Source organism: Pseudomonas sp. IPO3747 (assembly GCF_013385245.1).
Taxonomy (GTDB): domain Bacteria; phylum Pseudomonadota; class Gammaproteobacteria; order Pseudomonadales; family Pseudomonadaceae; genus Aquipseudomonas; species Aquipseudomonas edaphica.
This window is the reverse complement of the sequence record NZ_JACAQL010000014.1, coordinates 57,063-113,217: the sequence shown is the minus strand read 5'-3', so window position 1 is coordinate 113,217 and position 56,155 is coordinate 57,063. Positions and strand designations below refer to the sequence as shown.

The 56,155-nt window shown below is 59.8% G+C and carries 59 protein-coding genes and 1 pseudogene (1 of these 60 running past the window's edge); 40 read left to right on the top strand and 20 right to left on the bottom strand.

Annotated elements, in window-relative coordinates; genetic code table 11:
- The 5 genes from HX790_RS18985 to HX790_RS18965 all read left to right on the top strand — a co-directional run.
- Positions 1-1,097, top strand: partial view of a sugar ABC transporter ATP-binding protein gene (locus tag HX790_RS18985; protein ID WP_176991920.1) — the 3' portion only. It extends 457 nt beyond the left edge of the window; the window shows 1,097 of its 1,554 coding nt (coding positions 458-1,554); the start codon falls outside the window, past its left edge; it ends in the stop codon at positions 1,095-1,097.
- Positions 1,098-1,128: 31 nt separating this feature from the next.
- A complete protein-coding gene (locus tag HX790_RS18980; protein WP_026013640.1) occupies positions 1,129-2,151 on the top strand; it encodes an ABC transporter permease in 1,023 nt (340 codons plus the stop codon).
- Between the two features lie 461 nt (positions 2,152-2,612).
- Positions 2,613-3,017, top strand: a complete 405-nt coding sequence (locus HX790_RS18975) for a TraR/DksA C4-type zinc finger protein (protein WP_003191666.1) — start codon at positions 2,613-2,615, stop codon at positions 3,015-3,017.
- Between the two features lie 28 nt (positions 3,018-3,045).
- Positions 3,046-4,794 carry a methyl-accepting chemotaxis protein gene (locus HX790_RS18970; RefSeq protein ID WP_371318504.1) on the top strand — a complete coding sequence of 583 codons (1,749 nt, stop codon included), beginning with the start codon at positions 3,046-3,048 and terminating at the stop codon, positions 4,792-4,794.
- A 114-nt stretch (positions 4,795-4,908) separates the two neighbouring features.
- Positions 4,909-5,112 (top strand): hypothetical protein, encoded by a 204-nt coding sequence (locus HX790_RS18965; protein WP_017136429.1) that lies wholly within the window; start codon positions 4,909-4,911, stop codon positions 5,110-5,112.
- Positions 5,113-5,118: 6 nt separating this feature from the next.
- On the opposite strand, the gene HX790_RS18960 is transcribed toward HX790_RS18965, so the two are convergent.
- The 3 genes from HX790_RS18960 to HX790_RS18950 all read right to left on the bottom strand — a co-directional run bounded on the left by HX790_RS18960 (position 5,119) and on the right by HX790_RS18950 (position 6,063).
- Complete coding sequence (locus tag HX790_RS18960; RefSeq protein ID WP_176991919.1) at positions 5,119-5,355, bottom strand: DUF2789 domain-containing protein; 237 nt, start codon at positions 5,353-5,355, stop codon at positions 5,119-5,121.
- A 77-nt stretch (positions 5,356-5,432) separates the two neighbouring features.
- Entirely contained in the window at positions 5,433-5,663 is a 231-nt protein-coding gene (locus HX790_RS18955) for a hypothetical protein (protein WP_026013642.1), read from the bottom strand.
- 124 nt (positions 5,664-5,787) lie between these two features.
- On the bottom strand, positions 5,788-6,063 hold the full coding sequence (locus HX790_RS18950) for a hypothetical protein (RefSeq protein WP_017136432.1): 276 nt from the start codon (positions 6,061-6,063) through the stop codon (positions 5,788-5,790).
- 407 nt (positions 6,064-6,470) lie between these two features.
- Here HX790_RS18950 and HX790_RS18945 point away from each other — a divergent pair, with 407 nt between their 5' ends.
- A complete protein-coding gene (locus HX790_RS18945) occupies positions 6,471-6,920 on the top strand; it encodes a hypothetical protein (protein WP_050547738.1) in 450 nt (149 codons plus the stop codon).
- A 132-nt stretch (positions 6,921-7,052) separates the two neighbouring features.
- Complete coding sequence (locus HX790_RS18940; protein ID WP_017136434.1) at positions 7,053-8,072, top strand: ABC transporter substrate-binding protein; 1,020 nt, start codon at positions 7,053-7,055, stop codon at positions 8,070-8,072.
- 118 nt (positions 8,073-8,190) lie between these two features.
- On the opposite strand, the gene HX790_RS18935 is transcribed toward HX790_RS18940, so the two are convergent.
- Positions 8,191-10,317, bottom strand: a complete 2,127-nt coding sequence (locus tag HX790_RS18935) for a TonB-dependent siderophore receptor (RefSeq protein WP_176991918.1) — start codon at positions 10,315-10,317, stop codon at positions 8,191-8,193.
- A gap of 94 nt (positions 10,318-10,411) precedes the next feature.
- A complete protein-coding gene (locus HX790_RS18930) occupies positions 10,412-10,801 on the bottom strand; it encodes a DUF2946 domain-containing protein (RefSeq protein ID WP_169987729.1) in 390 nt (129 codons plus the stop codon).
- 92 nt (positions 10,802-10,893) lie between these two features.
- Here HX790_RS18930 and HX790_RS18925 point away from each other — a divergent pair, with 92 nt between their 5' ends.
- From HX790_RS18925 to HX790_RS18890, 8 genes are all read left to right on the top strand, one after another.
- A complete protein-coding gene (locus HX790_RS18925; protein WP_017134614.1) occupies positions 10,894-11,331 on the top strand; it encodes a DUF3995 domain-containing protein in 438 nt (145 codons plus the stop codon).
- A 131-nt stretch (positions 11,332-11,462) separates the two neighbouring features.
- Entirely contained in the window at positions 11,463-12,863 is a 1,401-nt protein-coding gene (locus HX790_RS18920) for an amidase (RefSeq protein WP_176991938.1), read from the top strand.
- 224 nt (positions 12,864-13,087) lie between these two features.
- Positions 13,088-13,846 (top strand): DeoR/GlpR family DNA-binding transcription regulator, encoded by a 759-nt coding sequence (locus HX790_RS18915; protein WP_017134612.1) that lies wholly within the window; start codon positions 13,088-13,090, stop codon positions 13,844-13,846.
- Positions 13,824-15,104: a M20 family metallo-hydrolase gene (locus HX790_RS18910; protein WP_169987731.1), complete on the top strand. Its 1,281-nt coding sequence runs from the start codon at positions 13,824-13,826 to the stop codon at positions 15,102-15,104. The genes HX790_RS18915 and HX790_RS18910 overlap by 23 nt, the downstream gene beginning before the upstream one ends.
- Before the next feature lie 8 nt (positions 15,105-15,112).
- Entirely contained in the window at positions 15,113-16,069 is a 957-nt protein-coding gene (locus HX790_RS18905; RefSeq protein WP_017134610.1) for a phosphotransferase family protein, read from the top strand.
- Positions 16,066-17,001 carry a choline kinase family protein gene (locus HX790_RS18900; RefSeq protein WP_017134609.1) on the top strand — a complete coding sequence of 312 codons (936 nt, stop codon included), beginning with the start codon at positions 16,066-16,068 and terminating at the stop codon, positions 16,999-17,001. Before HX790_RS18905 ends, HX790_RS18900 begins: the two co-directional genes overlap by 4 nt.
- 133 nt (positions 17,002-17,134) lie before the next feature.
- On the top strand, positions 17,135-17,386 hold the full coding sequence (locus HX790_RS18895; protein WP_017134608.1) for a hypothetical protein: 252 nt from the start codon (positions 17,135-17,137) through the stop codon (positions 17,384-17,386).
- Positions 17,386-18,918: a sodium:solute symporter gene (locus HX790_RS18890; protein ID WP_176991917.1), complete on the top strand. Its 1,533-nt coding sequence runs from the start codon at positions 17,386-17,388 to the stop codon at positions 18,916-18,918. Before HX790_RS18895 ends, HX790_RS18890 begins: the two co-directional genes overlap by 1 nt.
- 56 nt (positions 18,919-18,974) lie before the next feature.
- Here HX790_RS18890 and HX790_RS18885 read toward each other — a convergent pair whose 3' ends face one another.
- From HX790_RS18885 to HX790_RS18875, 3 genes are all read right to left on the bottom strand, one after another.
- The gene (locus HX790_RS18885) at positions 18,975-19,358 is read right to left on the bottom strand and encodes a hypothetical protein (protein ID WP_099550116.1); all 384 of its coding nucleotides are present in this window, start codon (positions 19,356-19,358) and stop codon (positions 18,975-18,977) included.
- Between the two features lie 205 nt (positions 19,359-19,563).
- On the bottom strand, positions 19,564-19,896 hold the full coding sequence (locus HX790_RS18880) for a hypothetical protein (RefSeq protein ID WP_017134605.1): 333 nt from the start codon (positions 19,894-19,896) through the stop codon (positions 19,564-19,566).
- Complete coding sequence (locus HX790_RS18875; protein WP_176991916.1) at positions 19,893-24,524, bottom strand: RHS repeat-associated core domain-containing protein; 4,632 nt, start codon at positions 24,522-24,524, stop codon at positions 19,893-19,895. The genes HX790_RS18880 and HX790_RS18875 overlap by 4 nt, the downstream gene beginning before the upstream one ends.
- A gap of 256 nt (positions 24,525-24,780) precedes the next feature.
- Here HX790_RS18875 and HX790_RS18870 point away from each other — a divergent pair, with 256 nt between their 5' ends.
- The 6 genes from HX790_RS18870 (at position 24,781) to HX790_RS18845 (ending at position 30,484) form a co-directional block, all read left to right on the top strand.
- Entirely contained in the window at positions 24,781-27,273 is a 2,493-nt protein-coding gene (locus HX790_RS18870; protein WP_176991915.1) for a TonB-dependent siderophore receptor, read from the top strand.
- A gap of 342 nt (positions 27,274-27,615) precedes the next feature.
- Positions 27,616-27,945 carry a hypothetical protein gene (locus tag HX790_RS18865; RefSeq protein ID WP_026013691.1) on the top strand — a complete coding sequence of 110 codons (330 nt, stop codon included), beginning with the start codon at positions 27,616-27,618 and terminating at the stop codon, positions 27,943-27,945.
- Positions 27,946-28,052: 107 nt separating this feature from the next.
- Positions 28,053-28,748: a fumarylacetoacetate hydrolase family protein gene (locus HX790_RS18860; RefSeq protein WP_017136888.1), complete on the top strand. Its 696-nt coding sequence runs from the start codon at positions 28,053-28,055 to the stop codon at positions 28,746-28,748.
- A 36-nt stretch (positions 28,749-28,784) separates the two neighbouring features.
- A complete protein-coding gene (locus HX790_RS18855; protein WP_017136887.1) occupies positions 28,785-29,693 on the top strand; it encodes an AraC family transcriptional regulator in 909 nt (302 codons plus the stop codon).
- Positions 29,694-29,776: 83 nt separating this feature from the next.
- Positions 29,777-30,223 carry a GNAT family N-acetyltransferase gene (locus HX790_RS18850; protein WP_017136886.1) on the top strand — a complete coding sequence of 149 codons (447 nt, stop codon included), beginning with the start codon at positions 29,777-29,779 and terminating at the stop codon, positions 30,221-30,223.
- A gap of 3 nt (positions 30,224-30,226) precedes the next feature.
- A complete protein-coding gene (locus HX790_RS18845) occupies positions 30,227-30,484 on the top strand; it encodes a hypothetical protein (protein WP_017136885.1) in 258 nt (85 codons plus the stop codon).
- A 291-nt stretch (positions 30,485-30,775) separates the two neighbouring features.
- On the opposite strand, the gene HX790_RS18840 is transcribed toward HX790_RS18845, so the two are convergent.
- On the bottom strand, positions 30,776-31,720 hold the full coding sequence (locus HX790_RS18840; RefSeq protein WP_017136884.1) for a sensor domain-containing diguanylate cyclase: 945 nt from the start codon (positions 31,718-31,720) through the stop codon (positions 30,776-30,778).
- Between the two features lie 246 nt (positions 31,721-31,966).
- Here HX790_RS18840 and HX790_RS18835 point away from each other — a divergent pair, with 246 nt between their 5' ends.
- Complete coding sequence (locus tag HX790_RS18835) at positions 31,967-32,215, top strand: DUF1652 domain-containing protein (RefSeq protein WP_017136883.1); 249 nt, start codon at positions 31,967-31,969, stop codon at positions 32,213-32,215.
- Here HX790_RS18835 and HX790_RS18830 read toward each other — a convergent pair.
- Positions 32,212-32,352 carry a hypothetical protein gene (locus HX790_RS18830; protein WP_017136882.1) on the bottom strand — a complete coding sequence of 47 codons (141 nt, stop codon included), beginning with the start codon at positions 32,350-32,352 and terminating at the stop codon, positions 32,212-32,214. The two genes, HX790_RS18835 and HX790_RS18830, sit on opposite strands and share 4 nt — an antisense overlap.
- A 217-nt stretch (positions 32,353-32,569) precedes the next feature.
- Here HX790_RS18830 and HX790_RS18825 point away from each other — a divergent pair, with 217 nt between their 5' ends.
- The 5 genes from HX790_RS18825 (at position 32,570) to HX790_RS18805 (ending at position 35,350) form a co-directional block, all read left to right on the top strand.
- A complete protein-coding gene (locus tag HX790_RS18825; protein WP_017136881.1) occupies positions 32,570-32,881 on the top strand; it encodes a YXWGXW repeat-containing protein in 312 nt (103 codons plus the stop codon).
- A 33-nt stretch (positions 32,882-32,914) separates the two neighbouring features.
- Positions 32,915-33,493 carry an RNA polymerase sigma factor gene (locus tag HX790_RS18820; RefSeq protein ID WP_017136880.1) on the top strand — a complete coding sequence of 193 codons (579 nt, stop codon included), beginning with the start codon at positions 32,915-32,917 and terminating at the stop codon, positions 33,491-33,493.
- On the top strand, positions 33,490-33,921 hold the full coding sequence (locus HX790_RS18815; RefSeq protein ID WP_099547787.1) for a hypothetical protein: 432 nt from the start codon (positions 33,490-33,492) through the stop codon (positions 33,919-33,921). Before HX790_RS18820 ends, HX790_RS18815 begins: the two co-directional genes overlap by 4 nt.
- Complete coding sequence (locus tag HX790_RS18810) at positions 33,918-34,412, top strand: periplasmic heavy metal sensor (RefSeq protein ID WP_017136878.1); 495 nt, start codon at positions 33,918-33,920, stop codon at positions 34,410-34,412. The genes HX790_RS18815 and HX790_RS18810 overlap by 4 nt, the downstream gene beginning before the upstream one ends.
- 224 nt (positions 34,413-34,636) lie before the next feature.
- Positions 34,637-35,350 carry a transporter substrate-binding domain-containing protein gene (locus HX790_RS18805; protein WP_099547788.1) on the top strand — a complete coding sequence of 238 codons (714 nt, stop codon included), beginning with the start codon at positions 34,637-34,639 and terminating at the stop codon, positions 35,348-35,350.
- Here the strand turns inward: HX790_RS18805 and HX790_RS18800 are convergent.
- Positions 35,336-35,698, bottom strand: a complete 363-nt coding sequence (locus tag HX790_RS18800) for an NUDIX hydrolase (RefSeq protein WP_017136876.1) — start codon at positions 35,696-35,698, stop codon at positions 35,336-35,338. The two genes, HX790_RS18805 and HX790_RS18800, sit on opposite strands and share 15 nt — an antisense overlap.
- Before the next feature lie 127 nt (positions 35,699-35,825).
- On the opposite strand from HX790_RS18800, the gene HX790_RS18795 reads away from it, so the two are divergent.
- Together HX790_RS18795 and HX790_RS18790 are read left to right on the top strand one after the other, a co-directional pair.
- A complete protein-coding gene (locus tag HX790_RS18795) occupies positions 35,826-36,806 on the top strand; it encodes a Gfo/Idh/MocA family protein (RefSeq protein ID WP_169987743.1) in 981 nt (326 codons plus the stop codon).
- A gap of 37 nt (positions 36,807-36,843) precedes the next feature.
- On the top strand, positions 36,844-37,473 hold the full coding sequence (locus HX790_RS18790; RefSeq protein ID WP_099547790.1) for a ribonuclease T2: 630 nt from the start codon (positions 36,844-36,846) through the stop codon (positions 37,471-37,473).
- Here the strand turns inward: HX790_RS18790 and HX790_RS18785 are convergent, their stop codons facing one another.
- Positions 37,474-38,325 carry a helix-turn-helix domain-containing protein gene (locus HX790_RS18785; RefSeq protein ID WP_176991914.1) on the bottom strand — a complete coding sequence of 284 codons (852 nt, stop codon included), beginning with the start codon at positions 38,323-38,325 and terminating at the stop codon, positions 37,474-37,476. It lies immediately after the preceding gene.
- A 109-nt stretch (positions 38,326-38,434) separates the two neighbouring features.
- Between HX790_RS18785 and HX790_RS18780 the strand changes: the two genes are divergently transcribed.
- Positions 38,435-38,845 carry a hypothetical protein gene (locus tag HX790_RS18780; protein WP_099547791.1) on the top strand — a complete coding sequence of 137 codons (411 nt, stop codon included), beginning with the start codon at positions 38,435-38,437 and terminating at the stop codon, positions 38,843-38,845.
- Between the two features lie 213 nt (positions 38,846-39,058).
- On the top strand, positions 39,059-39,967 hold the full coding sequence (glsB, locus tag HX790_RS18775) for a glutaminase B (protein WP_017136872.1): 909 nt from the start codon (positions 39,059-39,061) through the stop codon (positions 39,965-39,967).
- A 41-nt stretch (positions 39,968-40,008) separates the two neighbouring features.
- On the opposite strand, the gene HX790_RS18770 is transcribed toward glsB, so the two are convergent.
- The 6 genes from HX790_RS18770 to HX790_RS18745 all read right to left on the bottom strand — a co-directional run bounded on the left by HX790_RS18770 (position 40,009) and on the right by HX790_RS18745 (position 45,236).
- Positions 40,009-40,512: a signal peptidase II gene (locus HX790_RS18770; RefSeq protein WP_169987747.1), complete on the bottom strand. Its 504-nt coding sequence runs from the start codon at positions 40,510-40,512 to the stop codon at positions 40,009-40,011.
- 71 nt (positions 40,513-40,583) lie between these two features.
- A complete protein-coding gene (locus HX790_RS18765) occupies positions 40,584-40,919 on the bottom strand; it encodes a DUF6124 family protein (RefSeq protein ID WP_017136868.1) in 336 nt (111 codons plus the stop codon).
- Positions 40,920-41,508: 589 nt separating this feature from the next.
- On the bottom strand, positions 41,509-41,844 hold the full coding sequence (locus HX790_RS18760; protein WP_138453237.1) for a DUF6124 family protein: 336 nt from the start codon (positions 41,842-41,844) through the stop codon (positions 41,509-41,511).
- Between the two features lie 451 nt (positions 41,845-42,295).
- A complete protein-coding gene (locus HX790_RS18755) occupies positions 42,296-42,538 on the bottom strand; it encodes a hypothetical protein (RefSeq protein WP_176991913.1) in 243 nt (80 codons plus the stop codon).
- A 327-nt stretch (positions 42,539-42,865) separates the two neighbouring features.
- On the bottom strand, positions 42,866-44,110 hold the full coding sequence (locus HX790_RS18750; RefSeq protein WP_017136866.1) for a saccharopine dehydrogenase family protein: 1,245 nt from the start codon (positions 44,108-44,110) through the stop codon (positions 42,866-42,868).
- A gap of 28 nt (positions 44,111-44,138) precedes the next feature.
- Positions 44,139-45,236, bottom strand: a complete 1,098-nt coding sequence (locus HX790_RS18745) for a carboxynorspermidine decarboxylase (protein WP_176991912.1) — start codon at positions 45,234-45,236, stop codon at positions 44,139-44,141.
- 220 nt (positions 45,237-45,456) lie between these two features.
- Between HX790_RS18745 and HX790_RS18740 the strand changes: the two genes are divergently transcribed.
- The 7 genes from HX790_RS18740 (at position 45,457) to HX790_RS18710 (ending at position 52,403) form a co-directional block, all read left to right on the top strand.
- The gene (locus tag HX790_RS18740; RefSeq protein ID WP_176991911.1) at positions 45,457-46,476 is read left to right on the top strand and encodes a LacI family DNA-binding transcriptional regulator; all 1,020 of its coding nucleotides are present in this window, start codon (positions 45,457-45,459) and stop codon (positions 46,474-46,476) included.
- Positions 46,460-47,464 (top strand): ABC transporter substrate-binding protein, encoded by a 1,005-nt coding sequence (locus HX790_RS18735; protein WP_169987749.1) that lies wholly within the window; start codon positions 46,460-46,462, stop codon positions 47,462-47,464. The genes HX790_RS18740 and HX790_RS18735 overlap by 17 nt, the downstream gene beginning before the upstream one ends.
- Positions 47,465-48,283 carry an ABC transporter permease gene (locus HX790_RS18730; protein WP_176991910.1) on the top strand — a complete coding sequence of 273 codons (819 nt, stop codon included), beginning with the start codon at positions 47,465-47,467 and terminating at the stop codon, positions 48,281-48,283.
- Positions 48,280-49,074, top strand: coding sequence for an ABC transporter permease (locus HX790_RS18725; protein WP_017136861.1), 795 nt, complete (start codon positions 48,280-48,282; stop codon positions 49,072-49,074). Before HX790_RS18730 ends, HX790_RS18725 begins: the two co-directional genes overlap by 4 nt.
- Complete coding sequence (locus tag HX790_RS18720) at positions 49,071-50,102, top strand: ABC transporter ATP-binding protein (protein ID WP_176991909.1); 1,032 nt, start codon at positions 49,071-49,073, stop codon at positions 50,100-50,102. Before HX790_RS18725 ends, HX790_RS18720 begins: the two co-directional genes overlap by 4 nt.
- Before the next feature lie 9 nt (positions 50,103-50,111).
- On the top strand, positions 50,112-50,945 hold the full coding sequence (locus HX790_RS18715) for a phosphodiesterase (protein ID WP_099547799.1): 834 nt from the start codon (positions 50,112-50,114) through the stop codon (positions 50,943-50,945).
- Between the two features lie 138 nt (positions 50,946-51,083).
- A complete protein-coding gene (locus tag HX790_RS18710) occupies positions 51,084-52,403 on the top strand; it encodes an OprD family porin (protein WP_017136858.1) in 1,320 nt (439 codons plus the stop codon).
- A gap of 3 nt (positions 52,404-52,406) precedes the next feature.
- Here HX790_RS18710 and HX790_RS18705 read toward each other — a convergent pair.
- Positions 52,407-52,781: pseudogene (locus tag HX790_RS18705) on the bottom strand (GNAT family N-acetyltransferase); the annotation flags it as partial.
- A gap of 265 nt (positions 52,782-53,046) precedes the next feature.
- Here HX790_RS18705 and HX790_RS18700 point away from each other — a divergent pair.
- On the top strand, positions 53,047-53,652 hold the full coding sequence (locus HX790_RS18700) for a LysE family translocator (protein ID WP_099547802.1): 606 nt from the start codon (positions 53,047-53,049) through the stop codon (positions 53,650-53,652).
- A 325-nt stretch (positions 53,653-53,977) separates the two neighbouring features.
- The gene (locus HX790_RS18695) at positions 53,978-54,520 is read left to right on the top strand and encodes a DUF924 family protein (RefSeq protein WP_026013690.1); all 543 of its coding nucleotides are present in this window, start codon (positions 53,978-53,980) and stop codon (positions 54,518-54,520) included.
- Positions 54,521-54,561: 41 nt separating this feature from the next.
- Here the strand turns inward: HX790_RS18695 and HX790_RS18690 are convergent, their stop codons facing one another.
- Entirely contained in the window at positions 54,562-56,001 is a 1,440-nt protein-coding gene (locus HX790_RS18690; RefSeq protein WP_138452697.1) for a lipase family protein, read from the bottom strand.
- Positions 56,002-56,155 lie beyond the last annotated feature (154 nt).

Sequence of the window (56,155 nt, the reverse complement as noted above, 5' to 3'; positions counted from 1 at the left end):
ACCCGGAAGAACACGTCGGCAACCTGAGCATCGCCGAGCGGCAGATGGTCGAGATTGCCAAGGCGGTGTCCTACGACTCCGACATCCTGATCATGGATGAACCGACTTCAGCCATTACCGAAAAGGAAGTGGCCCACCTGTTTTCGATCATTGCCGACCTCAAGTCACAGGGTAAAGGCATCGTCTACATCACGCACAAAATGAACGAAGTGTTTGCCATCGCCGATGAAGTGGCGGTGTTTCGTGACGGCCAGTACATCGGCCTGCAGCGCGCCGACAGCATGAACAGCGACAGCCTGATCTCGATGATGGTCGGCCGCGAGCTGAGCCAGTTGTTCCCGGTGCGCGAGACACCCATCGGCGACTTGCTGCTGTCGGTGCGCGACTTGAGCCTGGACGGCGTGTTCAAGGACGTGTCGTTCGACCTGCATGCCGGTGAAATTCTCGGCATCGCCGGGCTGATGGGCTCGGGGCGCACCAACGTGGCAGAGACCATTTTCGGCATCACTCCAAGTTCCAGCGGCCAGATCACCCTTGACGGCAAAGCGGTGCGCATCACCGACCCGCACATGGCCATCGAGAAGGGCTTTGCGCTGTTGACTGAGGACCGCAAGCTCAGTGGCCTGTTCCCGTGCCTGTCGGTGCTGGAGAACATGGAGATGGCGGTGCTGCCGCACTACTCGGGTAACGGTTTTATCCAACAGAAAGCCCTGCGCGCGCTGTGCGAAGACATGTGCAAGAAGCTACGGGTGAAAACCCCGTCACTGGAGCAGTGCATCGACACTCTGTCCGGCGGCAACCAGCAAAAGGCCCTGTTGGCGCGCTGGTTGATGACCAACCCGCGCTTGCTGATCCTCGATGAGCCGACCCGTGGCATCGACGTTGGCGCCAAGGCCGAGATCTATCGCTTGATTTCCTTCCTCGCCAGCGAAGGCATGGCGGTGATCATGATTTCCTCCGAACTGCCGGAAGTGCTGGGCATGAGCGACCGGGTGATGGTGATGCATGAAGGCGAACTGATGGGCACCCTGGATCGCGCCGATGCGACCCAGGAAAAAGTCATGCAGCTGGCTTCCGGTATGACCGTAGTCCACTGACGAACCGCACAGAATAAGAAGGTAATTGGCTATGAACGCAATAACAGACAACAAGCCTGCCACGGCACCGGTCAAGCACCGTCGGCGTTTACCCACCGAGCTGAGTATCTTCCTGGTGTTGATCGGCATCGGCCTGGTGTTTGAGCTATTCGGCTGGATCGTGCGCGACCAGAGCTTCCTGATGAACTCCCAGCGCCTGGTGCTGATGATTCTGCAAGTGTCGATCATCGGCCTGCTGGCGATTGGCGTGACGCAGGTGATCATCACCACCGGTATCGATCTGTCTTCAGGCTCGGTGTTGGCGTTATCGGCGATGATTGCCGCCAGTTTGGCGCAAACCTCGGACTTTTCCCGGGCAGTGTTTCCCAGCCTGACCGACTTGCCGGTGTGGATTCCGGTGGCGATGGGCCTGGGTGTGGGGCTGCTGGCGGGGGCAATTAACGGCAGTATCATCGCGGTGACCGGCATTCCGCCGTTTATTGCGACCCTGGGCATGATGGTCTCGGCCCGTGGCCTGGCACGCTACTACACCGAAGGCCAGCCGGTGAGCATGCTCTCGGATTCGTACACCGCCATCGGCCATGGTGCGATGCCGGTGATTATCTTCCTGGTGGTGGCGGTGATCTTCCATATCGCCCTGCGCTACACCAAGTACGGCAAGTACACCTACGCCATCGGCGGCAACATGCAGGCGGCGCGCACCTCGGGCATCAACGTCAAGCGTCACCTGATCATCGTCTACAGCATCGCCGGTCTGCTGGCGGGCCTGGCCGGTGTGGTGGCCTCGGCGCGTGCCGCCACCGGCCAGGCCGGCATGGGCATGTCTTATGAGCTGGATGCGATTGCGGCGGCGGTAATCGGCGGCACCAGCCTGGCGGGCGGAGTAGGGCGCATCACCGGCACCGTGATCGGTGCGCTGATTCTCGGCGTGATGGCCAGCGGGTTTACCTTTGTGGGTGTGGATGCGTATATCCAGGACATCATCAAGGGGCTGATCATTGTGATTGCGGTGGTGATCGACCAGTATCGCAACAAGCGCAAGCTCAAGCGCTGATACCGATTAACGGGCAACACCTATCCAATGTGGGAGCTGGCTTGTTGTGGCGAGCAAGCTTGCTTGCGCTGGGGTGCGAAGCGCCCCTAAAAAGCCTGCTCCAACTGCGCTGTCGAACGGGAGCAAGCTCCCTCGCCACAGCAAGCCAGCTCCCACAGCTAGTCTTTATCAGACCGTTCTAACCGTTTGTCTTCTATATAGCTCCACAGCACTGAATTTCTTGCTATAAACGCACTCCGATGACCGTTCGCCAAGCCCGTCCTGGTGCCTTTGGGGGTTAATTGGGAAAAAATGCCTGTCTTTTCAGTTGCTGAGCCTTCCAGTCGGCCTTAGACTGCCGCCCCTCGTAAATTGAGTGCCGGGTGGCGCTTGAAATGGACGGCGCCCTTCCGAGGCCTGCGAAGGTCTGCCGGAACGCTCCCTTATTCGCCTTAATGCACGTATTTTTTATAGAGAAATCAATGACAAAGGAAAAGTTGCTGGCCATGCCGGCGGATGACTACATGAATGCCGAACAGCACGCTTTTTTCGAGAAGTTGCTGCAAGACATGAAAGTGGAACACCACGAGCGCATTGAGCAGAACCGCATCGCCATCGAAAGCCTCGACACCCCGGCGGACCCGGCTGACGCTGCCTCTGTGGAAGAAGAGCGCACCTGGCTGGTAAACGCCATCGACCGCGACCAGCGCATGCTGCCGCAGCTTGAGCGTGCCCTGGAACGCATCAAGGAAGATTCTTTTGGCTGGTGCGATGACAGCGGCGAGCCTATCGGCCTCAAGCGCCTGCTGATCAGCCCGACCACCAAATACTGTATCGAAGCGCAAGAGCGTCACGAGCAGATCGACAAGCACCAGCGCCAGGCCTGATGCGCTGAAGTCGGGCATCGCAGCTGTGATGCCCGAAGAAACACCGGTTACGTCCCTGTCTATTGATCTGCTGCAAGCACCCCACGAAAGGCCCATGGATAATGGCCCAATAGTGGCGTTTAATGCAGCAACAATAACGACAAACAGAGGGGTAACGACGATGGCTGGAGACGGATCTCTGATGGGCGCAGCAGCGCCACCGCAAACGGTGGTGCGCGTGCTGCCCGGCTGGCTGACGCCGCTTATGCAGAGCACCGCGCTGGTGCTGGTCCTGCTGGGCCTGTCGTTTGCCGGCTTGCCGCTGTACCTGTGCCTGCCACTGGCCTTGCTGGTGATCTGGCTGCCTGCGCTCAAGGCCCGAGTGCCGCGTGTAGCGCCTGCCCAGGCGATTGATACGCTGGGTGAGCTGACTCGCGATCTTTCCTACACCACCAGTCATAACGCACTTTCCGCTGCCGGCGTGGCCTATTCGGTCAAGCAACTGGCCGCGCGCGTGCAATCGCAATTAGGCGCCGCCAAGCAAATTGTCAGCAGCGCCGAAGTGATGATCGGCACCGAGCAAGTCACCTCTCAACTCAGCCGGCAGGCCTTGGGCGCGGCCAGCCAGGCGCACCAGCGCAGTACTGAAGGGCGCGAAGTGTTGGCTCAATCGATCACTCGCATGCACCAACTGCGCCTGCGCGCCAATGCCAGCCGAGAGTTGATCGAGGCGCTGAGCCAGCGCAGTGAAGAGATTCAGCGCGTGACCCTGGTGATCCAGTCCATTGCCAGCCAGACCAACCTGCTCGCGCTGAACGCCGCCATTGAAGCGGCGCGCGCCGGCGAGCACGGGCGCGGCTTTGCCGTAGTGGCCGATGAAGTGCGTGGCCTGGCCGGGCGTACGGCCACGGCGACGGATGAGGTCGGCGTGATGGTCGCCGATATTCAACAACGCACCGCCCAGGTGGTGGAACAGATTCGCCAACTGTCTGCCGACTTGCACATCGGCGTCGAGCAGGTGGAGCAGGCGGGTGAGCAACTGGAAAATATCGCCAGCCTGGCAGCCGACGTAGAAGGGCAGGTCAATGAGATCGCCCAAGGCACCGACACCAACCGCGCGCAACTCGACAGCCTGTTCCACGCGGTAGAGCAGATGCGCAGCGATTTAACGGTGAGCGACCAGCAGACGCGGCAACTGGCCGAGGTCGCTGTGCAGATGGAAGGACAGGCTGAAACCATCAGTGAGCGCCTGGCTGAAGTCGGGCTGGATGACTATCACCAGCGCATCTACGACCTGGCTCGCGAAGGGGCGAGCCGTATTGGTGAGCAGTTCGAGGCTGACATCGTGCAAAACCGCATCAGCCTGGAAGACTTGTTCGACCGCAGCTACACGCCGATCCCCAACACCCGGCCGAGCAAATACCACACGCGCTTTGATGGCTACACCGACCAAGTGCTGCCGACGATCCAGGAGGCATTGCTGCCGCGCCATGAGGGGCTGGTGTTCGCGATTGCCTGCACACCGCAGGGCTATGTGCCCACACACAACAAGGCGTTCTCCCACGCCCTGACCGGCGATGCACAGGTTGACGCCGTGCAGAACCGTACCAAACGCAAGTTCGACGACCGTACCGGCATTCGTTGTGGCAGCCATCAACAAGCAGTGCTGTTGCAGACCTATACCCGCGATACTGGCGAACTGATGCACGATTTGTCGGTGCCGATCATGGTTAAGGGGCGGCATTGGGGTGGCTTGCGCCTGGGCTATAAACCGGAAGGGGCCAAGGCTGGGCGTTAGGATTGTTACTGTTTATGCAATGGAGCTATTCCGGAGATAGCTTTTTCCACGTGGAATAAAACCGTAGCATGGTCAATATTGTTAGGTAGCTAACTAATGTGGCGGAGAAGCTCCATGCAAAACAAGGTCGATGTCGCCGTGATGATCGGCAGTGGTGTTCCCGAAACCCTGCGTGCGCTGGGCCAGAAAGCCTGTTGGGTGGTGTTGCTCAATGGCGAGCAACGCGGTACGGCATTCGCCAGCCGCAGTGAAGCCGAGGAGTGCAGAGCCGCCTGGCAGGCACTGATGCACCTGGAACAATCAGACAGCCTGCATTGAGGCGTGTTATTTAGACGGGTGCAGGCGCTGGTTCAGCTCATCCACCGGTATTGCCCATTCGGCGTCTTCGCGCAGTTCTTCTTTAAGAAACGCCGCTTGTTGCGCAGACCAGAAGGTTGCGTCGATCAGCTTCACGTCTTCAGGTAGCGGATGCGCGACGATAAAAGCATCGATGGCTTCAGGTGTTGAGTCCAGACCGAGTTGATCAAACAGGGTTTCAAGCGTTGGGATTGGCGCGTCCATGGTGGGTTCTCCATGCAAGGTGAGGGATGTTGTGCATGTGAGGCCGGGGACGCGACAGAGTTCAGGATTTGCACAGGTCAGGAATTGAGTGCACCTGAATCCACCGCGGATTTCAGCGCCCTGGCGGCATCTTTGCCGGCAATGGCCGCAGCGTCGACGGTTTTGAACCAACGATCTTTTTCTACCTGATGCGTGGTGACCGTGGTCAGCGGTGGTTTGGCCCGCATAATGATCACCGCTTGAAACTCGCCATCTACTTCTCGCGCATCGCCATGGATGAAAAATTCGCCAATATCAAATTCCGTCACGTATAGCCTTCCCTTCAAGTTAACTGCATCAAGGTCACTGCACTGATGAACGCCGACACGCAAGGGGCAAACTTCAATGGACGGGCCAGTATGGCAGTTGTTGAAGGGCGACGGCGCAGTAAAGTCAGGCGGGTGACGAAACGATCGCAGCGTGAACCGCTTGCAGGTTGGCTTCAAGTTGTTGGGCCAATTCGCAAGCCTTGGAATGCGTGCTGCGAAAGCCTTTGATCCTGCCGCTGGTCACTTCAAGGATATGAAAGAAATTGCGTCCGGCCGGTACCACTTGGTAAAGAACGTAATTGGAGTACCCGTTGGGGTTATGTAAGCAGTAGTATTGGCGCTCGTCTGGACATGATGAACGAGTGCGCGATGACATAACGGCGTGTTGACGTGGTTGCATGCTCAGCTCCTGTCGATCGACCTTGTGGACTTACCAGCAGCGTTTCGAGTGGTTTTGAACCGGGTTGCTGTTTTAGTATTGTCGTCGGCAGCCGATGCCTGGTTCCATTCCGGGTGTTATGTAATGTGTAGGCTGTCGGAAATCGCGTTTTTAACCGGGTTATTCTCTGAAGTGGGTCGGTCCGAGTTCTCGGGCTGCTGAACCTGTGATTTGCTGTGTCGCCTGATGACCTTGCATAAGGTCCATCGTGCATCTGTGTACTAGTCTTATGGCGTGGCAGCAGGTTTCTTCAGTTTTTTTACGAATGTGTGATCGAGCCGTAACGGCCGTTTTTTTGTGCTGTCCGCTCTGGCGGTCAGCGCCTTTTTTGATGTGGGGGCGTTTCCTTGGCAGTCAGTAATCTGGATATGCACGCGTTATTCGTGCTGGGTGATTTGCGCGCAAAGTTGGTCAAGCAGTTTCAATCCCGTTTCGTTTACATCACTGAACAGACGCCGGAAGGCATTTACATCGCCGAGATCGATACTGAATCGGCGCTGGTCGTGGATGACAAACCGCGCCTGGAACTCAAGGTCGGCGACCATTTTCGTGCCGCCGTGTTGCCGAGCCGTGAAGGCGGCAAGTTCGAACTGAAGTTTCGCGACATCAAGTTGACGGTGTATGGCTTGGGCGATTACGCCTTTGTTTCGTCGACCGAAGGCCAGGGCATCGTGTTCAAGGAAGGCCACAGCGTGATGCTGGTGTTTGCCGCCAATGAACAATTGCAGGAAGGCTTGACCAAAACCCTCAAGGCCGTGACCGGCAAGGCCGCCAAGTGGCGCAAGGGTGAACTGGTGACGTTCAAGGCCAGTGAGTAACTGCTAAACGCCACGTGTATTCTTGCGCCTCCGGAACCTCTACTACAGTTGAGTTGACTTAACTATTCAGAGGCTTCGCGCATCCGCAGCAAAGCCGCCCGCTATGGCTGTGAAATTGCGAGGTGCAAAGGCATGAAAGGATTGAGAACCCTGGTGGTTGCGGCTGCGGCTGCGGCGTTGACGACCATGAGTCTGTCGTTGCCGGTATCGGCTGCGCAAACGCCGGTGCACTTTGCCGACCTGAACTGGGAAAGCGGTAGCCTGATCACCGAAGTGCTGCGCTTTATTGTCGAAAAGGGCTATGACCTGCCCACTGATACGTTGCCCGGTACCACCATTACGCTGGAAACCGCCCTGGCGAAAAACGATATCCAGGTGATCGGCGAAGAATGGGCCGGCCGCAGCCCGGTGTGGATCAAGGCCGAAGCCGAAGGCAAAGTCATCGGCCTGGGCGATACGGTCAAAGGCGCCACCGAAGGTTGGTGGGTGCCGGAATACGTGGTCAAGGGCGACCCGGCCAAAGGCCTCAAGCCGCTGGCGCCGGACCTCAAGACCGTGCAGGACCTGGCGCGTTACAAGGACGTGTTCAAAGACCCGGAGTCGCCCGGCAAGGGGCGTTTTCTTAACAGCCCGATCGGCTGGACCTCGGAAGTGGTCAACGCGCAGAAGCTCAAGGCGTATGGCCTGAACGACAGCTATGTGAACTTTCGCAGCGGCTCGGGTGCGGCGCTGGATGCGGAGATCGCGTCGTCGATCCGTCGTGGCAAGCCGGTGCTGTTCTACTACTGGTCGCCAACGCCCTTGATGGGCCGTTACAAGCTGATCCAGCTGGAAGAACCGCCATTTGACGCCGATGCCTGGAAGACCTTGACCGATGCAGACAACCCCAACCCACGGCCGACGCGCTCGTTGGCGTCCAAGCTGAGCATCGGTGTGTCGACACCGTTCCAGCAAGCGCAGCCGCAGATTGCCGAGTTCTTTACCAAGGTGCAGTTTCCGATTGAGCCATTGAATAAAGCCTTGGCGGCGATGAGCGAAAATCACACGGCGCCGCGTGACGTGGCGCAAGTGTTCCTCAAGGAACACCCTGAAGTGTGGAAGGCGTGGTTGACGCCGCAGGTGGCGCAGAAGGTTGAGGCGAGCCTGAAGTAACCTTCAATGTGGGAGCCGGGCTTGCCCGCGATGGCGGCGTGACAGTCAACTTATACAGGACTGACACACCGCCATCGCGGGCAAGCCCGGCTCTCACATTTGGTTCTCTATTCCAGGTTTAGAATCGGGTTTGTACCGCCAACTCAAACGTCCGTGGCGCGCCCAAATAGTAAGCCGGCGACGCATGCGCAAACTCTGCATACACCTCATTGGTCAGGTTACGTACCCGCCCGGTCACCGAGGTATGTGAATCCACTTTGTAACGCAGGAACGTGCCGAATAGCGTGTAGGCCGGCACCGTCTGGGTATTGGCATTATCGGCATACACCTGGGCCACATACCGCGCATCCACACCGCCTTGCCAGTCCTCGGCAACGTCATACGTCAGCCATACGTTGCCCACGCGCTTGGGCACGTTGGTGGGCGTATTGCCCTTGCGCGATACCACTGCGCCGCTGGCGATTTTCTCGTTGAAGTCATCGTACTCGGCGTCCACCCAGGCAAAGTTGCCTTCGGCCAGCAGCCGTGGCGTGATGCGTAACGAACTGGCCAACTCGATGCCCTTGGAGGTCTGCGCACCCACCGGAATGCTGTTGTTCGGGTCCAGCGGGTCGGTGACGGCAAAGTCCTTGCGCTCGATCCTGTAGGCGGCGACGGTGGCCGAACCGCGACCGTCGAGGTAGTCGAACTTGCTGCCGACTTCCCACTGTTTGCCGGTCGACACGTCGAACACTTGAGTGGTGGTGGAAGGTTGCTCCGCTGCGGTGCTGTATTGCACATACACATTGGCCGATGGGATGAACTGATACGTCAGGCCTACGCGGCCGGTGACCGGCTCCCAACTGCGCTTGAAGTGCCGTGGGTTGGTGGCGGTGATCACGCGATGGTTAGTCACATCCAGGTCGATGGCGTCGTAACGCAGTCCTGTGAGCAGCGAGAGTTTATCAGTGAGGCCCAAGCGGTTTTCCACAAACAAGGCTTTGGTGGTGACCTCGTTGGTCTTGTCTTTGACAAAGCCAGGCCGGGTGCCCGGAATGTCGTAGAAGTGCCCGGGGTTGTAGGCATTCGGGTCCACCGTGCTGTTGCCCGGCACATTCAACGGGTTATTGGTGGTGCTGTTGACCTTGTACTCGAAGCCGCCGGACCAGGTGGTTGACAGGCCGAACACACTGTCGTCATGGCGCAGCTCGAACTGGTTGCCGTGCTGTTCGCCCTGATGGCGTACCTGGTAGGCGGTCGAGCGGTTCACCGCGCTGTTGTCGGCGTTGTAGTGGTAGGTTTCCAGGTTGCGGTAGTCACGCTGGCTGTCCAGGTGATACAGCGTGTTTTTCAGTGTGGTGCTGTCGTTGATCCGGTAGTCGATGATCGAACGCATCCAGATCGTGCGTTGCTCGTAACGACCATCGGCGACGTTGTAGTTGTTGAAGCGGTTGTGCTTGTCGATTTTCAACTCACCCGCCTTGGGGTTGAGCACCGGCGTGCCCCAATACGGGCTGTCCTCATGTTCATCCTGGTATTCCAGGGCCAGGGTGTGGGACAGGTTGGGGGTGAGGTCACTGAGCAAGGAGAACGCCAGGCTCCAGGCATCGCGCTGGTCGCGGTCGATGTAACTGTGGTTGGTGTTGCGGCTGACATCCAGGCGCGCGTAGTGCTGCACCTCGGCACCGGGTTCGGTCAGGGCATGGTTGAGGCCAAAGGCCATGCCGGCAGTGTCGTAGCTGCCATAGGTGAGCTGGCCTTCGGCGGCTTGTTCCTCGCGTGTGGCAAGCTTGGTCACGTAGTTCAGCGAGCCGCCCACTGAGCCGGCGCCGTTGATCAGGGAGGAGGGGCCGCCGACCAGCTCAACCCGGTCATAGATCCATGCATCCACCGGCCGCGCCAGGCCGGTGGCGACGTTGATGCCGTTGAACATCTGGGTGATCTGGCTGCTGGTAAAACCACGATAGGACACAAACCCGCCAAACCCCGGCGGCGCACTGGCGTTGACGCCGGGCAAGGTGTTGGCCGCATCGCGGAAGGTTTTTGCGCCATGGCGCTCAATGTCGTTGCGGTTGGCAATGGCCACCGACGCCGGGGTTTCGCGCACGCTTAAACCCAGGCGTGACGCCGTGCCGCTGGATTGGTCCAGGGCCAGGCCCGGTTCGCTGGTTTGTTCGCCATCAATGGTGGTGGGGGCCAGCTCGAGCGCCCAGCCACAGACAGGCAGGCAGCCGAACAGGCCCGCCAACAAGGGTAAATGTTTCATGGTTGAATCCTGAAAATCTTGGCTTGAAAACAACGCACAGTCCTCCGCAGTCCTAAAGGGAGCGGTGGTCGATGCAGATCAGAAAGCGCAGGGATCAGGCGAAAACGGGAGGCGCACGCGGGTTGGCCGTGGGCCAGGTGAAGCGGGCAGGAATATCAGCGGCAAGCACCACCGCTGGCGGCGGCGCGTGCGGTTGGGGCAACACCGCCACATTGAGGCTGGAACTGAGTGCCGGGCCCATGCCGCCGGTCGAACACAACGGGCAGCCGAACGCCTTGGACAGCGTTGGCAGCTTCTCGTCGGTGGAGTTGTTCTGTGCCGGCGCCTGGGTGCGCGGGTCTACCGTACAAAACTGGCCGCCGATGCCGTTGAGCTGCATGCCCAGCATCTGCCCATGTCCAATACTGCACGCGAACACATTGAACAGGACGCAGCAATACAGCATCCAGGCAATGAGTGAGCGGTCGGCACGGGCGATTTTCATGGGGTGGCACTTTACCATCATCCGCTGACGAAATGCCTACAAAAAATCTCAGGCCGACTATCCTCATTCGCACATTTAAGGGAGCGCCTGCCATGAGCTTTTTCGTCGCACGCTGGATCGTCGCGATTTTTACCTGCATCAGCATGGTGCATCTGTACTGGGCCGCCGGCGGCAAGCTCGGCAGCCTGGCCGCCATCCCCGAATTGCCCGGCGAGTTCGCCCAGGGGCCACGGCCGGCGTTCAAACCGTCGGCACTGGGCACGTTTCTGGTGGCGATGGGCTTGGTGGCGATTGCGTTGCTGGTGTGCCTGCGGGCCGGGTTGTATTTTTCGCCGGTGTCCCACGGCGCGCTGCAATGGGGCATCAGTGCGATTGCCTTGGTGATGTTCGCCAGGGCGATTGGCGATTCGGAACTGGTGGGTTTTTTCAAGAAAGTGAGCGGGTCACGATTTGCCCGTTTGGACACCTATTTTTATTCACCCTTGTGCCTGGTATTGGGCGCGGGTTTATTGATCGTGGCGTGGAACTGATAACAAAGCACACAAAAACCACATAGCCAACAAAACCCACTTGACACGCCCCCAGGCTCGGGCGTTTATTGACGTACCCACCGGACTCATGTGCAGACGGCCCAGGATACTCAATGAACACAGACCTCTTGATGCCCACTGTGATCGACGCTGCCGAGGCCATTCGCGCGGGCACGCTGTCTGCGGTACACCTGGTCGAGCAAAGCCTGCACGCAACCGAAACCCACAATCCCACACTCAATGCGTTTGGCGACGTGTACGCCGACTCGGCATTGGCGCAAGCGCAAGTGCTGACCGAAGAGGCCAGGGCAGGGCAGTTGCGTGGCCCGCTGCATGGCGTGCCCTTTGGGATCAAAGACCTGTTTTCCACCGCCGGCCTGCGCACCACCCGAGGCTCGTTGACCGGCCTTGAGCATGTGCCCAGCCAGGATGCGCCGATCATTCGCCGCCTCAAGGACGCCGGTGCAATCATCCTCGGCAAAACCGCCACCACTGAATTCGGCTGGACCGGCGCCAGTACCTCGCGTGTGTTCGGCAACGGGCGCAATCCCTGGAACCCACAGCTCACCAGCGGTGGTTCCAGCTCCGGCTCGGCGATTGCCGTGGCGGCACGCATGGTGCCGGGCACGCTGGGTTCCGATGGCGGTGGGTCGGTGCGCATTCCGGCGGCGTTCTGCGGGGCGTTCGCCATGAAAGGCTCCCTGGGCCGCATTCCGACCTGGCCTTGGTCGGCCACCGAAATGCTCAGCCATGCCGGGCCGATCACGCGCACGGTGCGCGACAGCGCTTTGTTGTTCGACATCCTTTCCGGGCCGGATCCGTTGGATCATCAGGCCTTGCCCGCATTGACCGAATCCTGCCTTGCGCGCTGCGACCAGCCACTGGGGCCGCTGCGGGTGGCGTATTGCACGACATTGTTCAATACCCCGGTCGACCCGATCATTGCCGCTAGCGTCGAAGCCGCCGTGTACAACCTGGCGGAACGCTTGCCGGTCACCGTGACCACCTTGACGCTGGACTGGCAGGACCCACTCGCCACATTCGAAACCTTGTGGGTCGGCGGACGCGGCATTGCCTACGGCAAAGCCCTGGCGGATCGCCTCGACCAACTGGACCCAGGCTTTGCCGCGCTGATCCAGCGCGCGGGCGATTACGACCTCGGTGACTACCTCAAGGCCGTGCAACAACGGGCGCACTTCGCCAACCAGGTGCACGCGCTGTTCAACGACTATGACGTGTTGCTGCTGCCCACCCTGCCAACCCTGCCGTTCGCCGCCGACCAGGTCGCGCCCGAAGGCTGGCCGGGCGCGGACGGCGCGGTGCCCTGGGCACGTTGGACGCCCTTTACCTACCCGTTCAATATCACCGGCAACCCCGCTGCGAGCCTGCCTTGCGGCTTCAGCCCGAGCGGCTTGCCGATTGGTTTGCAAGTGGTCGGCCCGCGCTTTGCCGACGCCCAGGTGTTGCAGTTCTGCGCCGCAGTAGAAGCCATTGCGCCTTGGGACCAGCACCTGCCGCCGCTGTTGTTGTAGTGCCTGATTGCCCCGTGGAGCCGGCTCGTTAGAGGCCTGCCCTGGACAGATCCTTTTGTAGTGTTTCTGCCCTTTCACACCCCGATGAGTGAGAGGTAAACGTGACCCGATCAATCGCCGTCAGTCGTCCTTTGCCCCCCGCCGGACCGGTGCATGCCGCGTACCGTGGTGGGCGCAAAGCGCGCGATACTGACGGCTCGAATTTGCCTTGGAATGCATCCTTTATGCTCAATCAGCCGCGTCTCGACGAAATCATGCTCATGCTCACCCAACATCAGCGCGTCAAGGCGTCGGACCTGGCGCAAGCGCTGTTCGTCAGCGAAGAAACAATTCGCCGCGACTTCAAATACCTGGAGGAGGCCGGCAAGTTGCGTCGCATCCATGGCGGCGCGATCTTGCCCAGGCTTAACGAAGAGCAACCGCTGCAAGTGCGCACCCGCATCAAGGCCCAGGCCAAGACCCGCATGGCAGTCTGTGCTGCCAAACTGGTCAGCGAGGGCATGGTGCTGTTTCTCGATACCGGCACCTCGACCCTGGCCCTGGCCCAGCAATTGATTGGTTTCAGCCAACTGCGCATCATCACCAACTCGCTGGACATCGCGCAGTTGATCACCCAGCAAAGCAGTAATCAGGTGCTGGTGGTGCCCGGTGATGTGCGCCGTAATGACAATGCGCTGATCGGCGCCCACACCCTGGAATTTGTCCGGCAGTTTCACTACGACATCGCCTTCATGGGCATCGGCGCGGTGGACTTGCAGCTGGGCTTCATGGACTACCAGGAGCCCGAGGCGCTGCTGCGCCGCACCCTGACCCAACATTGCCTGCGCAGCGTCATCCTCGCGGACGACGCCAAGTTCGGCCATCGCACGTTCATCAACACACTGCCGTTCAGCGCCATCACCACTTTGGTCACCAATCGCCCTCCGTCCGCGGAGTTTGCGACCTGCCTGGAGCACGCCCATGTCGACATCCTTTACCCCTGAGTGGCTGTCTCCCAGTGAGGCGGACGTCGAGGCCTTCGAGACGCTGTTTCGCGACAGCTCAGCCATCGGTGCGACACCGGCAGGTGGTTTGCACCGCCTGGCCGCATCGGCCGAAGACGGTGCGGTGCGCGACCTGTTCAGCGCGTGGCTGCGTGAACGCGGTTTCGAAGTGCACGTAGACGCCATCGGCAATCTGTTCGGGCTGATCACCTTCAACCCGGACGCCCCCTATGTGCTGTGCGGCTCGCACTTGGACAGCCAGCCCAGCGCGGGGCGTTTCGACGGTATCTATGGGGTGTTGGCTGGCGCAGTCGCCATCGCCAGCCTGGCGCGCCAACTGCACGAGCGCGGCGAAACCCCGGCGTGCAACCTGGCGGTGGTGAACTGGACCAACGAAGAAGGCGCGCGCTTTCAACCCAGCCTGATCGGCAGCAGCGTGTTTACCGGCGACCTGGCCCTGCACGAAGCCTGGGAATGCCGCGATGGCGACGGCATTCGTCTCAAGGATGCGCTGCAAGCGATCGGCTATCTGGGGGACGGCCTGGTTGAACTGGATGTGGCCGGTTATGTGGAAATCCACGTTGAACAAAGCGACGGTCTGGAAAGCCAAGGCCTGGACATCGGCGTAGTGCGTGAAACCTGGGCGGCGCTCAAGCAGCGTATCCGTTTCGACGGCGAACAGAACCACACCGGCCCAACCCCGATGGCCGCCCGCAAAGATGCCTTGCTCGCGGCGGCGCATGCGATAACCACCGTGCGCGCCGAAGCGGACGTGCACGGGTTGCAGTTTCACAGTTCGGTAGGGCGCCTGGAAATTTACCCCAACTCGCCGAACGTGGTGCCCTCGCGCGTCACCTTGCATGTGGAGTACCGCTCGCCGGACACAGCATTGCTGGCGGTTGCCGGTTATCGGCTGGATGCCAGCCTCAAGGCCGTCGCTGCATCGACCGCCACCACATACGAAGTCGAAAGCCGCGCCCTTCGTGCGCCCATCGCGTTACACCATGGTTTTGCCGAATTGGCCTACGGCGTCGGTCAACAACTGGGGCTGGCGGTCGGCAACACTGTCACGGTCTCCGGCCACGACGCCATTAGCCTCGGCCGGCATTACCCGGCATGCCTGTTGTTCATTCCGAGCAGCAACGGCGTGTCCCATAACGAGGCGGAACTCACCCATGACCGCGACATGCGCACCGGCCTGCAGATGCTGACCGCGCTGCTGCATTGCGCCTGTACTTCCCCCAACGCTTACCGGTGAGGGACGCCATGTCCAACTGTTCCTACGCACTGTCGCGCCTGATGGGCGCCCTGGAGTCCGCCGGCCTGTCTGCCCATGTCGAGGTCTCGGACGGCACTGCCGGTATCGCCTCGCCGATACGCCTGGCCACCGAGTGGACCGGCTTTCACCTCACGGCGCCCTGGGGCCAGTGCTACGCCAAAGTGCTGCACGACGATATGCGTGCGCTGATCGACATCGAGCGCACCGGCCGCGCCACCCAACTGGCGGCTGACTGTGACGTGACCCCCGGCGTGCGCCTGGTGGATGTGGCTGCCGGCGTGCTGCTGCTGGATGCCTTGCCGGCCCACGAGTGGCGTTGGGCACGGCTCGATGAGTTACTGCAACCCCAGCGCCTGCAAGCGCTGTGGGCCTTGAAGCGGCAGTTGCACGTCGGCACCTCACCGGGCTTCAACCGTTCGCCGTTGCAGGATATCCAGCACCTGCGTGAGTTGTGCAGCCGTGACGGCGTGGGCCTGCCCGCTGATCATGGGTGGATTGAAACCTGCATCGATCTGGCCTGGACCGCGCTGCAATTGAGCCCTGGCACCTGCGTGCCCTTGCACGGCGACGGGCTGGCGAGCAATGTGATGATCGGCCCCGGCGGCGCGTTGCAATTGATCGACTTCGACTACGCTGGTTGCTTTGACCCGTGGTACGACGTGGCCGTCAGCCTAAACGAGTTGTATGCCTTTGAAAGCCAGTGGCGTGACGGCATCAAGGCCTGGGCCGGTGAGTGTCGCGAGTGCGATTACGCCCGCTGCCGCCTCTATGCGCTGATCAATGATTGGTATTGGACGCTGTGGGGCTTGTGGGTCGGCGCGACCTCAACGCGGCCCCTGGAGTTCTCCAAGGTGGGGCAGTGGACCTTGCTGCGCTGCCGGCAGAGCTTGCAAGACCCGCGATTTGAAAGTTGGTTACGGCAGGTACAGGAGGGGCAGGCATGAAAGCAATGGGTGAGGCCTGTACGCCTCAAGAATGCCAATTGGAGGCGGCAGTGCGCGGCGTCCGCGATTGGAGCGGTTCGGGCATTCGTTACGAGCCGGTCAGCGGCGGGATCTCCAACAGCAACTGGCGGGTCGAGGTCAGCGGGCTCGACACCGCCTACTTCTTCAAAGTGCCCGGCGCCGGCACCGAGATGTTTATCGACCGGCGCACCGCCCATGACGCCAGCGTCAAGGCCGCGCAAACCGGCTATGGTGCGCCGGTGTTTGCCTTCCTCGAAGAGTTTGGCGTTGAAGTTTTCGAGTTTATGGAAGGCTGGCGAGCCTCTTCGAATCAGGACTTTCTCGACCGCGATGTGCGCCATAACGCCCTGCATGCGCTGAAAGCGTTCAACGACCAGTCGCCGCTGTGCCAGACCAAAACCGTGTTCGACATGATTGCCGAGCATCAGCGCCAGGTCGAAGAACTGCAGGGCTGCACGCCCAGCGATGATGCCTGGCTGCGTCGCCAATGTGACCGGGCGCGTGGCGCGTTGCAAGCGTCGGGCATCGACTTGGCGCCGTGCATGAACGACACGTTGGCGGGTAATTTCATGCTCAATGACCGCCGCCAGATTCGCCTGGTGGACTTTGAGTACGCCTCCAATAACGACCGTCATTACGAGCTGGCGCTGTGGTTTGGCGAGATGTTCTTCACCGACGAAATGGAACTGGCGCTGATCGAAGATTATTTCGGCCAGGTCACCCCGCAACGGCTGGCGCGGATCAAGTTGCACAAGGCCCTGGCCGACATCAAATGGTCGACCTGGGCGATGGTCCAGCACGCGGTGTCGCAGTTGGATTTCGACTTCTACAAATACGGTGCCTGGAAGCACATGCGCGCACGTAGCGTGATCAATGATTCGCAATGGGAAACCTGGCTAAGACAGGCCTGAGCCTGCGCCAGCACAATAACGACGAGTCACCCTGTAGCTCCTTTGGCGCTGGTTTGCGCTGACGTTTCACTGCTTGATTTTTTGATTGATCACACAACAAACCGATCCAGAAATTCAAGGAGCACCCTCCATCATGAAACCCGCAAGCGCGTCACCCGCACGCCTGAGAAACCAGATCTTTGGCGCCTACTTCTTCCTGTTGTTGATGCTGGCGTTGTTCCCGCCGTTTTATTTGAGCGTGAGTGGCAGTCGCGCCTTGGTGGTAGGCATCCCGCTGCCGATTTTCTATTGGATCGCCATTGCCGTACTCGCCGCGCTAGGGGTGTGGGGGTTGTATCTGGCCGAGCTCAAGGCCGGTGACATTCCTGACGAGGAGGGCGTGTGATGATCAGCACCAGCAGCGATGCCCACTTGTTCATTACCTTCGGTGTGATCGGCCTGTTCCTGGCCGGGATGATCGCCGTGCTCTATGCCACCAACCGCGAAAGCACCAGTTTTTCCGACTACGCCGTTGGCGGGCGCTCTTACGGGCCGTGGTATATCGCCATGTGCTACACCAACTCCTGGTGGCCGGGCTCGACCTTCACCGCGTTTTTTGCCCTGAGCGTCGGCGGCGCCCTGGGTTTCTACGGCATGGTCTATGCGACCCTGGGCGTGACCGCGATGTACCTGATGGCCAGCCGCGCCTGGACCTGGGGCAAACGCTTCAACCTGCGCACCCAGCCGGACCTGCTGGGCATGCGCTTCGACAGCCCGGCGGTAAAACGGGTCGCCTCGATTATCGGCATCATCTCGGTGTTTCCATGGGTGGTGATGGGCATCCAGGCCCTGGCGATGCTGTTCCAGTTCGCCAGCTTCGGCCGTTGGGGCGTCACCACCTGCCTGTTTGCAGGCGTGGCGGTGGTACTGATCCGCCAATACTGGACCGTGAGCATGGGCATGCGCGGGTTGATCATGACCGATATGTTCCAGGGCCTGATCGCCTACGTGGTGTGCGCCGGGGTCTGCGTGTTCCTGCTGTTCGGCGATCAGGCAGCGTTTTCCAACCTCTCGCAATTACCGGAAAAAATGCTGCAAATTCCCGGCGCCGCCGGCACCGGTTATGGCCCGATGTACATGTTCAGCCTGATCTTCACCGGCGTGATCGGCTCGATGTGCTGGCCGATGAGCTTCCAGCGCATCTACACCGCCAGCGGCGTGCGCGCGGTGAAAAAGGGCACGCTGTACACCATGCTGTTGGTGGGCGGGTTCTACGGCATTCTCATGCTGTTCGCCGCCGCCATCAGCCAGGACCCCAACGTGCTGGCCCACCCGCAACAAGGCTGGTTCCTCTCGCTGTTCGACATTGGCGGGCCATGGCTGCTGGCGCTGGCCATCGTCATCGTACTGGCCGCCAGCATCGGCCACGTCGACGGCTGCGTGCAGGTCTGCGGCACCCAGTTTGCCAACGACCTGGCCACCTGGAACACCCCACGCACCGACCGCCAACTCACCTTACTGGCCAAGGCCGGCATGGTGGTGTTTATCGTCGCCGCCTCGGTGCTGGCCTACCTGACCTTTGATTATTCGCGCCTGCAATTACTGGCGCAGATCTCCTACCAGGGCATCATTCAACTGGCCGTGCCGCTGTTCTTCGGCATTTTCAGTCGCCGTGGCAACAAACAGGGCGCTATTGCCGGCATGTTGGCGGGGATTATGGTGGCGATTGTACTGACCACGCTGTACCCGGATGACATTCCAGCGCTTGGGTCGTTGACCAGCGGGATTGTGGGGCTGGTGGTGAATGCTGCGATTTTTGTGGTGTGCGCGCTGATGATCAAGCCGAGCGCGGTGGAGCAAGCGCGGGTGGAGGGGTTGTTTGAGATGGCCGCGAGTGGGCGTGGGGTGCAGGTGGGGGCTGCGCCGGTTATGAGTTGAAAATGGAACGGGGCTGCGGGTTGTGGCCCCGGTTTGAGCGTTTGACTTAGGTGGACTCAAATATGTGTTGGGTAAAGTTGAATTGCGGTAGCGCTGAGTTCAACAAATCCTGATTTCTGAGGTATGGGACCATCCAACTCAATTAGGATTATTGAATCACCGAGCTTTAATGCTACACATCCTTCTTCGTCAGCTTGGACCAGCTCGGCGGTTATTTGGATGAGGCTGTTCTCCATTTTGATTTTTGAAGATTTTTCAGCGGTTGGCTTCACGTTTATATTCCATGAGAAAGCCTCCTCAAAATCAAACTCAACGTCGATAATTTCACCGATTTTTGGCGCAGTATCGCTCCATAGTGCAGTGCCATCTCCGAAGGATGAATGGAATTTTACGTGCAATACGTTCAGATAGGAAAATGTATCGATCACTACAATTTTCATGTTTTTTCCGAGTGGGAGATTGCCGGTTTTCGTGTGAGTGTTTTGGTAATGATTCGATTTTCTTGCATTCGGCATCAACCCTGTCTGTTTAGCACTGTAGTCGTTTGCAATTACGATAAAAATGGGTTCGTCATAAAAATAAAGCTGTTACTGGCGCTGTTTGCAGCTTGGTTGTGCTGCTACCTGTGCCAATACATGTGATGGTTTAAAAAAAGAAATACAGCCCGGTGTTGTTGTCAATTGCCAGTTTGTTGAGTTTGATTATTTTTCTTGCCAGCTCTTGGTTTTCGGGTATTGAATGATTTTCTAGTATATATAGTGATTTTTTGAGGTCTTCATTGGTGTTGATGCTCTCGTCTTCATAATCGTCGATCATCTTTCCAAGCGAATTGTTGATTTTGTCGATAACCCCTGATCCCATTAACTGCTGATATTCTGTATGGGTCAGGGGGCAATTCGCCAATAACGAGATTGGGCATTCGTCAGTGTCTAATAGAATCATCGCTTCTTTAGTCAAAGGCGTGCAGATAAGTTTCACTTTTCTATACTCTTGTTGAAGTGAGTGGCTTCGTTGTATTCACTCTGTGTTCTGCCCATTTGCTTTCCCGAAGGGGATAATTTGTTGTTTGGTACTATGCCTTCCAGACTGAGATAACGTCTTGATCCCGGGAGTGAAGGGTCGTGTATTCTAAAGTATCCACCACTTAAATCTTCTACTATTTCAATGCCGTCAGATGGGTTTTTATATATTTTTTTACCTTTGTGCGTCGTTGTAGTAACTGGGTTTGAACCCGCAAATTTGATGATACTTTCATTTAGATCGGCCGTTTTCCAGTTGCCTGAGTATTTGGCCGCCCGTTGTGCGCCCCCTGTTTGGGGTAGTTCAACATCTCCTTCGTCTGTTTTGGCGAACTTGGGTGGACTGCTAGCTGCAACAGCTGGATCACAGTTGCCTGCGCCAGGGCAAGTATTTAGCCCCAGCGGATCCACCCACCCCGTAGGGTTGGGCACATACTGGTACGCGTTAATCCCACCCGCCAGCTTCACAGGGTCCGGCGTCAGGTAACGACCAATATCCGGATTGTAGTAGCGATGACGATTGTAGTGCAGCCCGCTTTCGGCATCAAAATATTGGCCCTGAAAACGCAACGGGTTATCGATTTTTCTTACGTCTAGGCGGGCGATTTCACCGTAGGCGCGGTAGTGCGCGGACCAGACGATTTCGCCTTCGGGGTTTGTCAGTTCCTGTGGCGTGCCGAGGTGGTCGAGTTGGTAGTGGAAGGGTTTTGTTTCTTGTGGGCCAAAGCCTTCCAGCAGTACCAGCGGGCGAAAACTATCTGGCTCGTAGATATAGCAGCGATGCCGATCCGCGTGGTGTTCAGCTACCAGCTTATCGCCTTGCCAGAAAAACTCCGTGGTTATGTCGTTAACGGTTTTGCTGATCCGCCGACCAAACGGGTCATAGCGATAGCTGGCGGTTTGCCCGCTTGGTTGAGTAATACCCACCAGCCGATGCTGGCAGTCGTAGCGGTACTCGGTGACGAGCTTATGACCCTTGCCACGCCGCTGGCGGATCAAATTACCGAAGGCGTCGTAGTCATATTGATGATCGCCCTGGATCATCAACCGATTCCCCGCCACGATGTCCGGGCCTGGGCGGTCTTGCATGAGCAGGTTGCCAGCCGGGTCGTGGCCGAAGCGTTCCTGTACGTCTTGCGAGTGGTCGGCGCGGGTCAGGCGGGCGAGGGGGTCGTAGTGGTAGTGGTGTTCGCCTTTGCGGGTGTCGAGCAGGCGGGCGAGGTTGCCGCTTTTGTCGTAGTCGTATTGGCGTTGGTAAAGGGTGTGTTGCTGTTGGCTGACCGCGTGGGTGTGCAGGCGGTTTTGGTCGTCGTAGTGGTAGTGGCTGAGGAGCTGGCCCTGCTGGCGTTGGTGTTCGCGGCCGGTCTTGAACAGATGGGAGGTGAGGGTTTTGCCGTTCAGTTCGACGGTGGAAAGGTAGCCGCCTTTGTCGTGGTTGAACACCAGCCGGTTATTGTCCGGGAGGCGCAGGTTTTTAAGTTGGCCGCAGGCATCATAGCCGTAACGCAAGGTGCCCCAGCCCTGGTGTTCGGCGGTGAGGCGGTTTTGTGGATCGTACTCGTAGGCCAGCGCCCAGTGGCCGTCGTCGACGCTTAGGAGGTTGCCTTGGCGGTCGTAGGTATAGTCGACAATATTGCCGTCTGGCAGGGTTTTTCTTACGAGGCGCCCGGCGTGGTCTCGCTTGTAGCGGGTAACGAGCTGACTGCCGTCGTCGCCGTGTTCGGTTTTTTCCGCCAGGTTGCCGTTGAGGTCATACACGTAAGCCGTGCGCTGGCCGTCAAAGCCGATTTCCTGCTGGATCAGGCCGTTGGGGTGGTAAGCGAGTCGGTAGGTTTCGCCCACCTCGTTTTCGATCGAGGTCAGCAGCAAACGCGCATTGTCGTAGCGATACTTAACGTGGGTGCCATCGGCGTTGATACGGCGGCTGATCAGGTGCAGGCCGTCGGCGTATTCGTAGCGGGTGACGTGGGTAAGTTCGTCGTGTTCGGCGGTGATTTTTCCGTAGGCGTTGTAGCTGTATTCGCGCGTCGCGCCGCCTGGAAGGGTCAGTTTTCGCAGGCGCCCGGCAGCGTCCCGTTGGTACTGTGTGAGCTTGCCGTGCTCATCTTCCCGCGTGATCTGACGACCAAGATCGTCATAGCGATAACGCTTGCTACCCCCATTGGGCAGCAACTCCTCAAGCAACTGCCCACGCTCATTCCAGACCAGCCGATGGCAACTGTTATCGGGAAACCAAACCCCCGTCAGTTGCCCATATTTGTTGTAGCTATAGTCCGTGATATTGCCGTCAGGATCGGTCTTGCGAATGACGTCGCCCTGATCATTGCGCTCATATTTCCAGACGGCGAGACCACGCCTTACGACCCGTACGAACCCGTTGTCATGCTCGTAGGACGTCGGCTCATCATCCCCCGGAAACAACGCCACCAAGCGTCCGGCTTTGTCGTACTGATACGCCGTCACCGCCCCAAGCGGGTCCTGCTCTACGGTCAGCCGGCCCTTGTCGTCATAGGATTTGAAGTGTTCAGCGCCGTCCGGATCAATGCGCTGCACCAGCCGCGCACGGTCATCATGAACATACACTTCCCGGCTGCCATCAGCGTTATGCACCGTGACACGGCCGTCATCCCCCCAGGCATACCGCGTATCCATCTGCGAAAAGCTGGCCCAATGCCGAACACACCGCGCCGCCTTGCCAGCCCGTTCCCATTCCCAAAAGAAACTCGCCCCACCGGCCAGCCCGCGCTCAAGAATGACGTGCTGCTCGTCGTACCGATAAACCTCGCTTTCGCCTACCGCATTGGTTGCAGAAACCAGTCGGCCAAGGTCGTCATAGGCGTAGGAAACAATGCTCTGCTCGGTCACCCACTCAAACGGCTCATGCCCTTTGGCCCGATGAACCTGATAGTCCACCGCCACAATGCGGCCCGACTCATACCGCAAAAACAGCGAGCGACCCACACCGTTATCCAGCCGCTCAACCCGCCCCAAACGATCGCGGAAAACCCGCAACCGGTTGTCATATGCATCGCTGATGGCTGTCAGCACACCCTCTTGAAAGTGGTAGAACCGCGACGCCTGGGCCAGCACCAGTTCATCGGGCAATTCACCCAAATAGATCGCCGCTTCAGCCAAGCTATTGGTAATCGCCGGTCGAGCAGCGGAGGGCAGCACAAACTCAGTACGACGGTTCTCATGATCCGTCCACACCACCGAATCACCGGAAACACAAAGCCGTTGCGCCAGCGAATGGCTCCAGCCAAACCCCAACCCGTAATCCACTTCCACCGCGCTGGTGCGATACAGCCGTGTCCATTCAAACGGCAGGACCCCATCCAACGTGCCATCGGTAAGGGTCAGCAGTTCCTCGCCGGTGACCATCGACACCGGGCAGCCGTTGGTAACGGTTCTGTCGGCTGGAGCCGCAGCATCGCCATTAAGGTTCTTGCCCGAAGCAGGCACGTCATCAACGTGTTCTTTTTGCTTAACCACCGCGTTTTGCCGCGCCCGCCAGCGCATCTGCAGCGTGCCTTGCTTCAACCCGCCAACCACTCCGCGAACCGCCACCGCCTTGTAACGGTCCACCGCCTGCATGAATTTGGTCAGCATCCCGAGCAGGCTCCTGACAAAACCCACAGCGGCATCCAAAATCCGCGCGCCATACTTGGCCAGCCGCAAGCCGAGATAAGCCACGCCCGCCGCCGGCAACGCGATGGTCAGTACTGCGCCGATCACCAGATCAATCAGCAGCGACACTACAAACCCTGCCGCCGTTTCCGCGATTTCGCCGGGTGGCAGTGCGTCCAGCCAGAGCATCGCGGTGCGCAGGATCAGGTACAGCGCGGCCTCGTCGCTGGCCAATAACATGGCCTGTTCCATGACCTTGGGCGCATCGGTGGCCAACTGCGCCAACCTGGCGGCCTCGGCGCCGAGTTGCTCAGCAAATTTCAGCGGGTCTTCAAGAATCGCCTGAACCAGCTTGATGCTGCCCCATACATCGCGGATTGCCGCCCAACTGCCCGCCAGCACGCCGTTGCCAATCGCGCTGGCGGTCGATTGTTGCCAGTACGGTTTGAAATCTTTCCACTGCTCGCGCAGCCAGTGCTCCAGGTCGGCCGTCAGCCCTGCGTAAGAGGCAAACAGCGCGTCCACTTGCTGCGCAGAAACGCCGCCCTGCACCCGCACCTGATAGCGCCCGCCAGCGGCGCAAAAATGCGAACCCTTGCCATGTTCATCGAGCATGACAAGCGTGGAACTGCCGTCATCCAGCCCGACAACCTCCACCGGGATATCGCCGATCGGCACGTCATACACTGATTCGAACAAGCTCTGGATTTTAAGCTCGCCGCCCGCCGGGCACAGGGCCACGGTGGAAAACCCCATGTCAGTAATACTCACGGACTGTTGCGCATCGCCAACCCGCAGCACACGGTCCATCCCCAACAGCGACGGCATGTCGGCAGCATGGCTGAGCGTATCCAACGCCCGCGCATACCATGCGCCCACCTGCTGGCGATACTCCGCCAGGCTCCGATGAAAGCCGTTGAGCTCATGTTCGATAAAGGCGATGTGGGCAGCGTTGGTCATCCGTGACGTCTCGGCAAAAAATGGCAAGGCGTCGGAGTCTGCTGCAGGAAAAAGCCGCTGGACGAATGGTTGGAAAAATCAGAATGGGATGACGCAGCACGGGTAAAAACCGCGAAAAACTATCCCGAAGGACTACGCAAAAAAGCGACCCGGCTCATTGCAATAAAGTCATGCAAATAAAAATTACTCTCATCCTTGCCCGATTTGGCGACATGGCCGTCATGGTTAATAGAACCTCCATTACGCAGGATTTCCCATGTCGCGCCTTGCTCGTCCCTTGCACCCACTGGCCCTGTCGGTGGCGATGGCTTTTGCCGCTGTGCCGTTGTTCGTCGTCCAGCCATTGTTTGCCGAAGAAACCGGCAGCGCGTTGCGCCGTTTTTCGGTTCCCGCGGGTGATTTGAGCCAATCCCTCAATCGTCTCGCCGAGCAGGCCGGGCTGGTACTGGCGTTTGATGCAGGCTTGACGCGCGGCAAGCACAGCAACGGTGTGAGCGGGCAATACGACACCGACGTGGCATTGGCGCAATTGCTCGCCGGCAGTGGCTTGCAGGCCATCAAGATCTCCGCCGACCGCTATCGCCTCGAAGCGCTCCCGAACGATGGCGGCGCCATGCAGTTGCAGGCCACCACCATCAGCGGCGCCTACCAGAGCGAAAGCCCCACTGGGCCGGTGGCGGGTTATGTCGCCACCCGCAGCCTGTCGGGCACCAAGACCGATACCGCGCTGATCGAGACGCCGCAGTCGATTTCGGTGGTCACCAAGGACCAGATGCGTGCGCAAAACGCCGAAAGCCTCAACCAGATCCTGCGCTACAGCGCCGCCGTGGTGCCGGAGACCCGTGGGGCCACGGCTTCGCGCCTCGACCAACTGACTATCCGTGGCTTCGCCCCGGCAACCTACCTCGACGGCCTGCGTATGCCATCGAGCCGAGATGCCTTGCCGCAAAAAGACGCCTTCGACCTGGAGCGCGTCGAAGTGCTGCGCGGGCCGGCCTCGGTGCTGTACGGGCAGGGCACGCCAAGCGGGGTGATCAACATGGTCACCAAACGCCCGCTGGACACGCCGTTTCATGAAGTCGGCGTGGAATACGGCACCTTCAACAAGAAGCGCACTACCTTTGATTTAAGCGGCCCGATTGATGATCAGGGTGTGTATGCCTATCGCGTGGCGGGGTTGTTCGATGACGCCGATGGCCAGGTCGACCACACCGAAACCCGCCGCCAGTCGCTGTCCAGTGCCTTCACCTGGCGCCCGGACGATGCTACCTCGCTGACCTTGCTTGGGCATTTTCAGAAAGACCCGAAGGGCGCGTCCTACGGGTCGGTGCCAGCCTGGGGCTCGGTGCTGCGCAGCCCTACGGGACGCAAGATCGATGTGGACTTCTATGACGGTGAAAAGAACTTCGAAAAAAGCGACCGCGAGCATTACTCCCTCGGCTATGCCTTCGAACATCACTTCAACGACGTGTGGACGGTGCGCCAGAACGCCCGTTACCTGCGCGCCGAGGGCGTCTATCGCAGCATCTATAACAGCTACCTGATGGGCGACTACCGCACCTCCAAGCGCTCGACCATCGCTGCCGATGTGGACATGGATGCCTACACCCTCGATAACCAGGTGCAGGCCAAATTCGACACTGGTTCGTTGCAGCACACGCTGTTGATGGGGCTCGATTACCAGAACACCCGCACCGACACCAAGACCGGTTATGGCAGTGGCCCGAACCTGGATATCTTCGATCCGGCCTACGGCGCGCCGGTCACCACACCCGCGTTCATCACCGACGCGACCTCGCGCAGCGAGCAGACCGGTGTTTATCTGCAAGAGCAAATGAAGTGGGGCCAATGGGTGTTGTTGCTGGGTGGTCGCTATGACTGGGCCAGCACCGACAGCACCACCAAAACCATCAGCTCCGGAGCCAAGAGCAAGTCGTCGCTGGACAGCAAGGCGTTTACCGGACGGGTCGGCCTGGTTTACCTGTTCGATAACGGCCTGGCGCCGTATGCCAGCTATGCGGAGTCGTTCAACCCGCAATCGGGCACGGGTTACGGCGGTTCGGTGTTCAAGCCGACCGAAGGCAAACAGTATGAAATCGGCATCAAGTACCAGCCGCCTGGCAGCAACAGCTTCATTACGGCGGCGATTTTCGACTTGCGCCAATCCAACGTGCCGACCATGGATCCGGACCCGACGCACCTGTGCGGCAGTGGCCGCTGCCAGATCCAGGACGGCGAGCAACAGTCCCGTGGCTTTGAACTGGAAGGCAAGGCCAGCCTCAACGACAACCTGAACATTACCGCGGCTTACGCCTATCTGGACAACCGCGCGAGCAAATCCAACAGTACCGTTCGCTACGCGCCGATCAGCGATGTCGGCACTGGGCCGGCGATTGCCGTTGAGGGCACCACCACCTACGGCGTGCCACGCCATACGGCCTCGGCGTGGGCCGACTACACCTTCCACGACGGCCTGCTCAAGGGCTTCGGCGTGGGGGCCGGCGCGCGGTATGTGGGCTCGTCCTGGGGCGATACCGCCAACACCCTGAAGGTACCGGGCTACACCTTGATGGATGCGGCGCTGCACTACGACATCCCGAATATCGCCAACCCCAAAGACAACCTGCGCCTGGCGCTGAACGCGACCAACCTGGCAAACAAAGAATACGTGGCCTCGTGCTACTCCTATTCGTGGTGCTGGTATGGCTCGCAGCGCACCGTGCAGGCGAGTGCCACTTACCAGTGGTAATCGGCACCCTTTAGGGTGATCCGTTTTTTGTGGCGAGCGAGCTTTTGTGGCGAGCGAGCTTTTGTGGCAAGCGAGCTGTTGTGGCGAGCGAGCTTGCTCGCGCTGGGCTGCGCAGCAGCCCCAAAACCTGACACTTGGGTACACCTGAAGTACACGGTCATCCGGTCAAGGGGCCGCTGCGCGCCCCAGCGCGAGCAAGCTCGCTCGCCACAGTCGCTCGCCACAGGGTTTGCCGACATCTATTAGGTAAATGTTTACCCAGGAAGGCAATTTAATGGCCCCTTTGTAACAAAATCCCCGCCAAAATCACTTTTATTTTCAGGTGGTTAGATGGGGATGCAAATGCGCACTGTTGGAATGATGCTGATCGCCTGTTCCCTGGCTGGCGGCGCGGCGAGCGTGCAGGCCCGAGAGTTGCGCGAGGGTGACAAGTACATGTGCAGTTGGGGCGCAGGCACTGCCGCCAGGGCACAGGAACTCAAGCTGTCGGGTGTGTCGCTGTATGCCGCGCGGCAGAAGATCCAGACCATCAAGTTCAGCAAATCGTGGATGCGCATGATGGCCATGGGCATCACCGAGCAGACCTACGACAGCCGCTCACGGCTCAAGCCCGACGTCATCCGCCAGAGTTTTTACCAGGACTGCCTGCGCTACAAAGTGGCGCGTAAATGATCCAGGACTATTTTGCACCGGTCAGTGCAAAATCTGCGTAAGCCTGTCCAACTTTGCCTTGGCGCTGCTGGCCATACTGGCGCCAGGTAAACCAAGAGGCACAGGCCATGACTGATTACGTATTCCCCCCCGCGCCAACCCCATCCCTGGCCGTACAGGGCAGCGACGCACGTTTCCCGCTGCGCCGCGTGTTCTGCGTGGGCCGCAACTACAGTGAACACGCCCGTGAAATGGGGCATGACCCGGATCGCGAACCGCCATTTTTCTTTATGAAACCGGCTGATGCAGTGGTGCCGGCCGAAGGCGTGATCGCCTACCCGCCGCTGACTGCCGACCTGCACCATGAGGTGGAGCTGGTGGTGGCCATCGGCAAGGGTGGGGTGGATATCAGCCCTGAAGCCGCTTTGTCTCACGTATGGGGATATGGCGTCGGTATCGACTTGACCCGTCGCGACCTGCAGGCCGAGGCGAAAAAGCTCGCGCGTCCGTGGGATTGGGGCAAGTCGTTCGATGAATCGGCGCCCAGCACCGCCTTGCAACCTGCGAGCGTTATCGGGCACCCGGCCAGCGGCAAGATCTGGCTCAAGGTCAATGGTCAGCAGCGCCAGGTCGGCGACTTGGCTGACCTGATCTGGTCGGTGAGTGAAATCATCAGCTACGCCTCAAAATCCGTAGCACTCAAGGCCGGTGACCTGATCTTTACCGGCACCCCGGCAGGCGTCGGCGCGTTGCAGCGTGGGGATGCGGTTACCGCTGGCATCGAGGGCATCGGCGAGTTGAGTTTCACCCTCAGCCAGGGTTGAGGCTAAAGTGGTGCCCAGGCCATTCGAGAGACTGTTATGCCAGGCACCCGCGTCACCACCTATGGCATGGAACAACGCAGCGACCGCCCCGACTTCTATATCCGCGACAAGCGCGGGCGGGCGGCGCTGACCAGCCCGCACCGGCATGAATACTTCCAGATCCAGATCAACCTGGGCGGCGACACCGTGCAACATATCGGCGGCGCGGTGCGTCCGTTCCCGCACAAAGCCATGGCGTTTATCCTGCCCCATCGCCTGCATGTGATTCCCCACCCGCAAGACGGCGAGTTCATGCTGATCAACTTCAGCCAGGCGTTCTTCCTGCCGCAGTTGACCTGCGACCCGCTGGACCTGGAAGACATCCCCATCAGCCAGGCGCCGGAGCTGTCACCGTTCCGTTTTCAGGAGCACCTGGACTTCATCCTTGACGACGCCGACTTTGAACAAGTGCACATCTGGCTCGGCCATATGCGCACCCTGGACGCCCAGCGCACTTTCGGCGCACGTGAGCGCTTGAAGGGCTACTTGTTCCAACTGATCGGCCTGGTTTGCCAGCAGTACGCCGAACCCTTGCAGGCGTTTGCCGCCAATAACACCACCCGACGCGGACGCAAAGACGCCTTGGCACGGGTGCACGGCTATATCCGCGAGCATCTGCACGAGCCGGGCCTCAATCTTACTGACGCTGCGGCCGCTGCGTTCCTGTCACCCAACTACCTCACCCATTTGCTGCGCAAAGAAACCGGCAAACCCTTTTCTCAGTGGGTGCTCGACCGCCGCATGCAATTGGCGCGCACCTTATTGCTCAACACTGCGCAATTGATAGGTGCAGTTGCCCTGCGTTGCGGGTTTACCGACGAGGCGTACTTTTCCCGCTGCTTTCGCAAGGCCCATGGCCTGGCGCCGGGGCAGTTTCGGCGTCAACAACAGGCAAAACCCCTGTAGTCGAGCGCCTTCTCTTACAAATCCACGACAATCTGTGTGTTTCTATTTACATACAATTGCGTGCATCCACGGAGGAGGCATCTATGCAAAACCCTATTCGGCTGGCGACGCTGGCGGATATCGACACGTTGTTCGCCATTCGCACGGCCGTGGTGCAGAACCACTTGAGCCGTGAGCAGATGGCGGATCTGGGCATTACGCCACAGGTGCTGGCGGACAGCATCCGTGAAGCGCCGTGCGTGTGGCTGGCAGAAGTGGAGGGCCAGCCGGCGGCTTTTTCGATGGTCAACTTTGACAGCGGCGAGGTATTTGCGATGTTCGTATTGCCCGCCTACGAAGGCCGGGGTTTGGGCCGCCAACTGATGGCGGTGGCTGAAGCCGCACTGTTTGAGCACCACCCGACGCTGTACCTGATCACCGACGGGCGCGGTGAAATCCGCGCCAACGGGTTTTACCAACGGCTGGGCTGGACGCAGGTGGGCCGGGTCGAGGGCGATGATGTGCGGTATGAAAAGAGCAGGGCACCTTAAATCATGAACCCGGCAGAACCCCCGTCCACCAACGGCCTTCGCTATGCGACGATCGGGGTTGCGTGCGCCGCGGTGCTGCTCGGCATCTTGTTTATGCGCTTCAATGCTCAGGTTGACCTGGAACGGGAAGAGGCCGCCGAACGCTTGGCGCTGTGCCAACATCTTGAAAGTGTGGCCCGTGCCACTTCGACTACCAGTCTGGAATCGCTTGAGGCCTGTAAGCAACTCAGAAAGCGTTACAGCGAGAGTGCCGCGCCGTGATAAGCAATAACCCTATTTGAACAATGGATATATAGCCACTAAGTGATAAGGGCTATATCGGTTTATTGCACCAAAAAGTGGCACTTGCTGACTTGGCTACCTTAAAAATCATGTGGTTATTGAATGACTTACGCGGCTTTTAATCCGACGAAAGGAATAAAATAATCTTGTTGCAGGTTTTGACAATCGTTACTATAGCCGGGCGTTCACCTCCCACGGTTTATGCATTTTTAAATCCCAAGTTTCCATCAGCTACTTGGGATTTTTTTTGCCTGGAGTTTGACCTCGGCATCACACTTCACTATCAGCGAACTCTGCACGCATGCGTCCATTGCGTTTGGCCTGATACAGCAACTTGTCGACCGACTCGACGAACGCCAGCAGGTCGCTGTTGGGCGTCACGGTATGCGTGCCCACCCCCAGGCTCAGGCTCAGCAACTTGGAAACCGGCGAAACGGCGTGTTCGATCTGCTGCTGGCAAATCAAGTGCAGGCAGCGCTGCGCCACTTGCCTGGCTGAGGCTGCGTCGGTTTCGGGCAGCAACCACACAAATTCCTCGCCGCCGATACGCGCAATAAAATCCCGTGGCCGGTTGGCCGCCTGCGACAAAGTGCGGGCCACCTGGCGCAAGGCTTCATCGCCCTTGATATGGCCGTAGTGGTCGTTGTACTGCTTGAAAAAGTCTATATCCAGAATAATCAACGACAGCGGCAATTGGCTGCGCAGGGCACTGGCCCATTCGCGTTCGAGCACGGTGTCGAACATGCGGCGGTTGGCGATGCCGGTGAGGCCGTCCTGGAAGGAGTATTCCTCCAGTTGTTTTTGCAGGCGGATCAAGTGCTCTTCGGTCTTCTTGCGCTCGCTGATATCGAACATAAAGCCGATCAAGGCTTCGACTTCGCCGTCCTTGCGCACCACATGCACCACATCGCGGATCCACACATACTCGCCGTTGGCCGTCAGTGCGCGGTAGTCGGCTTCGTGGTCCACGCCGGCACGCGATTGCGACACGCAAAAGTTCACCACGTATTCACGGTCGTCCGGGTGCATGCGTTCGACCCAATCATCCACGCTCACCCAGCTTTGCGGGCTCCAGCCCAGCAGCGTTTCGATCTGCGGGCCGATGTAGCTGAAGGTCATGCTCTGCCAGTCGATGCGCCAAGGGATGGCCTTGGTCGACTCCAGCAGGGTTTTGTACACGTCGCTGTCGGGCTGGCTCGGGGGAACGATGCTCATGGCGGGCGGCTCAGGGTGATGGCGAAAAGCCAAGAGCGTCTTTTGATACAGGTTGTGAGTCAAGCCCTTGCCAAAGCAGCAGACGAGAGGTCGTGTGTTGGGTTTCTGGCGCCAGTGCACCAGCGTTTACAGGGCGAAATGTGGCACAGCTATCACTTTTGAATTAATTGTTCAGTAGCAGGCAAAACCTTATCTATGCTGGTTGCATCACACCCACAGGGTCGAACCCAGGGATGGGGGCTCAGCATGATTGCGCTCGACGAACTCAATAAGATCATGGCCGCGGGCTTCCTGCCGCTGGCCTGTGATTGCAGCCTCAACAGCGACGGCTCGCTGCGCATCAGGGTGTTCGAGCCAGCGTCGGGTCGCGTCGATCTGCTGTTGACCCGGGTCTCGCCCCAAGGCCTGGACAGCATCCGTTCCATCTCAAACCTTATTGGCGAACTGCGCACCGAGATCAAGGCCGGGCGGCGTGGTTTTGCGGCAGTCGGTTAACTGTTGACGCTGCTGGTGGGGGCGGTGTCAGCGCCATAGTAGCGCCAGCAGCAATGCCGATGTTCCGGCAGGATTACGCAGCCGCTGAGGCTGACGATCAACAGGGCGGCAACCAGCATAGAGAGTCGACGGGGCATGATATTTCCTCATTGTGTGTTTTGCGTTACCTGTTGAACGCCACCACCTGCACAAATCCGTCGCGATGCTTTCAAACATTTCATCCAGCGTTTTCTTCCCTTGAGCAATACTCCCATCGTCGAGAAACAATTCACCGTTCTCGCGACGGATTTTCCTGTGCCCAGCGTTCAACCCATCAGATGCGAACATTTTCGTCCGCCGTATGAAGGAGTTGCCATGAACCCTCTGGCCAAATTGCGCTATGCCTTGTTGGTCCCGCTGGCCTTCGCCGCGCTTGTCAGCACCCCGACCTTTGCCCAGACCGAAGTGATCATTCGCCAGGCCCCACCGGCCGAACGCGTCGAAGTGATCCCGGCTGAACGCCCAGGTTTCGTCTGGGACCGTGGCCACTGGCAATGGGAACGTGGCGCGTATGCCTGGGTGCCGGGCCACTGGCAGGAAGTGGTGCGTAACGCACGCTGGGAGCCTGGGCACTGGGAATCCCGTGGCCCCAACTGGTACTGGCGCAAAGGGCACTGGATCCGCTGAAACCTCTTAGCCCCCGGACCGAGTATTACCTGATTGAAAGACACTGATCCGGACGTTGAGCTACTGGCACGTATCGGCAACAACGAACCTGCGGCCGTCAACGAAATGGTGACGCGCAAGCTGCCGCGCCTGCTTGCGCTTGCCGGGCGGCTGCTGGGGGATGCCGACGAAGCCAAGGACGTGGCCCAGGAAAGCTTCCTGCGCATCTGGCGCCAGGCGGCCAACTGGCGCCCCGGCGAAGCGCGTTTTGACACTTGGCTGCACCGCGTGGCGCTCAACCTGTGCCATGACCGCTTGCGCCGGCGCAAGGAACGCCCGTTGAACGAGGATGAAGCGCTGGAACTGGCAGACAGCGCACCCTCGCCAGATGAACAGTTGGAAACGGCGGACCGCAGTGCAAGGATGGCCGCCGCCCTGGCGGCCTTGCCCGAGCGCCAGCGTGAAGCCATTGTGCTGCAGTACTACCAGGAGCTGTCGAACATCGACGCCGCGGCCCTGATGAACATCAGCGTCGAGGCACTGGAGAGCCTGCTGTCGCGGGCCCGACGCCAGTTGCGCAGCCAACTTGCCGACACACCCGGGCTCGCCCGCCCAGGAAGGGGAAAACCATGACACCTGAACGCTTTGCGCACTTGGCTGACGCCTACGGCGCCAGCCTGCATCGCTGGCCCAGCGCCGAACAAGCCGCCGCCCAGGCACTGCTCGACAGCGGCAACCCACGCGCGCGCGAGGCGTTGCGCGAGGTCGGTTGGCTCGACGCCCAGTTGGACAGCCATCAGCTGGTGTTCAACGAACCGGCGCTTGCACGACAGATTCGCGAGTCTGCACCGCGACGGCCGTCGTTCTGGGCACGCTATGCCAACTGGCTGTCGCCTGCCGGGTTGGTGGGCGTGGGCATTGCCGGCATCGCCGCCGGGGTACTGGTGGCGTCACTGAGTGTGCCGTTGCCGATGCTGTCATCCGACGTGCTGCCCAGCGTCTTCGATCAGGGCGACGCCGATGTCGTCTTCACCGTCAACGCCGAGGAAACCGAGCAATGACCCCAACTTCCCTTAAACCCTGGCTGGTTTTCTCGGTATTACTCAATGTGTTTTTGATCGGTGGCGTGGGCGGCGGCCTCTATCACTGGATGGCTACCGCCAAGCCCGCAGAAGCGGTGGTCAACCAGCACGGTCTGCGCCAGGCGATGATCAAGTTGCCGATGGAGCGGCGCAAGGAATTGCGCCAGTTGTTGCGCCACAACCGCGCCGACAGCCAGCCGCTGATCATGGCCGGTCGCGAAGCACGCCTGGGGGTGATCAAGCAGCTCGAAGCGCCGACGCTGGATCGCGATGCGCTGGTCACTGAACTGGCCAAGGCCCGCGAGGCAGATGCGGCGCTCCGGGCATTGGTGGACGCGACGCTGGCGCAGTTTGCGAGCAATTTGCCCCAGGATGAACGGCAAAAACTGGTCGAGGCGCTGTACCAGCGTGGGCAGGCCAAAAACCGCGAGAAACTGCCGCAGGTGGCGGGGACTAGACCGCGTTCCTGAGCGGTTGCTCACATCCAGCTGATGCAATGCGATCCAAGTGTGGGAGCTGGCTTGTCGGGTCGCCGCATCGCTGCCTGCGTATCGAGCGCGCCGACGGAGTATTGCCACGAGCGTGTTGGGCTTGCGTCTCGACTCGCTGCAATCGCTTGGGTACCTTGAGCACGGCGGCGTGTTGCCGTTTGTGATCCGTTAGACTGTGCAACGGACCCGTCAAGGAGCGCTCGATGATTGACCCGCAAGTACTGCAACAGTTGGCCCCGGATGGCGTACTGCGCGCCGCTATTAACCTTGGTAACCCGGTGCTGGCGCAGCGCGGCGCCGACGGCGAGCCGCAGGGTGTGTCGGTGGCACTCGCACGCGCGCTGGCCGAGGAGCTGGGCGCCAGCCTGGAGCTGATCACCTTTGACGCCGCCGGCAAGGTCTTTGCCGCCTTGGCCGAAGACGCGTGGCGCGTGGCGTTCCTGGCGATCGAGCCGGTGCGTGAGCAGCAAATCGCCTTCAGCGCACCGTATGTGGCGATCAAGGGCACGTACCTGGTGGCGGCTGATTCGGCGCTGACCCAGGTGGCGCAACTGGATGCGCCGGGCAAGCGTATCGCCGTGGGACAGGGCGCGGCCTACGACCTGTACCTGAGCCGAACCGTGCAGCACGCCGAACTGGTGCGTGCGCCCACTTCTGCGGCGGCGGTGGACTGGTTTATCGAGCAAGGCCTGGATGCGGCGGCGGGGGTGCGGGATTTTCTGCAAACCCGTGTGTCTGCGCACTGGCGCCTGCTTGACGATAACTTCATGACCATTCACCAGGCCATGGCCGTTCCAGTGGCGCATGCAGCCGCTGCTGCGTTCGTCAAATCCTTTGTCGAACGGCAGAAAGCCAAGGGTGGAGTCAAGCGCGGTTTGCTGGACAGCGGGCAGAGTGCGGACTTACAGGCGTCGTAGGAACGACTTGACGATGTGGCGGGTGGCGTCGGTGGTGTCCAGTTCGTCCATGGCGCCGTAAGCGTGCCACCGGCAGTCAATGATCTCGTTGCAAGGGCGCGCCTCGCTGATGTTCACCACCGAGGCCTCGAACACGTGGTGCACGGTGTCGCGGGCCTTCAGCTCCTGCAAGTACAACAAACCATCCACATTCAACCCGGTTTCTTCTTCCAGCTCGCGTGCGGCGGCGCCGACCGGGCGCTCGTCACGCTCGACCTTGCCGCCCGGCAAGGCCCATTTCGAGCGGGCCTTGCGCACGAAGAGGATATGCCCCTGGTGTTCACAAATTACGGTTGCACGGATTTTCAATGTCTACACCTGCCTGGCCCAATGACTGTCATGAAAGTGTAATGCAATTGTCATGCTGATTCAGGCTGGCATGCACCAGCGGTGATGTGGATACTGCCCCCTTGATGAAAACGGACGAGGACAACTGATGAATACCGTACGTTGGGGCATGATTGGCTGTGGCAGCGTCACTGAACTCAAGAGTGGACCCGCCTTCTACAAAGCGCCAGGTTCGGCGCTGGTGGCCGTGATGGGGCGCCGTGAAGAAGCTGTGCGTGATTATGCGGCACGCCACGGCATTGCCCGTTTCTATACCGACGCCCAGGCCTTGATCGACGACCCCGAAGTGGACGCGGTGTACATCGCCACACCGCCCGACAGCCACCTCGAATACAGTCTGATGGTGGCTGCAGCCGGCAAGCATTGCTGCGTCGAAAAGCCCATGTCGCTGAATGCCGAGCAGAGCGCCTTGATGCAGCGCACCTTCGAGCGGGCCGGGCTGCACTTATTTGTTTCCTACTACCGCCGTTCGTTGCCGCGCTTCCAGCAAGTACGCGACTGGCTGCAGGCAGGGCGCATTGGCGAGTTGCGCCACGTGACCTGGAGCCTGTGCAAGCCACCGGCCGCCGCCGATGCCAGCGCTGCCAACTGGCGCACCGACCCGACTATTGCCGGCGGCGGCTACTTTGCCGACCTGGCGAGCCATGGGTTTGATTTGTTCCAGTACCTGGCCGGCGATATCGTCGAGGTCACCGGGTTTACCGCGCGCCAGGCCGGCAATTATGTGGCTGAAGATGCGGTAACGGCTTGCTGGACTTTCGCGAATGGCGCGCTGGGCATGGGTTGCTGGAATTTTGTCGCAGACCGGCGCGAAGACCGCGTGGAGCTGATCGGCAGCCGCGGCCGCATCACCTTTGCCGTGTTTGAAGACCAGCCGTTACGCCTGGAAGGTGAGGTGAATGAGGTGCTGGAAATACCCTGCCATGCACATATCCAGTGGCATCACGTACTGGCCATGAATGCGCATATTTGTGGCGAAGCCGAACATCCGTCACTGGCGATCGAGGCGCTGAAGACCGACCGGATCCTCGATAAGGTGTTACTCCGTAACCCTAATTTGCCGGGTTAACGGGGATATACCTGTTTTTTCTCTCAGGAATAGGCAAATGAAATATTGGATGCTGTTGTGGCTGTTACTGGCCACCAATGTGCTGGCGGCCCCGCGTAGTCAGGGGACGCCTGGGGAGTTTGATTTTTATGTGTTGTCGCTGTCATGGTCGCCGACGTTCTGCCTGACGCACCCTGGCAACGAGCAATGCACGGGCAAAGGCTACGGGTTTGTGTTGCACGGGCTTTGGCCGCAGTACGCCAAGGGCGGCTGGCCCGCGTCGTGCGATACGCAATCGCGATTGTCGGCGGCGGACCTGGCCAAAGGTGCGCTGATCTTCCCCACGCAGGCGTTGCTCAAGCACGAGTGGGCCAAACACGGCACCTGCAGCGGGCTGGACGCTTCGCGTTACCTGGAGGCCACCGATACGGCCTTGGCCAACGTGCAGATTCCGCAGCAGTTGCAGCCGTTCAATGTGCCCAATTACATGGATGCACAAGCGATCGAGAGCCTGTTCCGCCAGAGCAACCCGGCCATGGGCAACCATGGCATGGCGGTCATTTGCAAAGGCAAGGTGCTGTCTGAAGTACGCGTGTGCCTGAGCAAAGAGCTGCGTTTTGCCGGCTGCCCCCGCAGTGTTAAGAGCCAATGCAGGGGCGGTGATATCCGCATTCCGGTTCAGCGTTGATCAACTGTCGGGGTGCAAGGCGATGGCGCCAACCGCCGTTGCACTCGACGCGCCGGCGCGATCCGCCAGGTAACGCGCCGGCGGCTGGCCCACGGCTTTACGGAACATGGTGATAAAGCCGCTGGCGTTCTCGTAACCCAGGTCCAGCGCTACCCGTTGCACGCTTTCACCCTTGGCCAGGCGTTGCAGTGACAGAATCACATGTAACTGCCGGCGCCAGCGGCCGAAACTCAAACCCAGCTCCTCCAGCAGCAGGCGCGTCATGCTGCGCTCGCTCATGCCGATGCGCTGTGCCCATTGTTCGAGCGTGGACTTGTCGCTGGGGTCTGCCAGTAAACTGTCGGCCAGGCGCCGCAGTCGCAGGTCCTGGGGCATGGGCAGGTGCAAGTCTTCAATGGGGGCTTGGGCCAGTTCATCCAACAGCGTGCTGATCAGGCGCCCCTGTGCACCGTTTTCTTCGTACAAGTGCGGAAAACTCACCGCCTTGCTGATCAACTCATGCAGCAGCCCGGACACGGCCAACGTGCAGCCCTGGGTGGGCAGGGCGCCGGCGGCGTCCGGGTCGATCAGCAGGCAATACACCTCAGCCTCTCCGGCACCCCGCGCGGCATGGGCCAGGCCGCCGGGAATCCAGAGTGCGCACTGGGGCGGCACGATCCAGATGCCGGCCTCGATCTGGCAATGAATCACCCCGCGCAGGGTGTACATCAACTGGCCTTTGCGGTGCGAGTGCGGCGTATGTTCCCAACGCTCGGACGTGCTGGTGGCGCCTACGGCGACCACTGCGCGCGGGATCAGGTCGGCGTCCCTGGACCGGGACAGGTCGCGTTCTTCAAGGCGGTGGCGTTGCATGGCGGATTCGCTATTTGGCCGAATTGCGAAATATTCTGGCTATTCTGTGCAATGCCGTCCAGTCGCAAGATCTCTATAGTGAGAGCCACTCTCATTTAAGAGCTTTGCCATGCGACTCGACAGTTCAACCTTTCCCGTGGTGAAAATCGTGTTTGACGCGCCTAACGAAGGCGGCCCGGAGGATGCTTTTGCGGTGTTCGAAAGCCTGCTGGCTCGCCAGCAAGCGTTTGTGCTGCTGCACGAAAAAGCCGTCGACGAAAACAACCACGAGCACTCTCACGAGGAGCGCAAACACGCCTCGATCTGGATGAAAAAAAACAAACAGGCGTTGCGCACTTACGTCAAAGGCATGATCCAGGTGGAACCCAGCGCCGCGCAACGCCTGGCCCTCAAGCCATTTGCGCTGATGTTCGGCAAGGCCTGGGGCTACCCGCTGCTGGTGGTGGAATCCAGGGAGCGCGCCTGGGCGCTGGCGCGGGATGTACTCGATGAGCAGGTGTCGGATGTGGCGCATTTTTGATGTGCCCGATCGTTGCGCTATCGTTCCCATGCTCCGCGTGGGCATGCATCCTGTGACGCTCCGCGTCACGACTTCAGGTGCGGGACGCGGAGCGTCCGAGGCGGCATTCCCACGCAGCGCGTAGGAACGATCAAGGGGGTGTCCTCGCGGACGCATTAAAGTATCCTCCGCGCCCCGCTTATCACTGATTCAATAAGAATGACCGGACAAGACATGCAGGCACTGCTGGAATCGATCCTGAGCGAAGTTCGCCCCCTGATCGGCCAGGGCAAAGTCGCCGACTACATTCCCGCACTCGCCGATGTACCCGCCAATCAGCTTGGCATCGCCGTGTACGGCAACGATGGCTCGGCCTATTGCGCAGGCGATGCCGACACGCTGTTCTCGGTACAGAGCATCTCCAAGGTGTTCAGCCTGGTGCAGGCCATCGACCATGGCGGCGAAACCATCTGGGAGCGCCTGGGCCACGAGCCTTCGGGGCAACCGTTCAATTCCATGGTGCAGCTGGAGTTCGAACGCGGCCGCCCGCGCAATCCCTTCATCAATGCCGGCGCCCTGGTGATCTGCGACATCAACCAGTCACGCTTCGCCGTGCCGATTTTGTCGATGCGTGACTTTGTGCGGCGCCTGTCGGGTAACCCGCAAATCCTGGTCAACAGCGTCGTCGCCGACTCCGAGGCCCAGCACGGCGCGCGCAACGCGGCCATGGCCTATTTGATGAAGTCCTTCGGCAACTTCCACAACGACGTCGACGCGGTGCTGCACAGTTACTTCAACTACTGCGCGCTGCAAATGAGCTGCCTGGATTTGGCCCGGGCATTCAGCTTCCTGGCCAACGAGGGCGTAAGTGCCCACAGTGGCGAGCAGATTTTGACCGCGCGCCAGACCAAGCAGGTCAACTCGATCATGGCCACCAGCGGGCTGTATGACGAGGCGGGCAACTTTGCCTACCGTGTGGGTTTGCCGGGCAAGAGTGGCGTCGGCGGCGGAATTGTCGCCGTGGTGCCGGGGCAGTTTACGGTGTGCGTGTGGTCGCCTGAATTGAATGCGGCGGGGAACTCGCTGGCGGGGATGAAGGCGTTGGAGTTGTTGAGTGAGCGGATTGGGTGGTCGGTGTTTTGAGTGCCTGGGGATTCACGCTGATGCATGAATCCCCTTGCTGATCAGGACTTACGAGGCTTCACGAACAGATCAAGCATCAAAAACAATGCCCCGGCTGTAATTGCGATATCGGCAATATTGAACACGCCGGTATGTGTTGGCCCCACGTTCAGCACCATGTAATCCACGACATGCCCGTCGCGAAACACACGGTCGATCAAGTTGGCGATACCGCCCAAGGCAATTGCGTAAAGCGGCAAGACTTTACGCAGCGGCTGGCTCCAGTTGGAAAGCGACCACCACATGGCCCACGTCACCACGACGGCTACGCCAACGATAAAGATCAGCTGTTTGACCTGCGGCGGCAATGCGGCGCCCAGGCTGAGGAAGGCGCCTGGGTTGAGGCTCAGTTCCAGCGCAAGGTTGAGAGGGCTGGAGCCAATTTTGAAGCTGCTGGCTTGCAGCGAAACCAGGGCCAGCAGTTTGACTAGCTGGTCCACGGCAATAAAGGCAATGCCGGCGAGGAGGGCGAAGGTGCGGCTTCGTAGAAGGGGCGAGGTACTCAAGCGGTAACTTCCTGTTCCGGTCTGTCGATAGAGCGCCCGAAGATAGCTCAGGCGCTCTATCTCGTCCATCTTCAGGCGGCTGGGTGGGCCACGTTCAGGGCTTTGTCCACCAGCAACTGCACACCTTCGAGCATGCGGCAGATGCCCAGCGCGACATTGCGTTGGGAACCGTCGATTTCAAACGCCAGGTGGTTGGCGATATCGCTGATGGACGCCAAGTCCTGGGAAGCGTTGACCAGCAGGGTTTCGGTGCCCAGGTCGGCGCGCACGGTGAAGATGCCTTCACTGGGTTCGGGAATGGGTTTGCCGGGGTTGAGGTAGTGGGCGATCGCACGGTAGGCCACTTCGTGCAGGGTGCTGGTGTCGTAGTCTGGCTGGCCTGGGGGATTTGGGCTGTCTTTGATCATGGTGAAGCTCCTTTATAAATGGAGCTGCCACGATTCGCGGTCAAACGAATTAGGGTGGCAGCTATACGCGGGTTGACCGACCGGCTAAAGAAGCAAATCCGGCATACCCGAAGGTATCCCGCGTACAGCTGCCGCGACACGATACATCAGGCGTAAAAAAACGCCCAGGATCGGTGTGGGTGCAGTTGCTCTTTAAAGTCGGACGGTCAAATCCGGCCGCTGAATTGGCAGCGACGGCGCAGAGATTAGTCAGCCCACTTCCGACCGACAACCTGAAACCCTTGTGGGAAATATCTGAACGCACGCGATCACCTGTGGGAGCTGGCTTGCCTGCGATAGCCATAGGTATCTACACAACCGGTTAACACGAAGTCTGTGGCAGGTGGGCTGTTGTGGCGAGCAGGACAAGCCTGCTCGCCACAGGAGAAATAGGCTGCTTTTAAAAGTTGTGTAGATACCTATGCTGCGATAGCAGTGTGTCAGTCAACCCATGCGGTACTGAAAGGCCGTCATCGCAGGCAAGCCAGCTCCCACCTATTGATCTTCATCGGTTTTGAGGTTGATCGTTCACAACGCGTGGAAACGATCTTCAGGCGGCTGGGTGCGCTACGTTCAGGGCTTTGTCCACCAGCAGTTGCACACCTTCGAGCATGCGGCAGATGCCCAGCGCGACATTGCGTTGGGAGCCGTCGATTTCAAACGCCAGGTGGTTGGCGATATCGCTGATGGACGCCAAGTCCTGGGAAGCGTTGACCAGCAGGGTTTCGGTGCCCAGGTCGGCGCGCACGGTGAAGATGCCTTCGCTGGGCTCGGGAATGGGTTTGCTGGAGTTGAGGTAGTGGGCGATCGCACGGTAGGCCACTTCGTGCAGGGTGCTGGTGTCGTAGTCTGGCTGGCCTGGGGGATTTGGGCTGTCTTTGATCATGGTGAAGCTCCTAAGATTAAGTGGAGCTACCAACGTTCGCGGTCAAGCGAAGAGGGTGGCAGCTGTACACGGGTTGACCGACCGGCAATCAAAGGAAATCCGGCATACCCGAAGGTATCCCGCATACAGCCACCGCAACACGATACCTCAGGCGTGAAAAAAACACCTGAAATAGGTTAGAGCCAAGCTGTACTTTAATTAATCGGACGGTCAAATCCGGCCGCTGAATTGGCAGCGACGGCACAGAGATTAGTCAGCCCACTTCCGACCGACAACCTGAAACCACTGTGGGAAATATCTGAACGCACGCGATCACCTGTGGGAGCTGGCTTGCCTGCGATAGCAGTGTGTCAGTCAACCCATCCGGCACTGAAAGGCCGCCATCGCAGGCAAGCCAGCTCCCACAGGTTGATCTTCATCGCTCGTTGATGGCGAGTGTCATACCTGCGAGCTATGAACCAGGCGCAAACCAGCGTATCCAGCCCGCCCATAACAGCATGAGCACGCCGACACACAGCAGTACGGCGTACACCGGCCGTACGCGGCGGGCGTGGTCTTGCAGTGCGCCGAGGGCGCAGAGTGCGATGAGCAGCGCGAACACCCAGCGGGGCAGGTGGGCGGTGATGCCTAAACGGTTTCGTGCCCGTGGCTTGATCGGCGAAGTGTTGCGGGTTGCGGGTTTTGGCCGGTTCATGGACGAGTCCTTTCGCTCATGATGAATGGGTGAGCCAATCGATGATTGCGCTCTCGACTGGCTAAGCTAGCGCAGTTTGTGGGAGGCGTAACCTGTGAGAATTGACAGTTTTTTGAACTGTTTTGGCATTCACCGGAGATTCAATGTGGGAGCTGGCTTGCCTGCGATAGCAGTGTGTCAGCCAACCCATGCGGTACTGGAAGATCGCTATCGCAGGCAAGCCAGCTCCCACAGGTTGATCTTCATTGGGGTGGAGATTTGTGTTTGTTCCAAACAAAAAATGCGCCCCAGAGGGCGCATTTTTTTGTTCGGTCAGCAATCACCTAATCAAGCAATCGCATCCCAAGCCCGATCACCGTGCTCGTCTTTAATCCGAGTCGGCAAGCCCATCACGTCCAGCGCCTTCAGGAACGGCTCAGCCGGCAGTTCCTCGACGTTGGCCATGTGTTTCACGTCCCACTCGCCACGCGCCACCAGCAGCGCAGCGGCTACCGGAGGCACGCCTGCGGTGTAGGAGATGCCTTGGCTGTCGGTCTCGGCAAAGGCTTCTTCATGGCAGGCCACGTTGTAGATGAACATCTCACGTGGCTGGCCGCCTTTGGTGCCTTTGACCAGGTCACCGATGCAGGTTTTGCCGGTGTAGCCGGGGGCGAGCGAAGATGGGTCGGGCAGCACGGCCTTGACCAGTTTAAGCGGCACGACTTCCAGGCCTTCGGCGGTGGTGACCGGTTTTTCGGAGAGCAGGCCGAGGTTTTTCAATACGGTGAACACGTTGATGTAGTGTTCGCCGAAGCTCATCCAGAAACGCACGTTGGGCACGTCGAGGTTTTTCGACAGCGAGTGCACTTCATCGTGGCCGGTAAGGTAGAGGTTCTGCGAACCGACGACCGGCAGGTCGTCGGTGCGTTTGACTTCGAACATGGTGTTGCTGGTCCACTGGCTGTTCTGCCAGCTCCACACCTGCCCGGTGAACTCGCGGAAGTTGATTTCCGGGTCGAAGTTGGTGGCGAAGTATTTGCCATGGCTGCCGGCATTGACGTCGAGAATATCGATTGAATCAATGCGGTCGAAATGCTGTTGCTGCGCCAGCGCGGCATACGCGTTGACGACACCCGGGTCGAAGCCCACGCCAAGGATGGCGGTGATGTTCTTCTGTTTGCACTCTTCCAGGTGGTTCCATTCATAGTTGCCGTACCACGGCGGGGTCTCGCAGACCTTGCCCGGCTCTTCGTGAATGGCGGTGTCCAGGTACGCAACGCCCGTGTCGATGCAGGCACGCAGTACCGACATGTTGAGGAACGCGGAACCCACGTTGATAACGATCTGCGACTCGGTCTCGCGGATCAGGGCCTTGGTCGCTTCCACGTCCAAAGCGTTCAGCGCAAAGGCCTGGATGTCGGCGGGCACCTTGAGGCTACCCTTGGCCTTGACGCTGTCGATGATGGCCTGGCATTTGGAGATGTTGCGCGACGCGATAGCAATACGACCGAGTTCGTCGTTGTGCTGCGCGCACTTGTGGGCCACCACCTTGGCGACACCTCCTGCACCAATGATAAGAACGTTCTTTTTCAATTGCTTTATCTCTCCTTTATCCGCCAGCTTACGAAAGGCTGGACAGGTAGTCGTCGTAACCAAATTCACGAACCACCTCGACTGTACCGTCGAGTTGTTTCACTACGATGGACGGCATTTTCAGGCCGTTGAACCAGTTTTTCTTGACCATGGTGTAGCCTGCGGTGTCGATGAACGACAGCCGATCGCCGATGGCCAGCGGACGATCAAATTGATACTCGCCGAAGATGTCCCCGGCCAGGCAGGATTTGCCGCACACCATCACGGTGTGTTCGCCGTCGCTCGACGCTAATTTGGCGTTGAGGCGGTAGATCAGCAAGTCCAGCAGGTGAGCTTCGATGGAGCTGTCGACCACGGCGAGGTTCTTGCCGTTGTAGAGGGTGTCGAGCACGGTGACTTCCAGCGAGGCGCTGTTGGTGATCGCTGCTTCACCCGGTTCCAGATACACCTGCACGCCGTACTGCTCGGAGAATGCTTTCAAGCGCGCGCAGAACGCGTCCACGGCATAGTCTTCACCGGTGAAGTGGATGCCGCCGCCAAGGCTGACCCACTCGACCTTGTGCAGCAGCGCGCCGAAGCGTTCTTCGATGGTGCCGAGCATTTTGTCGAACAGGCTGAAGTCGCCGTTCTCACAGTTGTTGTGAAACATGAAGCCCGAGATTTGATCAATCACGCCTTCGATCTTCACCGGGTCCCATTCGCCCAGGCGGCTGAACGGGCGCGCCGGGTCGGCGAGCAAATAGTCGGAGCTGCTCACCTGCGGGTTGACGCGCAGGCCGCGGGTCTTGCCTTCGCTGCGTTCGGCAAAACGTTGCAGTTGGCTGATGGAGTTGAAGATGATCTTGTCGCAGTTCTCCAGCATCTCTTCGATTTCGTCATCGGCCCAGGCCACGCTGTAGGCGTGCGCTTCACCTTCGAACTTCTGGCGACCGAGCTTCAATTCATACAGCGACGACGAGGTGGTGCCGTCCATGTATTGCTGCATCAGGTCAAACACCGACCAGGTAGCAAAGCACTTGAGCGCCAGCAAAGCCTTGGCGCCGGACTGCTCGCGCACGTAAGCAATCTTCTGCATGTTGACCAGAAGCTTCTGTTTATCGATGAGGTAGTACGGCGTTTTGATCATTTTTGAGAGCCTGCGGCGGTGCCTGCCAAAAAAGGACACGCATTGTGCCCGCACTTGGATCAGATCGAAAGGTTAGCGGGCGGATTTGCTGAACCCTACGTCGCAATAAAGACATTCTCGTGAACCCTGGCTGCCATTAAACCGTCATCTCCCTGGCACCGTCCTGCCACATTCCCCCGTTACTGTCCTCGCCAATGAGATCGATCTCAAGCGAGTGACAATGACTGATTTGAAAGACGTTGCGCAGTTGGCCGGTGTATCCCGCGCCACTGCCGCCCGCACCTTCGCCTCCCCGGAGCAGGTGCGCGAGGCCACCCGTGAGCAGGTGTTCGCTGCTGCCCGTGAGCTGGGTTTTCGGCCCAACCTGCTCGGCCGCCAGTTGCGCCTGCAAACCACCCATCTGATCGGTGTGGTGGTGCCCAACCTGCTCAACCCGGTGTTTGCCGAACAGTTCCAGGCCATGGAGCGCGCAGCGCGGCTGCGTGGCTACAGCTTGTTGCTTGCGACCACCGACTACAGCTGCGAGCGCGAAAGCGTGGTGGTCGAAGAGCTGCTGCGCCAGCGTGTGGATGGCTTGGTACTGACCGTCACCGACGCCGAGAGCAGCAGCGTGCTGAACAACCTGGCTATGGAGCAAACCCCGTTTGTGCTGGCTTACCACCAGCCGAGCAACCCCGGCTACAGTGCGGTGTCGGTTGATAACCGCGCGGGCATGGCACTGGCCACGCGGTATTTGCTTGAGGCCGGGCACCGACGCATCAGCATGGTCGCCGGGCCTGCCTTGCAATCGGACCGTGCGCGACTGCGCTACGCCGGGTATTGCGATGCGATGAAAGCGTATGGCCTTCAACCGCGCGCCGTGATCGAAATGCCGGCGCACACCCAGGCCGAATTTGCCGCGATCCAGCCGTATCTGCAAGGCCCGGACGCGCCCACGGCGTTGGTGTGCTCTAACGATTTCCTGGCCATCAGCCTGATCGCCGAACTGCGCCGCAATGCCTGGAATGTGCCCGAGCAACTGTCGGTGATGGGCTTTGACGGTATCTCCCTTGGCACCCAGATGCACCCGACCCTGTGCAGCGTGGTGCAGCCCATTGCACTGCTGGCCAGCACGGTGATTGACCAACTGCTGGCGCAAATCGCCGGTAACGCCCCGATTTCCCATTGCTTGCCTTGCCATATCCGGCCGGGCGAAAGCACTCAACCCCATGAGGAGCCCCTCGATGCGCGCATTCAGTAAAACCCTGGCCGCTGTGTTGCTGTGCGGTGTGGCCAGCCTGGCCCAGGCCGCCGAAACCGCGATTTGCTACAACTGCCCGCCGGACTGGGCCGACTGGGGCACGCAGCTCAAGGCCATCGCCGCCAGCACTGGCGTACAGGTGCCGCTGGACAACAAGAACTCCGGCCAGTCGCTGGCGCAACTGGTGGCGGAAAAGGCCGCCCCGGTCGCTGACGTCGTGTACTACGGCGTGACGTTCGGTTTACAAGCGCAAAAAGCCGGGGTGGTGGAGGGTTACAAACCCAAGGGCTGGGAGCAGATTCCCGCAGGCTTGAAAGACCCCGAGGGCCGATGGTTCGCCATCCATTCGGGCACCCTGGGCATCATGGTCAACGTCGACGCGCTCGGCGGTTTGCCGGTGCCGCAGAGCTGGGCCGACCTGCTCAAGCCGCAATACAAAGGCATGGTCGGCTACCTCGACCCCTCCAGCGCATTCGTCGGCTACGTGTCTGCCGTGGCCATCAACCGTGCCTTGGGCGGCGACCTGGATAACTTCGCCCCGGCCATCGATTATTTCCAGAAACTGGCGAAAAACGCGCCCATCGTGCCCAAGCAAACTGCCTATGCACGGGTGCTGTCCGGTGAATTGCCGATCCTGGTGGATTACGACTTCAACGCCTACCGTGCCCGCTATAAGGACAACGCCAATGTTGCCTTTGTGATCCCGCAAGAGGGCAGCATCAGCGTGCCGTATGTGATGAGCCAAGTGGCCAATGCGCCGCATCGCGCCAACGCCGAGAAGGTGCTCGACTTCGTGCTCTCGGACCAGGGCCAGGCGCTTTGGGCCAAGGCGTACCTGCGCCCGGTGCGCCCGGTGAAAATGCCGGCCGAGGTCGCCGCACAGTTCTTGCCCGACAGCGATTACGCCCGCGCAGGTGTCGTGGACTACCAGAAAATGGCCGCGGTGCAGGAAGCCTTCGCCGCCCGCTACCTCAACGAGGTCAAGTAAGTGGCAACTTCGACCCGACACGCGGCCTGGGCGCTGGCCCCGGCTTTTGCGGTGCTGCTCGCCTTTTGGCTGTTGCCGTTGGCGCACCTGGTGGTGTTGGGCGCCGAGAGCCGTGACAGCAACGGCAGCGGCTATTGGCAGGTGCTGAGCAGCGCGCAATACCTGGGCAGCCTTGGGCAAACCCTGATGCTTGCGATGGTGGTGACGCTGGTCGCGCTGTTGATCGGTGGCATCAGCGGTGTGTTTCTGGCACGCCAGCAGTTTTTCGGGCGTTCGGCGTTGGTGGCGCTGCTCACGTTTCCCTTGGCATTTCCTGGCGTGGTGGTGGGCTTCCTGGTGATTCTGTTGGCGGGGCGTCAAGGCTTGTTTGCGGCGCTGGGGATGCACTTGGCCGGTGAGCGCTGGATCTTTGCCTATTCGTTGGCGGGGTTGTTTGTCGGCTACCTGTACTTTTCGATCCCACGGGTGATTCTCACGGTGATGGCTGCGTGCGAAAGCCTCGATCGCAGCCTCGAGGAGGCCGCGCATTCGTTGGGCGCGGGGCATTGGCGCGTGGTGTGTGACGTGATCGTGCCGGGCTTGGCGCCGGCGCTGGCTTCTTGCGGGGCCATCTGCTTTGCCACCTCCATGGGCGCTTTCGGCACGGCCTTCGCCCTGGGTACACGCCTGAATGTCACACCGGTGGCGATCTACAACGTGTTCACCAATTACGCCAACTTTGCCGTGGCAGCCGCGCTGTCGGTGGTGCTCGGCGCGGTAACCTGGGCGGTGCTGTTGCTGACACGACGCCTGGTTAAAAACGCGGGGACTGTCCTGTGAAGCGCTCATCGCTGTTTGTGATTCAACTGCTGTTCACCCTGCTGGTGTGCGCTTTCATGCTGGTGCCGGTGTTGATGTCGTTGTTGGCTGGGTTGACGCGCAATTTCTTTGTCGGCCTGTCCAGCGGCTTGACCTTCGATTGGCTGATCCAGGTGTGGCAGGCCTACTCGCCGACGGTGTGGCTGTCGCTGCAATTGGCGCTGGCCTGCGCGGTGTGCGTCTGTGTGTTGGGTGTGCCCGCAGCGTATGCGTTAGTGCGCATGAACAACCGCTTCAGCCGTGCGTTCGAGGAACTGATGGTTCTGCCGGTAGCGATGCCGGGGCTCGCCAGTGCGTTGGCGTTACTGCTGACCTACGGCCAGTTCGGCACCTTTCGCAGCAGTTGGCTGTTCATTCTTGTCGGTCACGTACTGTTCACGCTGCCGTTTCTGGTACGCCCGGTGATGGCGGTGATGCAACGCCAGCACCTGCCAGTGCTGGAAGAGGCCGCCGCGAGCCTGGGGGCCGGGCCGATCAAGCGTTTTTTCAGTGTGGTGGTACCCAACTGCCGGGCGGGGATTCTGGCGGGCGTACTGATGGTGGTCACCCTGAGCCTGGGTGAGTTCAACCTGACGTGGATGCTTCACACGCCGATGACCAAAACCTTGCCGGTCGGTCTGGCCGACAGCTATGCCTCGGCGCGCCTGGAAATCGCCAGCGCCTACACCCTTATCTTTTTGCTGATGATCGTGCCGCTGCTGATTGCGTTGCAGGCCATCAGTGCTCGTTTGTCCCGTGGAGAGCGTCGATGACTGCTATCACTATCCGCCTGAAGGGCTGTCGCAAGGCGTTCGCCGACGGCACCGTGGCCGTGCATGACTTGAACCTGACCGTCGAAGGCGGTGAAACCCTGGCGATTCTCGGCCCGTCCGGCTGCGGCAAAACCACCACCCTGCGGCTGATCGCCGGGCTGGAACGCCCGGACGTGGGGCAGGTGTTTTTCGGCGACCAGGACGTCACCCGCCTGCCGATCGAGCGCCGCGATGTGGGCATGGTGTTCCAGAATTACGCGCTGTTTCCCAACCTGGATGTGGCCGGGAACATCGTCTATGGCTTGAAGATTCGCGGCCTGTCGCCCGTTGCGCGCAACAAGCGTTGTGAAGAACTGCTGGAACTGGTGGGTTTGCAGAACCACGGCAAACGCAGCATCCACGAATTGTCCGGGGGCCAGCGCCAACGCGTGGCCCTGGCGCGAGCCTTGGCGCCGCGCCCCAAAGTGCTGTTGCTGGACGAGCCGTTGGCAGCCCTGGATGCGCAATTACGCGAGCGTTTGCGCAGTGAGTTGGATGAGCTGTTGCGTGGGTTGGGCATCACCTCGGTATTTGTCACCCACGACCAAGGCGAAGCCATGGCCCTGGGCGATCGCATCCTGGTCATGGAGCAGGGCCGTGTTGCGCAACTGGCCAGCCCGCGGGAGATCTACCAGCAACCGGCCAATGCGTTCGTCGCAGGCTTTGTCGGCAACCTCAATGCCTTTGTGGTGCTTGATCGCACCGCCCACGGCCTGAAAGTCTGCGGCGGCGAGTTGCCGTGGCACAGGGCTGACTCGCCGAGCACCGTCTATTGCCGGCCCGAACACTTGCGGGTGATGGAAGACGAAGGGCACGTGCACGGCCATCTTGTGGCGCAATTCTTCCAGGGTGCACAAAGCCGTCTGCTGGTGGATGTCGGTGGCGCCCAACCGCTGCTGGTGGACAGCAGCGACAACCTATTGCACAGCGTCGGCGCACCGATTGCCCTGGCGATTGCGCCACACAAGTTATTTACCCTCAATGCTTGAGAATTTACTGTGAACCGTCCGTTTGTTGTTGCCCAGATCAGCGACCTGCACCTGAAAGCCGGTAATCGCCTCACCTATGGCGTGGTCGACACGCTGGGCGCACTGCGCCGTGCCGTCGACCATCTGAATGCCAGTGACCCACGGCCCGACATCGTGGTGGTCAGCGGCGACCTGGTGGATTTTGGTCGCGCCGATGAATACGCCGTGCTGCACCCGGAGCTGTCGCGCCTGCACATGCCTTGCTATGTGGTGCCGGGCAACCATGACACGCGTGGGCCGTTGCTGGATGCATTCGGCGATCACCGCTATTTGCCGACGTCGGCGGATGGCCCGCTGGACTGGGTTGTGGATGAGCACCCGTTGCGCTTGATCGGCCTCGATTCGACCATCCCCGGTGGCCATGGCGGGCAGTTGCTGGAAAGCCAGTTGCAGTGGCTGGACGCGCAATTGGCGTTGCGCCCGCATGTACCGACCCTGCTGATCCTGCATCACCCGCCGTTTATCAGCGGCATCGGTCATATGGACCGTGAACCTTTTATCAACGCGGCTGCGCTGGAAAAGGTCGTCTCCCGCCACCCACAAGTGGAGCGTCTGTTGTGCGGCCATTTGCACCGCCCGATGCAGCGGCGTTTTGGCGGCAGCCTGAGTTGTGTCTGCCCCGGCACCTCCCACCAGATCGTGCTCGACCTGCAAGACGCCGCGCCCGCGCATTTCAACCTGGAACCGGCGGGTTACCTGTTGCATCGCTGGGATGAACAGCACGGGTTGATCAGCCACAACGGTGTGTTCGGGGACTACCCGGGGCCCTATCCGTTTTATGACGCCCATGGATTGATTGACTGAGGTTTCACGGAGGTCCACTTCCTTACAACCAGGTAATTGAACGTTAGTTAACGCAGCGACCCACTCACGTTTGGTCGCGTGCATCCTGCTGCCCTTTTTTGCGCCCGGAACTTGGATTCCGCGCCGGAGTTCGCCTTGATGAAAGCCACTTTGAATGTTTTAAGCGTATTGACCGGCGGCTTGGGCATTGCCCTGAGCCCCTTGGCCTCGGCTGACTTTCTGAACGACAGCAAAGCCAACCTGAACATGCGTAACTTCTATTTCAACAACGATAACCGCGACGGCACCGCCGCGCCGTCGAAGACCGAAGAGTGGGGCCAGGCCTTTATTCTCAACTACCAGTCGGGCTTTACCGACGGCACCGTAGGCTTTGGCCTGGATGCTATCGGCATGCTCGGCCTGACCCTCGACAGTGGTGCCGGCCGCCATGTCGGCAGCTCGATGATCCCCAACGATGACGGCAAAGCCGCCGACAGCTGGGCCCGTGGCGGTGCGACCGCCAAGGCGCGTTTCGCCAAGAGCGAGCTGCGCTACGGCTACCTGCGCCCAAACCTGCCGATTCTGGTGAGCAACGATGGCCGTCTGTTGCCACAGTCTTTCGAAGGTGGGCAGATCACCAGTAAAGACATCGACAACCTGACCTTGATTGGCGGCCAACTGCAACACACCACCGGCCGCGGGTCCAGCGACCGCAGTGGCCTGGCAGCGGCAGGCGGCACCCAGGAAAGCAATAAATTCAACTACGCCGGTGCTGACTATCAAGTAAACAAGGACCTGCTGGTGCAGTACTACTACGCCAACCTTGAAGACTATTACCAACAACACTTTGCCGGGCTGATCCATGTGTTGCCGTTGGGTGACTACGGCTCACTGAAAACCGATCTGCGTTATTTCAAGACCACCTCCGACGGCAAAAACAGCAGCGCCGCCGGCCGTGCAGAAGGCTATAAGTTCAGCGGCTATACCAAGAACGGCACGGGGGAGATCGACAACAACACCTGGAGCGCCGCGTTCATCTATTCGCTCGGCCCGCACGCCATTACCGCCGGTTATCAGCAAGTCTCGGACGACAGCAACTTCGCCCAACTCAACCAGGGCGGGCTGGTGAATAAAGGGGAGGGCGGCTCCAGCCTGTACCTCTACACCGATCGTACCGTGCAAACGTTTATCCAGGCCGGTGAACGCACGGCCTTTGCCCAATACGCCTACGACTTCGTCGCGCTCGGCGTGCCCGGCCTGAAAGCGTCGGTGATGTACTTGAAGGGCGACCACATCCTCACCGCCAGCGGCAACAACGCCAGCGAATGGGAACGGGATATCTCCCTGGACTACGTGGTGCAAAGCGGCCCGTTCAAGAACGTCGGGTTCGGCTGGCGCAATGGCGTGTCGCGCAGCGAAGTCGCGCGGGACCAGGACCAGAACCGGGTATTTGTGAATTACTCGATTCCGTTGATGTAAGGCTCAAGGTCCGGTGACGCCCGGCACAAGCGATTTCGCGTGGGTTGCTGTGCCATTGGTTATCTGATGAAAGCCGCAGCGCAGATAAAACGCTGCGGCTTCTGGTGTATCGGTGGTCAGGTGCACCTGTTGAAAATGTGCCGCTGCGTGTTCCAATAACCGTTCCACCAGCGCCTTGCCAACGTTGTGTCTGCGCATTGAGGGGGCAACGTACACTCGGCGTAACCGGCCGGTGTCTGGATTGGAGTACGGATCACGTGAAACACCTCCGATCGCAATCAACAGGTCGTGACGAAACACGCCCAATAGGCACTCACCAGGTTTGTCAAACCGCAGGGTGCCGTTTTCCCATTCGCTGACAAGCCGGGTCAAAAATCTGACCGCATTGGATGATTCTATCGTTTGGCCGGCTGACACTCTATCTGTGGCGAGGGAGCTTGCTCCCGCTGGGGCGCGCAGCGGCCCCGATTTAATGTGTAGCGGGCGCCCAGGGACTCACTACAGAGTGTGGCTTCGGGACTGCTGCGCAGCCCAGCGGGAGCAAGCTCCCTCGCCACGTGTGCGCCAATCAACCACAAACGTTCAAGATTGCGCACCACCCCGCTCAGTAGACTCGCCCGACTTCTTCTACTGCAGGTTCGCCATGGACATTTTCCTTTACGCGTTCAGCGTCATGTACAGCCCCGGTCCGGTCAATTTGATGGGCCTCAATGCCGGGCTTACGGGCAAATTGCGTCGCTCCAGCGGTTTCTACATCGGCGTGGGGTGCGCGATGCTGCTGATGTTCGTGCTGTTTGGCTACACCGGCGAAGCGATCATTTCCCAGGCGGCATTGCCGTATATTTCTTTGATTGGCGGCGTGTACACGCTGTACCTCGCCTACCAGGTGTTCACCGCACGTACCGAGGTGGATGACGCCCCAAGCACGCCTGCCAAGACCTTGACCTTCTGGAATGGCCTGGTGATCCAGTTGCTCAACCCCAAGGGCATCGTCGCGGTGTTGCCAATCACCAGCGTGATGTTGCCGGCGGCGCATATTACCGGGGCCTCGATCTTTGGCGTATCGGCCTTGCTGGGGCTGGGGGCGGTCGGCGCGCCGTGGGTTTACGCATTGTTGGGCGCACTGTTGGGGCGGCGGATCAACGGGGCGGCGGCGTTTACCTGGTTCAACCGCTGCATGGGGCTGGCGTTGGCCGGGTGTGCGTATTTCATGTTTCACGCGTTCTACCTGCACGTTATTGCGCCTTGAACCCGGTGGCGCGCAGTTTCAGGCCACAGGGCGCTTGAGCTCAATGGCATCAAGGCTTTTCCAGCGGTACAGCATCACCGAGATCGCGCAGTTGGCGACAAAGATCCCGTTGATGTTGTACCCGACAGCTTGTTGCGCACTTGGCTATTGGAGTCGCTGAAAACCTGGGCAAGACGGTGGATCATCAGGTAAACCCTATGTGCAATGGTGCGACCGCGCGCAAGCTTGCGCAGCCCATGTGGGACACTTGATGGATATCGCCGACGTCGATGATGAAGTCTGTGCGGCTTTTTTGTGTTAAGTGTTGGAGAGGACGATGACGAGCATGAACGAACAATCCGCCGAGGCAGTGATCGCGTTCTGGAAGCAGGCAGGGCCAAAACGCTGGTTCGCCAAGGACGACGCGTTTGACGCAGCCTTTCGCGAGACCTTTCACGCCACGCATATGCAAGCCGCCCGGCGTGAGTTGGAAAGCTGGCTGGATTCGGCGCAGGGTGCGCTGGCCTTGCTGATTTTGCTGGATCAATACCCGCGCAATGCGTTTCGCGGCACGGCACATATGTTTGCCACCGACCCGCTGGCGCGTTTGTATGCGCGGCGGGCGGTGGACGCCGGGTTGGATCAACAGATCGAGCCCGAACTGCGCGCCTTCTGTTATCTGCCGTTTGAACATTCCGAAGACCCGGCGGACCAGCAGCGTTCGCTGGCGCTGAACCAGTATTTGGATGCCAGCACCTACCATTGGGCCAAGGAACACGCGGATATCATTGAACGGTTTGGGCGGTTTCCCCATCGCAACGCGGTATTGGCCAGGGCAACCACCCAACCCGAGCATGAGTTTCTCAAGGCCGGTGGTTTCGCCGGCTAGGCCGTGATCGTTCCCATTGCGTGGGAGCGATCATGGGCCTCCTAGACCTCGGTGGGTGCCAAGGCTGCCTTGGCGCCCACCGGACGAAAGCGCCGCGACCCCTTGAGGTCGACCGCCCAGCGCAAGGCTTCGGTGGCCGACGGGCGCTGGCCATGGCTGATTGCGCTGTCATCCTGAGTGAGTGTGCCGAGGTAACCCTGGGCACCGCCGCGCTCGCTCCAGTAATGGGTGTGGCTCAGCCAGGAGCGGGCGAGCCAGCCTTTCCAGGTGCCTACGGTGACGGGTAAATCCAGCACGCCTGCACCCATCACCGGCTTGACCGGGCCGCCGACGATATCGCCAAACAAGCCGTAGGGCGCGGGAAAGTAGAGGTTGGTCCAGCGCGTCACGGCAAACGCCGCAGCATGGTGCAGGTACTGCGGGGTAAACGGTTTTTGCCCAAGCATCACTGGCTTGCGTGCGTTATAGCCATAGCCCTTGGTGTCTTCGGTCGGTGGGCAGGCCGGCGCTTCGCGGCGTTCAATGCGTTTTTTGAAGTCACTCACACTGCGGCCCAACAACAGGCTGGCGTGGGCCATCGGGCTGCCGACGGTGACCAGGTCGCTGATGCGCCACGGATTGCCCAGGCCGCGTTGCTCGATAAATGCCTGGGCCTGCTGCTCGCGGAACCTCAAGGTGCTGCCCAGGCTGCCATCGAGGGCGGCGCCGGCGTTGGGCAATGCTTCATTAATCACCGGTTGCAACGTGGCATTGGCGGCATAACGGCTGGCCAGCTCGCGGTTGCTGGGGATCACCTGGGTCAATTGGTCGTGGTGTTCATGCCACAGGTAACCGACGATGTCGTAAGCAATCACGCTGCCCAGGCTGTGGCCGACGACGATGATACGGTCGTAGTCGCCCTGGTTGTGCAGGGCGCGCAGCAACGCCACCCCGTCTGCGCGGATCTGTTCGCGAATCACCACGTTCTGCGGGTTGGGACTCAAGTAGCGCGCCGCATCGCCGAGGTAAGACAGCGCTGAATAGCGCAACCCTAGCCCGATGGCGCCAAGCAGCAGTGGCAACAGTGCGAACGGATTGTCACTGGGCTCGAACCCGCCCCAGGCCGTGGCTAGAGTGCCACTGGCAATCAGCAGCAGGAGCACCATCAGCGTCCAGCGCGTGGTGCGCCAGATCGGCACGATGGCCTCGGGAATGTCACGGCGCGGGCGTTTGAAAATATCCCATAGCCAGCCCAGCAGGTGACCGACCTTGGTGCCCTGCATTTTGTGGGCCCAGTAGTATTCATAGAAGTCCGTGGAGGTGCGACCTGACGACTTCAGTACGCGCAGGTCGAAATTGCGCGAAAGCCGGTCTGGCTTGCTCCAGTAAAACGGTGTGCCATCGGGCGGGGCGGCAGGGATCATCGCTTCGACGAAGCCGCGTAGCGTGTCCATTGGGCGCTGTTCGCCGATGCCGTGGATAACCACAACTGCTTGTTTCATAAGCTTATCTTCCTTGAAAGCTATGGGGGTAATGCGACGAATACCGGGGCGGTTTTGCTTCGTAGCCAAGAGCTATGATATTGCCATCAATGCGACTGATTCCGCCAGGAATGCACTCGGTGCGCCAGACACTTTTTACGCCAGCCCTGTTAAT

Coding starts and splice junctions, on each gene's coding strand:
- HX790_RS18925 (WP_017134614.1), top strand. CDS start 10,894: ATGAGCTTTTTCGTCGCACGCTGGATCGTCGCGATTTTTACCTGCATC.
- HX790_RS18865 (WP_026013691.1), top strand. CDS start 27,616: ATGCGCACTGTTGGAATGATGCTGATCGCCTGTTCCCTGGCTGGCGGC.
- HX790_RS18850 (WP_017136886.1), top strand. CDS start 29,777: ATGCAAAACCCTATTCGGCTGGCGACGCTGGCGGATATCGACACGTTG.
- HX790_RS18895 (WP_017134608.1), top strand. CDS start 17,135: ATGAAACCCGCAAGCGCGTCACCCGCACGCCTGAGAAACCAGATCTTT.
- HX790_RS18905 (WP_017134610.1), top strand. CDS start 15,113: ATGTCCAACTGTTCCTACGCACTGTCGCGCCTGATGGGCGCCCTGGAG.
- HX790_RS18935 (WP_176991918.1), bottom strand. CDS start 10,317: ATGAAACATTTACCCTTGTTGGCGGGCCTGTTCGGCTGCCTGCCTGTC.
- HX790_RS18965 (WP_017136429.1), top strand. CDS start 4,909: ATGCAAAACAAGGTCGATGTCGCCGTGATGATCGGCAGTGGTGTTCCC.
- HX790_RS18875 (WP_176991916.1), bottom strand. CDS start 24,524: ATGACCAACGCTGCCCACATCGCCTTTATCGAACATGAGCTCAACGGC.
- HX790_RS18765 (WP_017136868.1), bottom strand. CDS start 40,919: ATGATCAAAGACAGCCCAAATCCCCCAGGCCAGCCAGACTACGACACC.
- HX790_RS18890 (WP_176991917.1), top strand. CDS start 17,386: ATGATCAGCACCAGCAGCGATGCCCACTTGTTCATTACCTTCGGTGTG.
- HX790_RS18720 (WP_176991909.1), top strand. CDS start 49,071: ATGACTGCTATCACTATCCGCCTGAAGGGCTGTCGCAAGGCGTTCGCC.
- HX790_RS18785 (WP_176991914.1), bottom strand. CDS start 38,325: ATGCAACGCCACCGCCTTGAAGAACGCGACCTGTCCCGGTCCAGGGAC.
- HX790_RS18870 (WP_176991915.1), top strand. CDS start 24,781: ATGTCGCGCCTTGCTCGTCCCTTGCACCCACTGGCCCTGTCGGTGGCG.
- HX790_RS18860 (WP_017136888.1), top strand. CDS start 28,053: ATGACTGATTACGTATTCCCCCCCGCGCCAACCCCATCCCTGGCCGTA.
- HX790_RS18700 (WP_099547802.1), top strand. CDS start 53,047: ATGGACATTTTCCTTTACGCGTTCAGCGTCATGTACAGCCCCGGTCCG.
- HX790_RS18950 (WP_017136432.1), bottom strand. CDS start 6,063: ATGCAACCACGTCAACACGCCGTTATGTCATCGCGCACTCGTTCATCA.
- HX790_RS18915 (WP_017134612.1), top strand. CDS start 13,088: ATGCTCAATCAGCCGCGTCTCGACGAAATCATGCTCATGCTCACCCAA.
- HX790_RS18805 (WP_099547788.1), top strand. CDS start 34,637: ATGATTGACCCGCAAGTACTGCAACAGTTGGCCCCGGATGGCGTACTG.
- HX790_RS18845 (WP_017136885.1), top strand. CDS start 30,227: ATGAACCCGGCAGAACCCCCGTCCACCAACGGCCTTCGCTATGCGACG.
- HX790_RS18940 (WP_017136434.1), top strand. CDS start 7,053: ATGAAAGGATTGAGAACCCTGGTGGTTGCGGCTGCGGCTGCGGCGTTG.
- HX790_RS18755 (WP_176991913.1), bottom strand. CDS start 42,538: ATGAACCGGCCAAAACCCGCAACCCGCAACACTTCGCCGATCAAGCCA.
- HX790_RS18975 (WP_003191666.1), top strand. CDS start 2,613: ATGACAAAGGAAAAGTTGCTGGCCATGCCGGCGGATGACTACATGAAT.
- HX790_RS18825 (WP_017136881.1), top strand. CDS start 32,570: ATGAACCCTCTGGCCAAATTGCGCTATGCCTTGTTGGTCCCGCTGGCC.
- HX790_RS18945 (WP_050547738.1), top strand. CDS start 6,471: ATGCACGCGTTATTCGTGCTGGGTGATTTGCGCGCAAAGTTGGTCAAG.
- HX790_RS18885 (WP_099550116.1), bottom strand. CDS start 19,358: ATGAAAATTGTAGTGATCGATACATTTTCCTATCTGAACGTATTGCAC.
- HX790_RS18840 (WP_017136884.1), bottom strand. CDS start 31,720: ATGAGCATCGTTCCCCCGAGCCAGCCCGACAGCGACGTGTACAAAACC.
- HX790_RS18830 (WP_017136882.1), bottom strand. CDS start 32,352: ATGCCCCGTCGACTCTCTATGCTGGTTGCCGCCCTGTTGATCGTCAGC.
- HX790_RS18780 (WP_099547791.1), top strand. CDS start 38,435: ATGCGACTCGACAGTTCAACCTTTCCCGTGGTGAAAATCGTGTTTGAC.
- HX790_RS18835 (WP_017136883.1), top strand. CDS start 31,967: ATGATTGCGCTCGACGAACTCAATAAGATCATGGCCGCGGGCTTCCTG.
- HX790_RS18735 (WP_169987749.1), top strand. CDS start 46,460: ATGCGCGCATTCAGTAAAACCCTGGCCGCTGTGTTGCTGTGCGGTGTG.
- HX790_RS18690 (WP_138452697.1), bottom strand. CDS start 56,001: ATGAAACAAGCAGTTGTGGTTATCCACGGCATCGGCGAACAGCGCCCA.
- HX790_RS18930 (WP_169987729.1), bottom strand. CDS start 10,801: ATGAAAATCGCCCGTGCCGACCGCTCACTCATTGCCTGGATGCTGTAT.
- HX790_RS18745 (WP_176991912.1), bottom strand. CDS start 45,236: ATGATCAAAACGCCGTACTACCTCATCGATAAACAGAAGCTTCTGGTC.
- HX790_RS18900 (WP_017134609.1), top strand. CDS start 16,066: ATGAAAGCAATGGGTGAGGCCTGTACGCCTCAAGAATGCCAATTGGAG.
- HX790_RS18910 (WP_169987731.1), top strand. CDS start 13,824: ATGTCGACATCCTTTACCCCTGAGTGGCTGTCTCCCAGTGAGGCGGAC.
- HX790_RS18970 (WP_371318504.1), top strand. CDS start 3,046: ATGCCCGAAGAAACACCGGTTACGTCCCTGTCTATTGATCTGCTGCAA.
- HX790_RS18815 (WP_099547787.1), top strand. CDS start 33,490: ATGACACCTGAACGCTTTGCGCACTTGGCTGACGCCTACGGCGCCAGC.
- HX790_RS18980 (WP_026013640.1), top strand. CDS start 1,129: ATGAACGCAATAACAGACAACAAGCCTGCCACGGCACCGGTCAAGCAC.
- HX790_RS18760 (WP_138453237.1), bottom strand. CDS start 41,844: ATGATCAAAGACAGCCCAAATCCCCCAGGCCAGCCAGACTACGACACC.
- HX790_RS18960 (WP_176991919.1), bottom strand. CDS start 5,355: ATGGACGCGCCAATCCCAACGCTTGAAACCCTGTTTGATCAACTCGGT.
- glsB (WP_017136872.1), top strand. CDS start 39,059: ATGCAGGCACTGCTGGAATCGATCCTGAGCGAAGTTCGCCCCCTGATC.
- HX790_RS18795 (WP_169987743.1), top strand. CDS start 35,826: ATGAATACCGTACGTTGGGGCATGATTGGCTGTGGCAGCGTCACTGAA.
- HX790_RS18810 (WP_017136878.1), top strand. CDS start 33,918: ATGACCCCAACTTCCCTTAAACCCTGGCTGGTTTTCTCGGTATTACTC.
- HX790_RS18740 (WP_176991911.1), top strand. CDS start 45,457: ATGACTGATTTGAAAGACGTTGCGCAGTTGGCCGGTGTATCCCGCGCC.
- HX790_RS18695 (WP_026013690.1), top strand. CDS start 53,978: ATGAACGAACAATCCGCCGAGGCAGTGATCGCGTTCTGGAAGCAGGCA.
- HX790_RS18710 (WP_017136858.1), top strand. CDS start 51,084: ATGAAAGCCACTTTGAATGTTTTAAGCGTATTGACCGGCGGCTTGGGC.
- HX790_RS18920 (WP_176991938.1), top strand. CDS start 11,463: ATGCCCACTGTGATCGACGCTGCCGAGGCCATTCGCGCGGGCACGCTG.
- HX790_RS18855 (WP_017136887.1), top strand. CDS start 28,785: ATGCCAGGCACCCGCGTCACCACCTATGGCATGGAACAACGCAGCGAC.
- HX790_RS18790 (WP_099547790.1), top strand. CDS start 36,844: ATGAAATATTGGATGCTGTTGTGGCTGTTACTGGCCACCAATGTGCTG.